Source organism: Roseibium marinum, from assembly GCF_002906165.1.
GTDB lineage: Bacteria > Pseudomonadota > Alphaproteobacteria > Rhizobiales > Stappiaceae > Roseibium > Roseibium marinum.
Map to the genome: position 1 here is coordinate 1 of NZ_PPCN01000003.1, position 57671 is coordinate 57671.

Below are 57671 nucleotides of genomic sequence, written 5' to 3' on the forward strand. Positions count from 1 at the left end.
GCAAGCTTGAGGCCGACAAGGCCAATACACCGGAAACAAAAAAACGCCCGAAATCCCGATATAAAACCATCAAAAAAACAAACCCGCCGAAATCGGCGGGTTTGTCAGCGGTCTGAGGCCGGCGGGGTTTCCCGCCGGCCTTATGTCATGTCTTCGCCTTGGTGGCCTTGCGCTCGGAGCGGGAAGGCTTGTTTTTCTTCGGTGCCTTCTTCTTGCCCGCCGCCGGTTTGGCGGCCGACTTGCTGCGCGGCTTGCGGCGTTCGCCATCGCCATCTGCCGCCGCGCGGGGCTTGCGGGCCGTGTCCTTGTTGTTGCCGTCGAGATCACGGGCAAGGGCGTTCATGTCGAGCGGTTCATAGGCGGGATGATTTGGGACCGGATCACTGTCGTCGGGCCGGCGGCGCGGCTTGCCACGCGGCGCCGTGAAATCCCGTTTCGGACCGTGTTTCGGACGGCTCGGTTTCAGCGTGTCCTCCGCGCCCATTTTTTCGTAGTCCGGAGCGTTACTCTTGTTGAAGCGGCGCTTTGGCGGACCGCCGTGTCCACGCCGGTCATCGTCTTCCTTGGGCGGGGCCGGGATCTTGCCACCGCGCGCGTCCAGTAGCGTGATGGTGACATTGTCCTCACCGGATCCGTCGCGTTTGATCACTTCGGCGAAACGCTGGCCGTGGCTGCCGGCGATCTCGAAATAGAGCTGGTTCTGGAAGATCTTGATCGCGCCGACTTCCTTTTTGGTGACATGGCCCGCCCGGCAGATCAACGGCAGGATCCACCGCGGCTCAGCGCGCTGGCGGTGGCCGAGCGATAGGGAGTACCAGACGCCGTCCTCGAATTTGCCGGTGATTTCGGCCGAGCGGCCGCCTTGTGAGCCCGCGTCCCGGCCTTTCAGGGAAGTTTCGTTGAGTTCGGCGACGTCCTCGGGGGCCGGCAGGCGGGACTGGCGCAGTTTGACAAAAGCGGCGGCAAGCTGTTCCGGGCTGTGCAGCGCCAGCAGCTCAAGGGCAATCGCCCGGTCCTCTTCCTCCAGCTCCACGCTGAGGGCTGGATCGGCCAGGAGCCGTTCCTTGTCCTTCGCCCGGATGTCGTCCGCGGTCGGCGCGCCTTTCCAGGTCGCCTTGATCCCGGCATTTTGCAGGACGCGTTCCGCCAGGCGGCGGCGCGGGAAGGGAACCATGAGAACGCAGGTGCCCTTGCGCCCGGCGCGGCCCGTACGTCCGGAACGGTGCAGAAGCGCGGACTTGCCGGTCGGCAGATCCGCATGGATGACGAGATCGAGGTTTGGCAGGTCAATGCCGCGTGCGGCAACATCGGTTGCGACGCAGACCCGGGCGCGGCCGTCCTTTATCGCGGCCAGCGCGCTGGAGCGCTGCTCCTGGCTGAGTTCGCCGGACAGCGAAACGATGGAAAAACCGCGGTTGGCGAGACGCGAGGTCAGCCGGCTGACGCCTTCACGGGTCGAACAGAAGACAATTGCCTTGTCTGAATCATGCAGGCGCAGCACGTTGATCAGCGCATTCTCGCGCTCATTCGGGGAAACAGGGTGGGCAACATAGTCGATATCGACGTGCTGCTCGCGCGCGTTGATCGTCGACAGCCGCACGGCATCCTTCTGGAACCGCTTGGCGAGTTCGGCAATCTGCTTCGGCACCGTCGCGGAGAACATCAAGGTCCGCCGTTCCCGGGGGGCCGCGTCGAGGATGAACTCCAGATCCTCGCGAAAGCCCATGTCGAGCATTTCGTCGGCTTCGTCGAGAACCACTGCGCGGATTTCGGAAAGATCCAGCGCGCCGCGCTCGATATGGTCGCGCAATCGTCCCGGAGTGCCGACGACAATATGGACACCGCGCTCCAGCGCGCGCCGCTCGGTCCGCGGATCCATGCCGCCGACGCACGATGTGGTGACGGCACCGGCTTCCGCGTAAAGCCAGGCCAGTTCCTCCTTCACCTGAAGGGCAAGTTCACGGGTGGGTGCAATGGCCAGCGCGATGGGAGCGCCCGCCCTGCCGAGTTTTTCTTCGTCGCCCAGCAGGGTGGGGGCGAGCGCCAGGCCGAAGGCAACGGTCTTGCCGGAACCGGTCTGGGCGGAAACAAGCAGGTCGGCTTCCGGCGGAATATCCTTCAGGACGCTTTCCTGCACGGGCGTGAGGCTTTCATAGCCCCGTTTCGCCAGCGCGGCCGACAGGGCCGGGGCGATAGACGTCATATCAGTCATTGGAATCTTTCAACTGCTCCGGATCTTCTGCATGCCAGTCAGCAGTCTACCGGATCGGGCTTAAATTACATCAGCCACGGGATGGGCGCGGCTTATACAGGCAAATAGCTGCCTCGTCCATCCCGCAAACAAATTGAATTTGACCGGGAAATAAGCGGTCTTTCCACCTGACAGGCTTGAATTCGCACGGCTTGCCCGCATTTTCTATCATCATGCAGGCATTTTCCCGACTATTGGACAGACTTTCCCTTGAGCCGCGGCGGCTTGCCAAGGAAGCGCTTCTGGTGCGCTATTTCCAGGAGACAGCCGATCCTGACAGGGGGTATGCCCTGGCGGCGCTGACCGGCGGCATCAGCTTCAAACACGCAAAGCCGGCCCTGTTGAGGGCGTTGATCGGCGAACGCACCGACGCGCGGCTTTTCGCAATGTCCTACGACTTTGTCGGCGATCTGTCCGAGACCATCGCCCTGATGTGGCCTGATGGCGGCAACAGCGCGGAGGAGGCACTGGGCGTGCGGGAACCGGAACTCGCGCTGTCCGATGTTGTCGTTCAGCTGGAAACTGCCGGCAAGACCGATGTGCCGCGCCTGCTGGCCGCCTGGCTGGATCGGCTGGACGAAACCGGGCGCTGGGCCCTGCTGAAGCTGGTGACCGGAGGTCTGCGCGTCGGCGTTTCCGCCCGCCTCGCCAAAACCGCCATAGCCCGCCTTGGGGACCTTGATGTCTCCCAGGTGGAGGAGATCTGGCACGGACTGGAGCCGCCTTACGAAGCGCTGTTCGCATGGGCCGAAGGGAAGGCCGCCGCACCCGACAGCGACGATCCGGCGCCTTTCCGCCCGGTGATGCTCGCTCATCCTCTCCACGAGAACAAGGATCAGGATCTTCTTGAAGCAGGCGATTTTGCTGTTGAATGGAAATGGGACGGGATCCGCATCCAGGCATCGGCCGGCCTGAACGGCTACGGCGAGAACGTCCGGCGTTTGTACAGCCGGACCGGTGAGGATATTTCCCGAGCCTTTCCGGATGTTGTCGATGCCCTGACGTTCGAGGCCTGCCTTGACGGTGAACTTCTGGTGATGTCGGAGGGCAGGGTCCGCCCGTTCTCCGACCTTCAGAAGCGGCTCAACCGCAAGACGGCGGGGCCGAAACTCCTCAAGGAGTATCCGGCTGCGATCCGGGCCTATGATCTGCTTTTTCTGCGGGGTGAGGATCTTCGCGCTCTGCCTTTCTTGGAGCGCAGGCAGCGGCTGGAGATGTTTCTTTCGGAGCTCGGTGATCCCAGGATCGACCTGTCTCCCATGGTTTCCGCGGCGGAGTGGACCGCCATTGCCGCCGCGCGGGCCGAGCCCGGGGCGCATCTCGATGCCGCCAATGCGCAAGCAGTGGAAGGGGTGATGCTGAAACGCTGGGATTCAGCCTATGTCACCGGGCGTCCCAAGGGCCTGTGGTACAAATGGAAGCGTGATCCGCATCTGGTGGACGCAGTGCTGATGTACGCTCAGCGCGGTCACGGCAAACGCTCGTCCTTTTATTCCGACTATACCTTCGGGGTCTGGAAGGAAGCTGATGGTGGCCCTGAGCTCGTCCCTGTAGGCAAGGCCTATTTCGGGTTCACCGACGACGAGCTTCGCGAAATCGACCGCTTCGTGCGCAATCATACCGTCAACAGGTTCGGTCCGGTGCGCGAGGTCGCGCATGGTCCGGACAAGGGGCTGGTGCTGGAGGTGGCCTTTGAAGGACTGAACCGTTCCAGCCGTCATAAATCCGGCGTGGCCATGCGCTTTCCCAGGATATCGAGACTGAGATGGGACAAGCCGCCCTCCGAAGCCGACAGGATAGAATTTCTGGAAGGCCTTTTGCCCGCTACCGGTGCAAATTGATTGCGCACCCTGCGGCTATCGCCGAAAATGCCGCGATCAGCCGTGCTTTGGCCATGGAATCGTGGCAAGCAACAGGCAAGTATGAATTGGTAGGCTTGAACTGCCAGCAATTGTAGACCCCGAGGCGTTCATGACTTTCAGTAAAACCCTGTCTGCATCCATTCTGGGAGGCGTTCCGGTCCTGGCTTTTCTGGCTGCCGCGGCGATCGCCCAGGACAAGGTCGATCCGCAAGCTTCTCTGGCCGTGACCGACGGTCAGCCCGGCCGGTATTCGCTCGTGGCGGTCGGTGACGAAATTCTGAGGGTCGATCGGCAGAACGGCACCGTTTCAGTCTGCGTCGAGCGGAGCGACGCCTGGCGCTGCAATCCTGTTCCCCTGGCCGAGGACGCCTACCTGGCGGAGATAAACGAGCTTTCCGAAGAGGTCGACCGGCTGGCGGTCCGTATCGAAGAGCTTGAATCCGGTGACGTGGGCGAGACAAAAAAAGGCTCGGGCAAGCTCCTGCCCCCGGGATCGGCACTCGACAGGCCGAAGTCCTCGGACGAAGGCCAGGACCAGCCTTTGAAATTGCACGACAAGGACGACGAAGAACTCGATAAGGTTCTGACATTCACGGAAAGCGCCATGCGCCGCTTTTTCGGCATGGTCCGGGAGCTTCAGAAGGACTTTCAGGGCGAGGACGAGGGCGAAGGTAAAGGCAACTGAAGAGGATGACGCTGCCGTCGTCCTCTCCAGACTTCGATCCTTATTGTCCGAACCCTAATCAATCAGCATCTTGCTGATGCTCTGATGCGCCTCGGCGGGCAGATCCACGGCGGCCCGTGTCGAGAGGTCCATCGTCAGCGCCACGACGTCCAGTGTCGCAGCCAGACGGCCTGTCCGGCTTTCAAACAGATGATGGCGCATCGTGAACATTTTCGCGTTGACCCCGGTGAACCCCGTCGCAACCACCACGGTATCGCCGGTTTTCAGCGGTGTGGCCCAGGTCAGCTTCATTTCCACCGCGACCCGGCCGTAGCCGTTTTCGTTCAGATAGGCAAGGTTCATCGGGGTCCGCTGCCAGACATGGGCGACACCATCCGTGCAGCAGGACAGGGCGTATCGGTCATCCGCCTTGCCGTCGATCCCGATGTCTCGCGGCAGAACCGTTCCGCGATAACAGATCTCCGCGCCCTTCGCCGTAAGGCCTGCAAGGGTAGCGCGTAGACCGGACGGACCTGTGGGAATGCCTCTGGGCGTTGCCTCCGCGATCATCGCGCACTGGAAATCCTTGAATCTCTGGCGCAGGGTCTTTGCGGAATTCGCGCTCGGTTCGTAGCCGTCGAGCGCGGTGGCGGCGAGGGCTCCCGTGCCCGCGTTGCGCAGTTCATGCACAACCGTCAGCATGTGGGGCCCGTCGAATGCGATGCAGGAATGAACGGTGATCAGATCGCCGGTGCGAAGTTCTTCATGGTAACGCACATGGCGTACCCGGCGAGCGCCGACAAGCGTCTCGCTCAGGCCGGAAGTCAGCCGGAACTGACGATCTGCCTCCTCGAACCGGCTGAAATAGAACTGCACATTTAGGTGATCGTTTTCGTCGCATTCCCAGCGGTTTACGAATGAAAATAAAGTTGCCTGAAGTGTCATACTAAAATTTCGTGAGCTCAGCGATTTTGATTATGTGAACGTTTTTGAACATATTCATTAGTTGCCGTCTTTGAGTTAATTTTCAACAAGAAAAGCAGATTGTGGATAAGATTATGTGTTTGAAAGCCTTTTAAGTGGCGGGCCATGTCAATTCTTCTGCGGAAGATTAAAAATAAACTTTAAGTTGTTACGATGTAAAATACGCTATACTGATATTTATACTTAACAGGCGCGGAGAGCATGGTCCGGACAGGTCTTGTGTTCTGATCCGGCGAAATAAAGCCCTTTGACCAAAAGCATGGTTTGACTTGCGCGCGATCATTGTTGCAAACATACTTAAACAATGCCGCGACCCAGGGTTCAATCCCGCCGTTCAAGTGGCCATGAAGCGCACAGGGAGGCTGAGGCGCTCGGCAATTCACGGTAGTGGAGCGGCAGGAAGACCGTTGAGGGAGGAATAGCAACGTGTCGGAGACATCTTATCGCTTTATCATCGCGGATGATCATCCGCTGTTCCGTGGCGCCTTGCGCCAAACGCTCGAAACGCAATATCCCGAGGCGTTCATCGAAGAGGCTGGCGCCTTGGAAGACGTCACCGCGAGCCTGGAAAAGGACGGCGATGTCGATCTGATCCTCCTGGATTTGACCATGCCCGGAATGCGCGGGTTTTCGGGCCTCATGTATCTGCGCGCTCAATTTTCCGGCGTTCCGGTCGTCGTCGTGTCCGCGAACGAAGACCCGCAGGCGATCCGCAGGGCGGTCGAATTCGGCGCTTCCGGTTTCATCCCCAAATCCCACGGCATTGAGGTGATCCGTCAGGCGATTTCCGAAGTCATGTCCGGAAACATGTGGACTCCACCCGACGTCGATCTGACGGCGGATGACGGCAGCGGCGATCTCGTACAGCGGCTTTCGACACTGACGCCGCAGCAGGTGCGCGTGCTGATGATGTTGTCCGAGGGCCTGCTGAACAAGCAGATCGCCTATGAATTGTCGGTTTCCGAAGCCACCGTCAAAGCGCATGTCTCCGCCATCCTGCAGAAGCTCGGCGTGGAAAGCCGGACCCAGGCGGTCATTGCCGCCTCGAAGATCGAGGCCGGACAATGGCAGCCCGGCGGGGAAACGCAGGAAGCCGCGGAAGCGTAACCCTGGTCCCCCCGTGGCCGCCGGAGAATTCCCCGAAAATTCCCCGAAAATTCACAGAAACTCTTTCCCGAGAAGTGACGCGCGCGAACGCGACGGGCGGGTCGCGCCTTGCCTGCCGTGTGTGAAACGCGAGCTGCGGCAAAGCGAAAAGATTCCTGGAATGCCTCGAGATTCTGATCGTCGTTTTTACCGGAATTTCAGGGAATTCCGGTATCCCGTTGGACGCGAGGCCGTGCCGCGCGAGTTTAACGGGTAGCGATTGGGAGATGAAATGGGGCTGAATGCCAATTGGAAACTGATCCTCCGGACGGTCTGCATGGCATTTCTGTCTCCAGGTTCCCACGGAAAGAATCGCGACTGGCAGCTGTTGTCCCGGCACGATGAATCGTCCTGTCGCGATTCCACCCGCGCCTTCCTTCTGGCGTTCGGCTACCCGGTTGTCGAGGAGCTGCTTGCCCGGCGGGTCCGCGCCGCGCAGATTGCCGGAATCGCCCGCCTCACACCATTTGTCGTCGTTGCGAACATTATCAACGCGGCTGTCGTTGCGCCGATTTTCCTGCGGTTCCTGCCGGTTTCCTATGTTGTGATCTGGCTGTTCGCCATCGCCTTCCTTCTCTGCGTCACGACGTTCAAATGGCTCAGGGCCAAACGGGCGCCGATTGAACTTGCCTCGCGCAGGAGCCTGTCAAAAGCCGTACAGCACGCAACAATGCTCAGTTTCCTTTGGGCGGTTGTTCCAATTGCCGCTTTCGCGAATGGCGATACCACAGGGATGTGGATCGCTTCATGCGTGACGACGGCGATGATTTGCGGTGGCGGCTTCGCCCTGGCCACCGTTCCGCAAGCGGCGTTTCGCTGGGTGGCGATCCTTTTCATTGCTTCAACGGTCACGCTCGCGATTCACGGCAATGTCTTCATGTGGCCGCTGTTCTTTCTTCTGGTGAGCTTTACGCTCGTCGTCATCGGCAGTGTGACATCCACCGGCTGGTTGTTTGCTTCGCATTTTCTTGCCGAGGCGGAGCTGAAACAGAGAGGCGAACTGATTGCCCTTCTGCTCAACGAGTTTGAGGAAAAAGCCAGCGACTGGATCTGGGAATCGGACGCCAAGGGCTTCCTGCGGAATGTTTCCGGTCGGTTTCTTCATGCCAGCGGACGCTCGCGACAGGACCTTAGTGCCCTTCGCATGGTCGATCTGGCCTATTCCCTTAACGACAGCGATGCGCGGATGGCGGTTGCCGAGCTGGAAAGCGCCATCGGTACGAGGGAAGCGTTCCGGGGAATTGTCATCGGTGTCGATGTGAAGGGTGAGGAACGCTGGTGGTCGCTGGCGGCCCGGCCGGTCGTTGACGCCAAGGGCTCGTTTGCGGGTTACCGGGGTGTTGCCTCCGACATCACAGAGGCCCGCCGGGCGAGCGCGCTCGTCTCCCACCTCGCGGAGCACGATTCCCTGACCGGTATCGGCAACAGGAGCTGGTTCCTGAAACAGTCGGAAATGCTTCTGGAAGAGCAAGGCCGGTCGGAACAATCCACACTGACCCTGTTCCTCATCGATCTGGACAATTTCAAGGTCGTCAACGACACCAGCGGTCATCCCGCGGGCGATGAACTGCTCAGGCAGGTCGCAAGGCGATTTACCGAACTTGGCGAGGGCAGAACCATGCTGGCGCGTTTTGGCGGCGATGAATTCGCCGCCTTTGGCCGGTTCGTCAGCGACCAGTCAGCCAGCGCGTTCGCGGAAGAACTCGTCAACGTGACGCGCAAGCCCTTCAGGATCGGTCGCCGGGACTTTGCAATCGGCGCGACGGTGGGCTTCGCTCGTCTGGGCGACGCAAATGACACAATCGACGATCTGATGCGCAAGGCGGATATTGCGCTTTACAAGGCCAAGGAAGGCGGCCGCGGCCTTGCGCTTGCGTTCGAGTGCGAGATGGAGAGGGAGGTGCGTGAGCGCCGCGCGCTGGAATCCGACCTGCGCGAAGCCTTTGAATACGGCAAGCTGAATGTCGAATTTCAGCCGATCGTCGATTCCCGTTCCGGCAAGGTGGTCTCCAGCGAGGTTCTGGTGCGCTGGCTGCATCCCACGAGGGGCGAAGTCCCCCCGGCGACCTTCATCCCGATTGCTGAACATACCGGCCTCATCCTGCCGCTCGGGAATTGGGTCTTGAGAAAGGCTTGCGCCGCCGCCGCGCAATGCCCGGAGCTGGAAAGCGTTGCGGTCAATCTGTCATCGGTGCAGTTCATGGATCCCAACCTGGTCGAGCACATCATGGCGATCCTGGCGGAGACGGGATTTCCACCCGAGCGTCTGGTTCTGGAAATCACCGAATCCGTTTTCCTTCAGGATTTCGGCTCGGCATCGCGGAAGCTCGAGACTTTGCGCGGCCACGGTATCCGGATCGCGCTGGATGACTTCGGCACGGGCTATTCCTCGCTGTCCTATCTGCGGCAGTACAAGTTCGACAAGATCAAGATCGACAAGTCCTTCGTGGACGAGATCGGCGAACGCAGCGACGGTCTTGCCATCATTTCGGCGGTCATCGCCCTTGCGCATAATCTCGGACTTGAAGTGACCGCGGAAGGCGTCGAGCGCCAGTTACAGGTCGATGCCCTGCGCACGCTCGGCTGCGACACCATGCAGGGATATTATTTCGGTAAACCGGAGGCCAGTCCCGTCAAGATCACACAGATCAAAAAAGAGGATTGGGAAGACCGCACACCGAGCACAGCTCCCCGCAATCCGCCGGCATCTCGATCGACAGACCTCCAACCGGATTCGATTGAGGATCTGAAAGTCGATCGAATTTAAAATGTTGGAGCATCTTGTTTAGGTACAAGCCGAAATCTCCGCGTCTTGAGCCCACAGCCTGCCGCGACGCTGTCTACTCCGCCGCATGCCCCGCCTGAAAACGGGCCAGGTGAGCCCGCAAGGCGGCGGGCTTGACCGGCTTGTTGAAGAACGTGATGTCCTTTTCGCCGGCTTCGGTGCGGACCGACCGGCTGCGATCCGCGGTTATCAGAAGGGCCGGGATCTGGGCGCCGAATTTCCATCGCAGCTTCAAGATCGCCTCGATTCCGGTTCCGTTGTCCAGATGATAATCGGCCAGGATGACATCCGGCCCCAGTCCGGCCTGGTTCAGAAGCGCAGCGGCCTCGATATCGTCGGCGGCGGCGATGACGCGGCATTTCCAGCTGGACAGCAAATGCTGCATACCGCTCAGGATGTCGGGTTCGTTATCGATCGCGACCACGACCAGACCGTCCAGATGGCCCACAAGGGCGGGTGTCTGCTGGACCGGAACCAGATCCGGCATGGCGGCCGAGCGCGGCAGTTCTACAGAAAAGCATGAGCCCCGATTGGCTTCGGAGCGCAGTTTGACCGGGTGGTCCAGAACATGGCTGATCCGTTCGACGATGGACAGGCCGAGCCCCAGCCCCTTTGCCACCCGCATCCCGTCATCCAGGCGGTGGAATTCCTGGAAAATGGCTTTCTGCTTGCTCTTGGGGATACCTATCCCCGTGTCGTGGATCTCGACAAGCACGTGATTGCCTCGCCTGTGGCAACCGACCAGGATCTTGCCCTGCTGGGTATATTTCAGCGCGTTGGACACCAGATTCTGGAGCAGGCGGCGCAAAAGCCGCCGGTCCGTCCGCACGGACAGGGAAGTCGGCACGATCCTCAGGTCCAGGCCTTTTTCCTCTGCAACGGGCCGGAAATCCAGGGTCAGGCCGCGGAAGAGTTCATCGAGGCGGAACACCGTCGGCTCCGGTTTCAGAGCACCGGTATCCAGGCGCGAGATATCGAGCACGGCCCCCAGAATGTCCTCGACCGATTCCAGCGCCGATTCAACGTTGCTCGCCAGGCTGCCATCGTCTCCGTCCCTGAGCTTGTCGACCAGAACGGACGCATAAAGGCGGGCGGCATTCAGCGGCTGCAGGATGTCGTGACCGGCCGCGGCCAGGAAGCGCGTCTTGCCGATGTTGGCTTCTTCCGCGGCCCTGGTGGCTTCGACCAGGCGTTCATTGACATGGGTAAGCTCTTCGGTCCGCTCCCGCACCCGCCGTTCCAGTGTCTCGTTCGCACGGGCTAGAGCTTCCTCGGCCATGACCCGTTCCGTGATGTCGGTATAGGTCGTCACGATGCCGCCATCGGGCATCGGGCTGATCCTCACTTCAAACACGGACCCGCTTGAGGTCAGTTTCTCCTGGAACGTCTCCTGGATTATGACGAGTTTTTCGAGCCGGTCCGCGACAATCGCCTCCACCGGGCCCGGTCCGTGCTCGCCGCGTTCCGCGTTGAAGCGCAGGATCGCGTCGAGAGTGGTGCCGACCTGGCCGTATTCGGCGGGCAGACCGAGCAGGTCGCGGAACTGGCGGTTCCAGCAGATCAGCCGCAGATCCTGGTCGAAAACACCGATGCCCTGCCGGACCTGGTTGAGCGCGGTCTGAAGAAGGTCCCGGTTGTACTGGATGGCGATGGAGGCATCGTCGAGCAGTTTGACCGCCCCTTTGGTCGAGGGATCGTGCCGCTTCAGCATCAGGGTCAGCACCAGACGCGAAGACGCCGCGCCGATCGCGCTCGCCAGAAGCTGTTCGGAAAAGCGCAGAAGATTGGCGTCGGCCAGCATGTTGGGGTCGAGCTGGATTCCCCTTTCGCTGGCGAACCGCTGAAAAGACCGCTCGGTCCGTTCCTCGCCGAGATAACGGGCAACGGTGGCCTGCAGATCGCCGGCTGTGACGGATGTCCGCCAATAGCGCAGGTTGGGGGAGGGCGTAAGCTCAGCCGGAACGAAGATATTCGCCTGAAGGGTTTCGGCCGGAAGCGGTTTTCTCAAGAACGAGGCGCCGATAAACAGAACGATGTTGATGAACAGGCTCCACAGCGTTCCGTGTATGAACGGGTCCAGCTCAAGTCCGAGAAGGGACTGAGGGTTCAACATGCTGATGCCGAACGGGCCGGTTTGCAGAAAACCGTCCGAAATCAGGCCGCTTTGAGCGAAGGTCGGCAGCAACAGGGTATAGGCCCAAAAGAGAAATCCGCCGCTGAGCCCGGCGATTGCGCCGAGGGATGTCGCCCGGCGCCAGAACAGGGCGCCGACAAAGGCGGGCGCGAATTGCGCGATCGCCGCGAAGGACAACAGTCCGATGGAGACCAGGGCCGCGGTATCGCCGGCCGCCTTGTAATAGGCATAGGCCAACAGCAGGATCGCGAAAATCGCCAGACGCCGGATCGTGAGAAGCTGGCTGCTCATGTCCTTGCCGCCGGAACGGATGATCTCCTCCTCGCCGTGCCGCCGCAGCAGCAGCGGAACGACGATGTCGTTGGAAATCATGATGGCCAGGGCAACTGTCGCCACGATCACCATGGCGGTTGCCGCTGAAAGGCCGCCGATGAAGGCGAACAGGGCTACCCATTGCTGCTTGGCGTCGATCGGCAGGGCCAGCACGAAGGTGTCCGGGTTCACGTCCTGGCCGAAGCGCAACAGGCCGGCGGCAGCGATCGGGATCACGAACAGGTTGATCAGCACCAGATAGACGGGGAACATCCACACGGCGCGGCGCAGCTCGGCTTCGGAATTGTTTTCCGTCACCGTGACGTGAAACTGGCGCGGCAGCAGCAGGACCGCGAAGGACGAGAGGACCGTCATCACCAGCCAGTTGCCGGGATTGGGCGGCTTTTCGAATATGGCTGCGACTTCCGGCGCTTCGGCTATGGCCCGGAACAGATGAACGGGGCCGTCGAACAGGGCAAAGGTGACCCAGATGCCGACCGCCAGAAAGGCAATCAGCTTGACGACGGCTTCGGCGGCGATCGCCAGCATCAGGCCTTCCTGGTGCTCCGTCGCGTCGATGTGTCGGGTGCCGAATGCCCAGCTGAAGATCGCCATGCCGAGCGCGATCAGCAGCGTGATGTCGTCGAAGACCGGAGTGAATATGTCGCTGGGAGAAATCAGCGGCCCGATCATTGTGGTGATCGACAGGGAGACCGCCTTGAGCTGAAGGGCGATATAGGGGATCACGCCGATCACGGCGATCAGGGTCGCCACCGCCGCGACCGACTGGCTTTTGCCATACCTGGAGCCGATGAAGTCCGCGATCGAGGTGATGCTCTCGGCCTTGGAGATCTGGATGATCCGTTTGAGCAACGGGTAACCGAGCGCAAAGACGATCAGCGGGCCGATATAGATTGTCAGAAATTCCGCGCCGTTGCGGCTGGCGTTGCCGACCGAGCCGAAAAAGGTCCAGGACGTGCAATAGACGGAAAGCGAAAGGGCGTAGATGAACGGCCGGCCGCCGGTTCTTGACGAATAGCGGCGCGGCATGCGGTCGCCATAGCTTGCGATGGCGAACAGCAGCAGGATGTAGGCCGTCGCGGCCAATATCACGATCCATCCGTGCATACTGATACGGTGTCCCGTCCTCCCGACCGGGTTGGTATGTACTGCGCGCCTCTTTCGGGCGCGCTTGTCGCTTCCGGCGCATGGTCTCCTGGCCGGAGGCTTTCACGATCCGATCATAGCTTTTGCGTTCTGTCTATCCACCTTGCGAACAAGAGAGAACCTGGCGCGGCCACAATCCACCGTCGTGAAGACACTGGATTGATCACCGCCGTTGATGTCTTCTTCACATCCTTTGATAAATCATCGCGCGGCAAACCGGGTATGGTTTGCCGGAGCCCGGCTTGCGGTGACCGGCAAGGCCTTGTCCTGTCCTGGCTGCCTTGACCCCGTCTTTGTTTTCGGTCGGCGCCGGAAATTGTGTGTTGTAACCAGAAAGGCTCCAGCCAGTTGACCAGTCTGATTGATCGCCTCAGCCCGGAAGCCAGAAATGCTCCGGAAAGCGGAATTGTCGAAGTTTTCAATGCGGGCTGGGGCAGGGACGACCTGATCCCTCTCTGGGCGGGGGAAGGAGACCTTCCCACACCGGAATTCATCCGCAAGGCGGCGAGCGATTCTCTTGAGCGCGGAGAAACCTTCTACACCTATCAGCGTGGCATCCCGCCGTTGCGCGAGGCGTTGGCCGCGTATCACCGCGATGCCTACGGCAAAGCCTTCTCGCCGGAGCGGTTCTTCGTGACGGGATCGGGCATGCAGTCCATTCAGCTTGCCGTCCAGGCTGTCGCGGGCGCGGGCAGCGAAGTCATCGTGCCGACGCCGGCCTGGCCGAATATTTCCGCCGCTGTCGAACTGCGCGGAGCCCGCGCGGTTTCCGTGCCCATGCGTGAGGAGGACGACGGCTGGAGGCTGCGTATTGAAGACGTCGAGGCGGCGATCACACCCCGCACCACGGCGCTTTTCCTCAATTCCCCATGCAATCCGACCGGTTGGGTCGCGGACGAAGCCCTGCTGAAAGAATTCCTGGACCTTTCCCGCAGGCATGGCCTGTGGATCATCGCGGACGAGATATACGCGTTCTTCTACTACGGCGAAGGCCGGCGGGCACCGTCATTCTACGACATCGCCGATGAGGAGGATCAGATCATCTTCGTCAATTCCCTGTCCAAGAACTGGGCGATGACCGGCTGGCGGGTGGGCTGGATTTCCGCCCCCGCCGTTCTCGGACAGGTGATTGAAAACCTGATCCAGTATTCGACTTCCGGCGTGCCGTCCTTTTCCCAGTGGGGCGCGGTGGCCGCACTGACCGAGGGGAGAGATTTCCTTGGCGAGCAGGTGGCGCGCGCCGCAAAGGGGCGGGAGTGTGTGATCAACGGCCTGCAAGGCCTGAACCGGGTGAAGGTTCTGCCGCCGGACGGTGCGTTTTACCTTTTCTTTTCAATCGATGGTGTTACCGACACGCGCCGTTTCGCTCTCGATCTGGTGCGCCGGACCGGGGTCGGCCTCGCGCCGGGTACGGCATTCGGTGCGGGCGGCGAACACTATCTGCGGCTTTGCTTTGCCCGGCGCGAAGATCATCTTGAGGAAGCTGTGAGACGAATAAGCGCTTGGTTGCCAGAGTTTTAGAAGTTTGGTGGGTTGCTGGTATACGTGAAACCCCTTAAACCTTGGCTGGATGCGACTGCCACCAGGGTGACCGGATGCCGCGCGACAGCGTTATTGATCACGATGAGGAGACCGCGGGCGAATCGGATGCGCGCCTGACAAGTGTGTTCGATACCGCCGCGGACGGCATTGTGGTGATCAACGACCGCGGCCAGGTCCTTGCCTTCAACAAGGCCTGTGAAAGCCTGTTCGGCTACGAGGCGGCGGATCTGCTTGGACGCAATGTCAACCGGATCATGCCGGCCGAATATGCGGCCGCGCACGATCAATATCTGACCAACTATCTCGACACGGGCGAAAAGAAGATCATCGGCATCGGCCGGGAAGTGCAGGGACGCCACAAGGACGGAACGGTTTTTCCGATTGAGCTTTCCGTCGGTGAAGCGTGCACGCCCGTAGGGCGTCAGTTTATCGGTATCTTGCGCGACTTGCGGTCCCGCAAGCAGATTGAAGACAGGCTTGCCAGGGCGCAGGCACAGTTGCTCCACATGACCCGGATCAGCGCTCTTGACGAAATGGGGGCGGCTATCGCCCACGAGCTCAATCAGCCACTGACGGCCGTGCTTCTTTATCTGCAATCGGTGTCGCGCAAGGCCAAGGCCGACAACTCCCTTGATCCCTTTCTCCTCGAAGTGATCGGCAAAGCCGTCCGGGAAGCCGAGCGGGCGAGCGAAATCATCCAGCGCATGCGTCAACTCGTCGAGAAAAAAGCGCCTGAGCGCCAAAAGATAGATGTGACGGAACTGGCCGGAAATTGTCTGGAAATGGCCGAGTTGGGCAGTGGGGAAGGACCGTCCTTTCTTCACGCCGACTTTGAGCCCGGCTTGCCGCCGCTTCAGGCCGATCCCGTGCAGATCCGCCAGATTCTCATCAACCTTCTGCGCAACGCGCGCGAGGCGGTTGCGGACCTGCCGGAAAGAAAAGTGATCTTGTCGGTCGGCAGGAACGAGGACTGGATCGAGTTTCGCGTGAAGGACAACGGTCCAGGAGTGCCGGAAGAACTTGTCGATACCCTGTTTCGGGCCTTCACCGGTGTGAAAGAAAAAGGTGTCGGGCTTGGATTGGCCATTTCCCGCTCGATTGCGCAAAATCACGGTGGCGATTTGAGGCTCGAGGACGTACCGAAAGGGTGCGGGGCATCGTTCTTGCTGACATTGCCTGTCGATCCGCCGGACGACCTCTCGACAAAGCCTTTGAACGCATTCACGACTGACGACCACCTGGGTGAGGAATAGACACAAATGGAAGCTGACGCCGAGGCGATTTACATTGTTGACGATGACCCTGCGGTGCGCGATGCGCTGTCGGTTCTTTTCAATATGGAAGGGTACGTGGTCGAAACCTTTTCGGACGGCGACACCTTTATAAAATCCGCGAGCAAGGCTGTGCCCGCCTGTGTCATGCTGGATGTCCACATGCCCGGCCGATCCGGCATTGAGATCCTCAAGGCGCTGAATGCGGAGAATTATCCGGCACCGATATTCATCATCTCCGGCCAGGGCGATATCCCCATGGCTGTCGAAGCCATCCGAAATGGCGCCTTCGACTTTATCGAGAAACCTTTTTCCGCTGAAACGGTTCTTGAGCGGGTGAAGGAAAGCATTGCTGCGATGAAGCAGCGCAAGCCGCAAGATACGATACTCTCGTTTCACGGCGCTGAAATGCTGACACGCCGGGAGCTGGAGGTCCTGAAGGAAATCACCAACGGCGCCTCCAACAAGGAAGCCGGCAGAACGCTCGGTATCAGCCCGAGGACAGTCGAGGTGCACAGGGCGCGCATCATGGAAAAACTCGGCGCGCGAAATGCCGCGGATCTCGTCCGGATTGTACTGGGGGGGCAGGCGGGGGGATGATTTCCTCAGCCTTCTGGTTTTATAGGTAATAATGCGAATACGCATTTATACGGACATCAGTTGACTCCATCCTCGCTTAGGTTGTTGGCTCGGAGCCGGTATGCCGCCGGAACGTGAGGAATTTGGTCCGTTGGTCGTTCATATCATTGAAGATGATGACGCCGTTGCCGATGCGCTTTCCCTGGCGCTCGAAGCGCTGGATCGTTTGTCCAGAACCTATCCGGACGGGGAAACCTTTCTGGCGGGCGCTGAGCTTACATCGGAGGACTGGGTTATTGTTGACCTCGGTCTTCCCGGAGTGAGCGGAACGGAGATCGTCCGCATGCTCTCGCTCATGCCGCAGCCGCCGAGGGTTCTGGCGATCTCCGGCAAGACCCAGGCGAAGCTGACGCAGCACTTGCGGGACATGCCGGACATGAAGGTTCTGAGAAAACCCCTGTCGATCGAGGCGATCTGCGCAGCGTTGGCGTAAAACTCCCTGCGTCATTACAACCCATATGTAGTTTTTCTTACGCAGTCGTCCGCATTTCTCCAGAAAATTAAAGTAGTTAGAGTTCGGGTTGCAAGTTGCTGGTGTCGGACGGGATGCCACGCAAACGCGGCCGGATTTCTTCGCTTGCGGTACTTATGTAGCGCCGGCAACAGATGCAGCCGCTGTCATTGCAGATCTGACACCGTGCAATTCTGTGCGAAGGAGGGACATATGGCATATCTCGAAGTTGGTACCCGGGGGCAGGGCGCAGTTGCCGCACGTGGCGGAGCGCCTGTTTGCGCATCCGTCGCCACATCCTTTTCGGATTTCGGCGGCAAGGCGGTCCACTATGACACCCATGCGGTCATCTACTACGAAGGGGATCCGGCCAAGCGTCTTTACGAATTGGTCAGAGGATCGGTGATGCTGTACAAGCTGCTTCCCGATGGCCGGCGCCAGGTGGTTGAAGTGCTGCAGACGGGCGACATTTTCGGTCTGGCGAACGGCGATGAAAACGACTGCACGGCGGAGACCCTGACGGATGCCACGGTTCAGGAAGTCGACCTGAGGCACGTCGAGCAGTCGAATGATCTCCAGCGGACCCTGGCACGATGCTTGTCCAACCAGATGCGTGGCCTTCATGAACATGCCGTTCTGCTGGGACGCAAGTCGGCCCTGGAGCGGGTGGCAAGCTTTCTGATGCATCTTGTTCCCGATCGCGGCGGCATCGACTGCGCCGGACCGGCCGATCCGGATAACGACAGCTACGATCTGCGGCTGTTCATGACCCGGCAGGAAATCGCGGACTATCTCGGCCTGACCATCGAAACCGTCAGCCGTGTTATTTCCGATCTGAAGCGCCGCGGCGTGATCCGCGTGGACAAGGCCGACAGAATCCATCTCAACAGGGTCTGCAGCCTGTGCCAGATGACCGGCATGCATTGAGGCGAAACCCGCCCGAGATTAAAAGCCGCGATAATGTCGCGGCTTTTTTGTTTCCGACGTCGGCGGGATCTTTTTGGTCCGCGCGGACAAGGGATCACACCGCCGGCGAATGCCGTGCCTTGCCCGTTTCCTGGCTGTTTGCCAGATAGGCGTCGAAGGCGGCCGCCGCGAGCCGCACATAAGGCCGGCCGGCCTCGGTAACCTCTATTTTCGCATTGTCGTTGGCGCGGCGATCAAGCCGGACGAGGCCGTCTGCGGCGAGATCTTCCAAAGCCCTGAAAGCATCGGCGAGGTCCTGCATCGTGTGGCCATACTCCCGGCACACCGGCGTCAGGTCACACGCATAGTTCGTCATCAGCTCCTCGATGATACGGCCGCGCATCCGGTCGTCCGCGGTAAGGGCAAGCCCTTTGGCGACGGGCAACTGTCCGGCTTCCACGCTGCGCCGCCAGTTGCCCACATCCGTCCGGTTCTGGACATATCCCGCCGACAGCCTGCCAATGGACGACACGCCGAAGCCGATAAGCTGTTCGCCCTGATCCGTGGTGTAGCCCTGGAAATTGCGTTTCAGGGATCCATCCGCCAGCGCAACAGCCATACTGTCATCGGGCCGCGCGAAGTGATCGAGCCCGATGGCGATATAACCTGCCTTCTGGAGTTCGCCGCGGGCAAGCTCCGCGAGGGCCAGCCGCTCGGCTGCACCGGGTAACGCGGCTTCGTCGATCAGCCGCTGGTGCTTGCGCATCCAGGGAACATGCGCGTAGCCGAACAGGGCGATACGGCCTGGTAAGAGCGACAGGGTTTTTTCAACCGAATCAAGAACCGTTTCCGGCGTCTGGCCGGGGAGACCGTACATCAGGTCGAAATTGAGTTCGCTTATGCCGGCGGCACGCAGGTCGGCTGCCGCCCTGGCGACAACTTCCAGGGGCTGGATACGCCCGATGGCCTTCTGCACCCCGGGATCGAAATCCTGAACGCCCAGGCTGGCGCGGTTGACACCGATTGTGGCGAGCGTTTCGGCCAGCCCGGACGTAACCAGCCGCGGATCCAGTTCGATGGCGTGTTCGATGTCCGGAGCGAAATCGAACAGAACGCGCATCAATCCGGTCAGTTCGATCAGGCTTTCTTTTGGCAGCAGGCTGGGTGTGCCACCGCCCCAGTGAATATGCCGGACAGGTCCCGTCTCGTTCAAATGCTCGCCGACGAGAACGATTTCCTGCAACAGTGTCGCCGCGTAGGCCTTGAGCGGCGCCTCGCGCAGCGTTGCCTTGGTTTGGCATCCGCAATAGTGACAGAGTTCCCTGCAATAGGGGACATGCAGGTAAAGGGATAGCGAGTCGTCGGGCGTCAGCTTCGCGAGCCAGTCGGCATAGGTTTCACCGGTCACGCCGGAGTGAAAATGCGGCGCGGTCGGGTAGCTTGTGTAGCGCGGAACGTTGCGCATGGCGTGAGGAAGCGGATCTTTCATCATGAGCCGATTTTTCCGTCAATCGGCATCCGCCGCCTTGATCTTCCTCAAGTCTGCCTGCCGGTCATGACTGCGCAGGAATAACGGCCGTGTTCATGTTGATCGGTGCAATCAACCATGCAAATGATGATCAATGATTCTAAAGGGGTCAAAGCCCCGTATCTTTCGTTGGTTCCTGATGTCTTTTTCCATGCTTGAAACTTCCGCCGGGCGGCTGGCGGTCACGCTGCTGATTGCCGGTCTTGGCGGCGGCTCTTTTTATCTCATGGATCTGCCGGCAGCCTGGCTTTCCGGGGCGATGGTATTCGTCTCGGTTGCTGCGCTGAGCGGTGTTCGCACCCATATTCCGGGGCGGGTCCGCGGCGTGATGTTCTTTGTCATCGGCATCTCGATGGGGGCCGGTGTCAGTCCGGATGTGGTGGAACGGGTCGGCGAATGGCCCGTTTCCATGGGTATGCTGATAGCTGTCATGGTCAGCGTGACCTATGCCGGATACGCCGTTCTGCACTTCGGCGCCAAATGGTCGAAAGAGGCAGCCTATTTCGGCGCACTGCCGGGCGCGCTTTCCTACGTTATCGCCCTTGCCACGGATCGCGGTGCCGACCTGCCGCGTATCGCCTCCAGCCAGGCGCTGCGCCTGTTCATTCTGGTGGCGGTCTTGCCATTTGCGGTCGTTGCTTCCAATGGACAGGTGGAGGGAACCGCAGGCGCGGGGATCGTGTCCGGCCCGGTTGATCTCCTGTTCGGCCTGCCGCTCTGTCTGGCGGCAAGCTGGTTTGCTGTGAAACTGCGCGTTCCGGGAGGCGGCATGACCGGCGCGTTTTTCATGAGCGCTGGGCTCAATGCCAGTGGAGCGCTGGTTCTGGTGCTGCCGGACTTTGTCATTCTTCCCTGCTTCATGATGATGGGCGCCTTTATCGGCTGCAGGTTCGGGACGATGACCCTTCGCCAGTTCGTCAGCGTTCTCGGCGCTTCGCTGGGTGCGTTCGCCGCCGCCTTTCTGACATCGCTTCTGGGCGCATGGATTGTTGCCGAACTGGTGCATATTCCCTTCGGCCAGGCCTTGCTGGCCTACGCGCCGGGAGGCCTGGAAGTCATGACGATCCTCGCCTACATGCTCGACCTCGATCCGGCCTTCGTTGCGGCCCACCAGATAGCAAGATTTACCGGCATGGTGCTGGTGCTGCCGTTCGTCACGGCGCTGGTTCTTGGGCGGAACAATGTTTCTCGAAGCTGACCGATAGTCCGCGCGAACGGTTTCAAAGGCCCGCTTCCGTCTCCAACGCCGGGGTTTGTGCCGCGTTGGCCGCGCAAAGGTGATCGATTGTCCGCTGTGCCGCCGCGAGTCCGGCCGCCGCCATCTCGTCTCCCATCGCAAGCCCTTCGGCATAGACGAACTTGATCTTCGAGATCCCCATCAGGTTCAGCACCATTTTCAGAAAGCCGGTTTCAAGATCCTGAGGCGTTCCGAGAAATTTTCCGCCCTGGGCAATGGCGACATAGGCCTCTTTGTCCTTCAAGAGGCCGGCCGGACCGGCCTCGGTGAACTGGAAGGTCTCGCCGGCCCGCACCACATGGTCGATCCACGATTTCAGTGTGGAAGGGACCATGAAATTATACATCGGCGCCCCGATCACCAGCACATCGGCTTCCTTCAGCTCCGCGATGAGCGCATCGGAACGTGCCAGCCCGGCTTTCTGATCCGGCGTCATGGCCGTGCCCGGATCGAGGAACGTCCGGAAGGTCGCGTGATCGAGATGAGGGATCGGCTTCTCGCTGAGATCGCGTCTGATGAGCTTCGCTCCCGGATGTGTGCTCAAAAGAGCCCGCGACAGAGACGCCGCCAGTCTGGAGGAGTGCGATTTGGGACCTTTCAGGCCGGAATTGATTTGCAGCAGCGTGTTCATCCTATTCACCTGGTTCCTGGCGGGCTTCCGGTTTGTTTTTGAGGAAACCCCGTTGATGTCGAACTTTCTGCCGGAAAACTAATGTTGTTTTCGAATGGAATGAAGTTAGTTAGCATTGACAAATTCAATGGAGCTGAGGGCGCTCGTGACCACACTGGATCAATTGAGAATGTTCGTTTCGGCAGGGGAAACCGGCAGTTTCTCGGCGGCGGGCCGTGTTCTCGGCAAGGGACAATCCGCTGTGAGCATCGGGATTTCGAATCTGGAGATCGATCTCGGGTTCGAATTGTTCGACAGGTCCACCCGCAAACCTCATCTCACGCAAGACGGCGAGAGATTGCTCCCCTTCGCGCGCGCTGTCCTTTTGCAGGCGGAGGATTTCGACATCGTTGCCAGCAGAGTGTTTGCCGGTCAGGAAGCGCGGATCCGGCTGGCGGTTGACGATGCGCTGCTGCTTCCCTCGCTCAGCCGCGTTCTCATCGGCTTCGGCAAGGAGTTTCCGGCCACACAACTTGAATGCCTGTCCGTCGCCAGTCCGGAAATACCAGGCCTGATCACAAGCGGGGGCGCCGACATCGGGCTGATGTTTTCCATGGTCAAGGTGCAGAAGGGGACCGAGCAGGCCTTCATCGGCAATCTCCCCTTCGTCGCGGTCAGCAGTCCGGACTATCCGCTGGCGAAGGTGGAGACAATCGGTGCCAACGAACTACTGCCCTACCGCCAGCTGCTGCTGCGCAGCCATCAGGGAACCGCTCTCGACCAGTTTCCGCCCCTGTCGACAAATGTCTGGTACGCAACGAGCTTTCACGCCATTGGTGAACTGGTCATGCAAGGGGCGGGTTGGGCCTATCTTCCCGAACACTTCACCGCCGATGCGATAGCCGCGGGCCGGCTTGCGCCACTGAAGCTGAGATTCGAGCACAGGCACTGGAGCCCGCCGGTGGAATGCATCACGGTCAAGGATGCGTTCCCGGGACCTGCGTTTTCCTGGCTGTCGCGGGAAGCGAAGAACATTCTGCCTTAAACGGATCACCGGCGGTGCATCTTATTGACAGATGAAGTGCAGCGTGTCGAAGCTTCGGCGCCAGTCGGCCACCCGTCCGGCCATGGCCTCAGGATCGTTGGACCGCAGGGCTTCCGCGATCATCCGGGCAAGCTCCGCCATATGTTCTTCGCGCATGCCCCAGCGCACCAGTTCCGGCGTGCCTATCCTGAGACCGTTCATGTCTTCGGCCACCGGCGCGATCGGCAGACCGATGCCGCAAGCGAGAAATCCCGCCTTGCGGAGCTTTTTCGAAGCAGTCTGGCCGCCGCCGAACGCAGCGGCTTCCACCGCGAGCTGGTGCGAGGCGGTATAACCCTTGCGGGTGGCGAACACCGGCAGGCCTTCCGCCGCCAGGGCGTCCGCGAGCGTCCGGGCGGTTGCGGCCATCATCCGGGCATAGGCCGTTCCATGCTCGCGCCAGTCAAGCAGCGTGACGGCGAGCGCCGCCGACTTGGCGACATCGAAATTCGCGGTCAGGCCGGGAAAGGCGATTGCATCGAGCTTCCGCGAAAGATCCCGGTCGTTGGTGACGATCAGCCCGCCCGCGGGGCCGCCCAGGCTCTTGTATGTGCTCATGGTCATGAGGTGGGCGCCCTCGTTGAGCGGATCGGAAAAGACACCGCCGGCGATCATGCCGCACTGGTGAGCGGCGTCGAATAGCACTTTGGCTCCGGTCTCGTCGGCAATGGCGCGGATTTCAGCGACCGGGTGCGGATAAAGATTGAGGCTCATGCCGATGGTGATGAGTTTGGGGCGCACCTTCAGAGCAAGCTCCCGCAACCCGTCCAGATCGATGGTGTAGCCGTCCGGGTCTATCGGTGCTTCATGGATCTCAAGACCGTACAGACCGGCGCAGCCCGGCGCGTGGTGGGTGACATGCCCGCCGACAGAGGCCGGCGGCGCGATGATGACATCGCCCGGTTTTGTCGTCGCCATGAATGCATAGAAATTGGCGAGCGCGCCCGAGGGGACCCGGATTTCCGCGTATCTTGCCCTGAAGACCTCCGCAGCAAGCCCGGCCGCGATCACTTCGATCTCTTCGATGGCTTCCAGCCCCATCTCGTATTTGTCGCCCGGATAACCCAGCGACGGGCGCGAACCCAGGCCGCTGGAAAGCAGAGCCTCCGCTCTCGGGTTCATCACGTTTGTCGCCGGATTGAGGTTGAAGCAGTCCCGCTCGTGGATCTTGCGGTTCTCCTGCGCCAGCGTTTCGATGCGCAAGGCGACCTGCTCCGACGACATGGCCTGTGTGCGGCCGGTGATTTCATCGATACGCGCAGCCGCCACAGAAGGCAGCCAGGGGCATAGGTCAAGAGCGGTCATGCTTGAACTCCAGTGGAAACGTACCGAAAGACTGGACGAGGGGTTGCCCGGCCGCAAACCAGATTTTAGAAATATAAGGCCTAGAAAAATTAAGGCTTACCATGTCGATTTCACCGCCAGTCCCCCGGTTTCCGTCCCTCAATGCGCTGAAGGCTTTCGAAGCCGCCGCGCGTTTGGGCGGCTTTGCTCCGGCCGCCGAGGAACTTCATGTGACAGCAGGCGCGGTGGCCGCGCAGATAAAATCTCTGGAGCAGGAAATCGGCGCGGCGCTTTTTGTGCGGCAGGCCCGTGGCGTCAGCCTTACGCCTCTTGGACAAAGGGCTTTGCAGGGTTTCATTGCGGCCTTCGACATGCTGGGAGAAGCTGTCCGGGACCTCAAGCGTGACGCCGCGCCGCAAAAGGTGCATATCGCCGCGCTGCCCGCCCTGGCTCAGCTCTGGCTGGCGCCAAGACTGCCCGCTGTTCGCGAACGTCTGGACGGCATCGATATCTCGGTGACGGCGCTGGAACGGCCGCCGAACCTGAAGCGCGTCCCGTTTGATCTCTGCCTCTTTTACGGCTCGCATTCACCCCACGGCAGTATCCGGTTTGCGGAGGATGAGCTTCTGCCGGTCTGCACGCCGGAAGTCGCAAGGGCGTTAAAAAAGCCGTGGGACCTGAAACAAGCCGTGTGCCTGACGGACACGGCCTGGGCCGGGGACTGGAGCACCTGGGCGGAAAAAATCATGCCGGGTGAAGGTTTCGCGCCGCGCGGTCCGGTGTTCTCCCTCTATGCGCTCGCCCTTCAGGAAGCCCTCAGCGGGGCGGGTGTGCTGATGTCACGCCGGGCGCTGGTCGCTCCCTATCTGGCGTCCGGGGCCCTGGTCGCGCCATTTTCGAAAACAGCGCCGGCGGGGGAGGCCATCTCCCTCTGGCTGCTTCCAACCAGTCGCCGTGGCGGTGCGGCGGAGCAGGTCATGGAGGCCTTGCAGGTTATTGCGGGCGACACCGACACCTGATCCTAATTCACTCCACTCAGCAGAACCCTGTCGAAAAACGCGGCAAGGTCCGCATGGGCATCCAGCGGAAGGACCAGGGAGACATACTGGTCCGGACGGACAACCACCATGCAGCCCGAGGTTCGGTCGATGCCGCGCATGGCGAAAATGTCGCTCACCGGGTCCGGGCAGAACATCTTTTCATAGTCCCGCAGCCCGTAACGGCCTTTCGCCGGCAGCAGGAAGGCCGGCAGGCGGTTCAGGTCGAGATCGCGATGGCCTTGCTGGAATACCGCCCTCATGTCGAGGACCGCATCGATGTCCTCCCCCTTCGACGTGTATTTTCTGACCGGCGAAGCCGGTGCCGTGTCAAGAAACAGGCACAGGCGGCGGATCGTGGAACTTTCCGCCATGGGATCTTCGGCGCCTGCGAAGGTGAAGAGACGCCAGCGCCCGTCCGCCTTGAGCGTGTGGCCGAGATGGACCGCTTTGGCGTCCGCCAGGCGGATCACCGGGGCGGAGTGAAAGCGCATGCCGACCGGAAAACCGGTGGCCAGATGCTGATGATCTGCACTGCCGGTGAGCGTCGAGGACCGGTATTGCGTTGCCGTGCCGGCGGTATAGCGTCCGTGCGCGACGAAGTGCCTGCGCACGTCTTCCGGATCGACGCCATCCGGATTGCTCTCCGATTTCAGTGGGGCGCTCAGCATCCTCGACCAATTGCGGTCGAATTCGATCAGCATCCGCGCGGTCTCCTGGCGCTCTTCAGAATAGCTGTGAAGCAGAGCCGGGGAGCTGCGGCCGAGGAGAACATGGGCAAGTTTCCAGCCGAGATTGAACGTGTCCTGCATGGAGACATTCATGCCCTGACCGGCCTTCGGGCTGTGCGTGTGGCAGGCATCGCCGGCGATGAAGACATGGGGCGGGCGGTCTTCGCCGTCCGCGACATCGTCGAACCGGTCGCACAGTCTTTGGCCGATCTCGTAGACCGACCACCAGGCGACTTCCTTCACATCCAGCGCATGGGGATGGAGTATCCGCTGTGCGGCGGCTATCAGCTGGTCGATGCTAATATTGCGTCCGGCGACGCGTTCGTTTTCATTGAGCTTGTCGAGCTCCACATAGATGCGCACCAGATAGCCGCCCTCGCGGGGGATGATCAGGATACTGCCTTCGGACTTCGACTGGACAAGCGCCTTGAACCGAATGTCGGGAAAATCGGTGACGGCGAGCACATCCATCACGCCCCAGGCCTGATTGGCCGAATCTCCCGTGAGTTCGCGCCCAAGGGCCTTGCGGACGGCGCTGCGCGCGCCGTCGCAGCCGACCACGTATTTCGCCCTGACTGTCTCCGTCTTTCCTTCATGTCCCGCACCGGTCCGCTCCAGGCGGGCGGTGACCGGATAGTCACCCGCCGAAGCGGACGGATCGACCGCAAGATCCACCAGGCGCCTGGAATAATCCGGCTCCAGCCGGTTCGCCGATTTGCGCATGATATCGAGATAGAAGTCGTGCACGCGGGCCTGGTTGAGGATCACATGCGGGAATTCGGAAAGCCCGTCCTCCACGTCCTGAACCCGCCCGCTGCGGGTGATGGTTTCCGGCCGGTCCGGGTCGGGTTTCCAGAAAGTCGTCTCGTTGACCCAGTAGGCCTCCTTCATCACCTTTTCGCAGAAGCCGAAGGCGTGGAACATTTCCATCGTGCGGCAGGCGATGCCGTCGGCCTGACCGAGTTCAAGCGGTCCGGCTTTCTGCTCGACAATCCGGGTGCGGATGGAAGGAAAGGCCGCAAGCTGGGCGGCAAGCGTCAGTCCGGCCGGACCGCAGCCCACGATCAGGACATCGACGGTCCCCGGAAGCTCATCGCTGTCCGCCGGCATGCCGGTGGTATCCGTCTGCGCGCAGATGTCCGGATCGCCGGTCCTGAAACCGTTGAGATGAAATTGCATGGACTGTTCCTCCGCCCGTTCCGTCTCGGCCATCCTCGCCGGAGGCAGCCTCCCGTTTTGACAAACCTGTCGCGATGCTGACACTGGCTTCGACAGATCCGATATTTAATAAGTATACTGATCATCAGTATACTGTCAATTTAGATGGAAGGTTCGAGGAACGCCTTGAAAGACATTAATGACATGCCCGGCCACCTGGTGCGCCGCCTTCAGCAGATCGCTGTTGCCGTGTTTCATGCGCAGGTCGAAAGCACCGGCTTCGATCTGACACCGGTCCAGTATGCGGCGCTTGTAAGGGTCCGCACGCATCCCGGCATCGATCAGGCGACATTGGCGGGTCTGATCGCCTATGACCGCACGACCATCGCGGGTGTGGTCGACCGGCTGGTGCAGAAGGGGTTTTTGAGCCGCGAGATCAGCGGCACGGACCGCAGGGCCCGCGTGCTGCGCATGACGGAGACCGGCGAAGCCGCCCTGGAAAGGATTACGCCGGCGGTTGAGACCGCGCAGGAACTCATCCTGAGCGGCCTTGACGAGGTGGAGACGGTGGAATTCATGCGCCTGCTGCGCAAGGCGACGGAAGCCGCGAACGACTTCAGCCGCGCGCCGTTGCGGCAGGTCTCAAGCGACCCTCGCGAGGAGACGTAGAGATCTGCGGTGAGCCGTCGCCGTCAGTTGTTTTCAGGATCCGTTTCGGCGTGGAAGGCCAACACGGCCACGGCGACGCAGGCCCAGACCGCAGGCAGGGCGACCGCCAGGGTCAGGATGCCGAACGGCACGAGGGAAAGCATCAGATAGCCTCCCACAGACCATATGATCAGGCATGAGAAGACGAGTATCAGGCTGTCGATCAGGACAGTTGCCGAAACGACGCTAAGCAGGCTGCCGGGCGTGAGCACGCGACGCCGGCCGCGTTCGGTGTCTTCTTCGGTATTCAGGGACATCAATCCGCACTCCAACACCTTTCGGAAGTATCTTCGAAAGGCACGAACCGTCTGGATCTGCGGAGGTGCGACCACTCGCTACCCTTTCCGGCAGATCCCGGTCCTGCGCGGATGTTACGGCTCCGGTATCGGCAGGCAATTAGACGAAAAATATATTTGCCCCCGTCTTTCACGCCGTGAATTTGCCGGGATTGTGAACAGCGTTGCCTGGATTGCGGCTTTTTTCAGTCTTCGGACCTCTCCCAAAAAGGGAGTGTCCGGGCGCGAAGTCTTCCGGCGACCGACGGGTTCAGGCGAATGCGAAAGTACTCCGGCTGAAAATTCGGTCTACCGTCCCGAAATCCACTTGCAAAGCTTTTGCCATCATCCCACGTGATCTTCGCTCGCATATGAGTTCCCAGCACGACAAGCCAGCCCTGTCATGTGCCCGGTGTTGAATAATGGCGCTGGTGGAACCTCTGACATGACCCTGTTGCTCGCTGAAGTGATGGGCGAACCCGTATGGATGTGGGGTATGTTTCTCACACTTGTGCTGGGCTTGCTGGCATTCGATCTGGGCGTCCTGCACCGTCATCCGCATGAAATCGGCCCCCGGGAAAGCCTCCTCCTGTCGATATTCTATATCGGCCTCGGCCTTCTGTTTGGCCTCTGGATCTGGCTGATGCTCGGGGCGCAGGCCGCGATGCTCTACGTCACCGGTTTCGTCGTCGAAAAGAGCCTGGCGCTGGACAATGTGTTCGTCATCGCGGTGATCTTCTCCTACTTCGCCATTCCGAAGGAGCTTCAGCACCGGGTTCTGATTTACGGAATTCTGGGCGTCATCGTGCTGCGCGGTCTGATGATAGGGGCGGGCACCGCCATCGTGTCGCAGTTCGAGTGGGTGCTTTACGGCTTCGCCGCCTTCCTCGTCTTTTCCGGCATCAGGATGCTTGTTGCCCGTGAGCAGGACTTCGATGTCGCATCGAACCCGGTGCTGCGTCTGTCGTGCAAATGGCTGCCGCTCACTCCGGCTTTGCACGGACACAGGTTTTTCGTGCGGTCCGGACCGCATCTGCTTGCAACGCCGCTGTTCCTGACCTTGCTGATGATCGAGACCGCGGATGTCATATTCGCAATCGACTCCATCCCGGCCATATTCGCGATCACCACCGAGCCCTATCTCGTCTATACGTCCAATATTTTCGCGATCCTCGGCCTGCGCGCGCTCTACTTCGTGCTGGTCGTGATGATCGACCGCTTCTGTTATCTGAAGGGGGCGCTCTCGCTGGTGCTCGTCTTCATCGGCAGCAAAATCTTTCTGTCCGACCTGTTCGGTCTCGAGAAATTCCCGCCAACGCTGTCCCTGACGATCACGCTTGCACTTCTTGCAGGTGGAATTCTGCTCTCCTTGCTGGTGTCCAGGCCTCCGGCGGCGGCCATCGACAGCGGCAGCGGGCAGGCACCTGACGAAGAAGAGCATTTCGTGGCGCAACAGGCAGGCACTTTCGGCATAAGTCCTGACAGTGCGTCTTCCAACTTGCGGCGATAAGGTCCGGGGTCTGCATGTCCGATTTTCTGCTCTTCGTCGCAGTTGGATTTGCCGCGCAGCTCATCGATGGCGCAATCGGCATGGCTTACGGTCTTGCCAGCACCTCTGTCCTGCTCGGACTGGGAATCTCGCCCGCGGTCGCCAGCGCAAGCGTTCACGCGGCGGAGGTGTTCACAACCGGTGTTTCGGCACTGTCTCACTGGCGTTTCGGCAACGTTCGGATGAGCTTTGTCGTCAGGCTCGCCATTCCCGGCGCTGTGGGCGGTGTGTGCGGCGCTATGGTTCTGTCATCCATCGACGGTGAGAGCATCCGCCCCGTGGTCGCGGTTTATCTGGCCGCAATGGGCCTTTGGATCGTTTGGAAAGCAGCGCGGGGGAAAGTCCGCCAGCCCGCCGAACCCCGTATGCTGCCCGCGCTCGGTCTCGCCGGCGGTTTTCTGGACGCCATCGGCGGCGGTGGATGGGGACCCGTCGTGACGTCGAGCATCATCGGCCAGGGCGGCGTGGCGCGCACCGCGATCGGTTCGGCGAATGCTAGCGAGTTTCTCGTGACGCTCGCGATCTCGGGAACGTTTTTCCTGACGGTCGGTCTCGAACTCTGGCCGATCATCCTTGGGTTGATCCTTGGCGGCGTGCTTGCCGCGCCCCTGGCCGCGCTTGTCGTCCGGCACATGCCGGACCGGCCGATGATGCTGATGGTCGGCGTTCTGATCACGCTCCTTTCAATGCGCGAATTCCTGCGCGTCTTCGGTCACTGAAAGCCGGCGGTGTGGAAACAGATCCGGACCTCTCGCGGCACCTGAAATCTCGACACTGAAAAGACCCGCCGGAACCAGGTCTCCCTGCGCGCTGCGCCTGGCCGGGACGGCGCAGAGAAGGGTCTCCTCGCTTGGGTGACCAGGCGTTTTCACCGTTCTTTTTTGAACCGATTGGTTCCCAAGGCGTTTCCCTATCAGGATCAATCCGATGGAGAACACCATGCTGCGCCCAGAAAATAGGGAAAACGGCGGGACACTCGTTCCGGTCAGCTTCGCCACGCTCGCGGCCCTGCTCGCGCTTCTCGCCCCTCCGGCCTTCGCCGAAGAACCGCCGGGAGACTGCGAGATCGATCCCGAGCGTGAGGAAACCGAGACCCGGAATGCGGATGAAGACGTAAACGCCCGAAGACTGGCGGACTGCGACGGCATTCTCCACCCGGCCCCTGTCGGTGACACGGAAATGGTTCAGCCCGCACGGGAAACGGGAGAGATGCCGGTCATTGATCCTGAAGAACTGCCGGATCGGCAGGGAAGGCAATAGCAGGTGGCTTGATCCGGGGCGCAGGGACGAGCCCTCTCTCCGCGAACCGGTCACGCACAAGCGCCCGGACATTCACCCGGACATTAACCCGGACGTTCCCAAGGTTTACTTCTCCTTGGTGTCGAAGCGGTCTGTCCAACGGGACACCCGGGAAGACCGCGCCGCCCTGGTGATCCAGAGTGCGGCGCCGACAATCAGCACCGCGCCGAGACCAAAGCGGAGGCTTGGGATTTCATCGAAAACCAGATAGCCGACGACCGTTGTCAATATAAGGCTCAGATATCCAAGTATTGCGAGATAGCCTGCATCCGCGCGCCGATGCGCGTTCAAGAAACAATATTGCGCGCCTTGCGAAAAAAGGCCGATGCCAAGCAGCGGGGCAAGGTGGTTCGCCGGAATATCGACCCAGGCCACGATGGCAAAAGGAGCGGTCAGGATGGCCAGGCCGGCGGTATAAAAAACCATCAGCACGATGTTGGGCACGCTGACCAGGCGCCGCATGACGATCACCGCGGCGCTGCCGAAAAACACCGCTGCTCCCATGGCCGGCAGCCCCCAAGTGAAGGACACCAGCCCCGGATCGACGGCGATCACAACGCCGAGAAAGGCAATTCCTGCCGCGATCCAGCGGCGCGGGCCGATGGTTTCCGATAGAAAAACCGCCGCCATCACCATCATCACGAAAGGCCTGGTGAAACCGATTGCCGTTACCAGCGCGAAGGGAAGCCGCGATAGTGCGAAGAAACTCACGCTGAGCGCCAAGGCTGACAATGCAACGCGCAACACGTGCAGCGGCAGTTGGTGCACATGCAAAAACCGGTCGCGCCACCGCCAGGCGGACGGCAGCAGCAAAAGGAACCCGATCGACGCCCGCAAAAACACGAGCTGGGCAACCGGATAGCCCAACCCAAGCCATTTGACGATCGTCAGGGCCCAGATATTCAGGGCCATGTCGGCAATCAGCCATGCGGCACCGCTCAGATTGTGCCCTGGTTCCGCCGACCTAACGGCGGACAAGAAAGTTGGCCATCAGGCGGTATGCGCCCGGTGTTCGTTTTTCCATTTGATGATGCAGGTTCAATGCGCAATGGATGTGCCGTCCCGCACCGATATCGGCCGCCAGCAAAGCCCCTTCGTGGGGTGTTTCATCCGGGTCCGCGATCCGGATGAGGGGAACATAGGCCTGATCCCAGCTCCTGGCGAAATAAAGCCCGCGCTCCTTGTGCCAGCCGGTCCAATCCGCGTCCCCAATAGTGTTGGGTGTCGACAACAAAGGATGGTCCGGTGCGAGCACTGTTACCGGCGCGCGCTCGTTCGTGACGCGCCAGCGCAGTGACGGCTGGCCGATTTCAAGGCGTTTTGGCGGAATGACGTCCGGATCCCAATTGTCCCAGGGCCGGTGATAGAGGGTCACGAGTGTCCCCCCGGCGGCACACCAGCGGTGAAGCCTGGGCATGCACGCCGCCAGGCCGGGGCGAAATCTCATCGCGAAAATACCGATCACGATCGCGTCGAATTCGGCCAGATCCTTGTCGCTCGCCAGGACATGGTCATCCAGGTCCACGACATCCAGCCCCATCTGTTTCAACCAGTGGCCCACACGGTCGTTGCCGCCACCGACATAACCGACACGCACGTTGGGCAGCGCGACATCAAGGACTTCGATCCCGAGCTCCGCTGGCCGCAGCAAAATACGCGGTGCGATGTGATTGTAAGAGACCTTGTGAACGGTCTGAGCCGGTTCTCCGTCGAGAAGCAAGGGGACGCAATACGCTCCGGGAACCGCATCATCCGGCACGTTGATCTCAAAGCCGTTTTCCGTGGTTTCGGCTTGCCACCCCTCGGGGAGCAGCAGCGAGGGAACGAGGCCTTCAGGTTTAACCTCGCTCAGATCGACATATATTTTCCGGCGGGGGGCGGCCAGGTTCAGGACCTCCGAAAGCGGTGACAGGACGGCGGAACGGCTGGGCAGGATTTGCGGCGGAACTTCCAGGGGAAGGTCGCTCACACTGTCCACTCCATTAGTGTTCAGACAAACACGCAGGCAGGGAGCGGCCGGTTCATCGGGCAGATAGACGGCGGGATACGGGTTTGACCGCGTCTGTGCTCCCACAGTCAATTTTCCGTCCTTGAACTGCCAGCCTTCCGCGACCTTCACCGTCACGCCGGCGTTTTGTGAAGCGCCGGGGCGCATTTCAATCCGGACATCGGCATGTTCGCCGGGTTGAAGTTCATCGTGTGAAAGCCGGCCCCGAACCTCAATGCCTGAGGCGACGCGGATGACCCGCGCAAGCTGCGTCCGCTTGCGGCGCAGTTTATGGACCAATTCCGGTGCGGCATCCTCGGCAATTGCCCGCTCGACCGCCTCAAGAGCGCCGCTCGCGTGACGAAGAACCGCGTCATAGTCGGGGAAAGCCTGGAGCGCCGCATCGATACAGGTCTGGGCTTCCTTCAGGCATGAAGCCTCACCGAGATCGGCAAGCGTTGCCGGAAGTCCGCAAGAGACACTCCGGTCCGGGACGTCGACGCGGGTTTTCGCCAGATGGAGAGGCCAGTTTTTCTCGCTGCCGGCGGGGATCCAGGTTCCCATCGCCTGGGTCTTGTGAAAAGCGCGGCTCTGTTCTCCTATGCGCGCGTAACTGAACCCGGTTACAGGATCAACGCCATCGCCTTCTATTGTCAGCGTGGCCGGCGGCGGGGGCAGATCGTCATCGTAAGCCTGGCCGGCACCGGACCATGCGGGCAGATAAAGTTTCTTGACCTGCCAGGCTGGCAGGGAACTCTTCGAATATCCGGGATCGGCGGCAAGGGCAAAAACCTCGTGAGCGGCCTGGGTCATCGCCCGGTGATGGCCATGCTGACCGGGAACATCGAGAAAGGTAGGGCAGATGATGTCGGGCCGCTCGAGGCGTACGATATCGACAAAGCGTTTCAGCGTCCGCTCCTTGCCCCATTTGTCGAGCGTCTCCTTGCCGGACTTGGAAAACCCGAAATCGAAAAGCGTGTCGTCCGGATGTTCGGAATGCCAATAAAGCCGCAAACCCAGAACATCGGCTGCCCGCTCCATCTCGGCCGTGCGCAATACGCCCAGCACTTCGCTGGTCTCGGTGCCAATGTCGTTTTGTCCGCCTTCGCCGCGCGTCGAACATGCGTAACTGAGGTCCACACCGTCGCGCAGCGCCAGAACCGCCAGCATTTTCGACATTTCGTCGTCGGGGTGTGCCCCGGTGTTCATGAATGAAACGACGGATCGCAGAGGCACAAGGGCTCGCCAAAGCTCAACGATACGAGGGCTTAGTCTTTCCTGGGCGATCCGGTCCCGGTCTGAAAGGGGCATGACGTCTCCTGAATGGCAAAGAATTCACCGCGCACGCGGCGCGAAAACTGGGGGCTAAAGGACTGCTGCTTGCGGTGTGAAGGCGCGATTGAGGACCAGGGACGCCGCACCAAGTGTTGCCGTCATCCGTCCTGCTGCGCCCCGCTGTAACCGTGGAAGAGTTTTGTCCTCCCGGTTGCCGACGGAAAGAACAGGCAGATCGACATTCGAGACCATGAAATCCAGAATGCTGCCCGGCATCGCTCCTCCAAGAATAATTGTCTCCGGATCGAACAGGTTCTCGATAATCATCACGGCCTGGGAGAGCGCGGCACAGGCATCGTCAAGCCAGGCGAGAAGGTCGGCATCTTCACTGGCCATCAGCGCGCCCAAGGCCGCGACATCCAGCGCGCCTTTGTTTGCCAGGCGTCTTTGAACTGAAATCCGGCTCAAACGGGCTTCCAGCGGCATCGGTCCGTCTGGAGTGAATATCGGGATTTGACCTATCTCTCCGGCATTCCCGTAAGCCCCTGCAACCAGTTGCCCCTGGTTGACCAGTCCAAGACCGAGGCCCGCTCCAAAATAGATGTAGGCATAATTGGACAGCCCGTGCGCGGCGCCGCCGATACGCTCCGCCATTGCCGCGGCATTGGCATCGTTGCTCAGCTCCACGGCCAGCCCCAGAGCCTCGCTGAAAAGCCTTGCGACATCTATGCTCTGCCAGCCGGGTAGATCCGAGCTGTTGCCTGACAGTCCGGTCTGGCCGAAAGGCCCGGGCATTACCACGCCCGCCCCCAGGACACGGTCGGGTTCGATACCTGATTTTTGCAGCATTTCAGCGCGAAGTTTCTGCACCTGCGCGACAACTTTCCGAGGTTCAAGGGACTTCAGAACACTGCGCTGGCTGGACACCTCTTTTCCGGACAGATCCAGAATGGCCATGAAGACCGCATCGGGACGCACCTCGATGCCCAGTGCATAACCGCCCTTTGGATTCACGGAATATTGCATTGCCGGCTGACCGCGTCCCAGAGCGCGAACACCGCGTTCGATCAGGAGGCCATCCGCCTCAAGTTCGGCAATGATGTTGCTCACAGCCTGTGTGCTCAAGCCGAACGAGCGGGCAAGAGCAGCCCGCCCCATCTCGCCGGCGGATTGAATGCACCCGAGCACCGCCTGCCTGTTGGAGCTCCGCGACCGTTCGGCATTGCTGCCTATGGGTGGTTTCGAAATCGTCATTTCCAAGCATTAACTCAATTGACTTGAATGCTCAAGTGAATTGAGTTAATGCTTGGGAAAGCGGCATAGATCGTACAAGACACTACAGACACATTCGCCACTCAGAGGTGGAGCAGGGGAAGCACAACGATGAAAAGATATCTCAGAACACTCGCATTGGCCGGTCTCACGTCCGCGGCGGCATTGATGGCTAACACGGCGTCCGCGGTCGAAATCGAATATTGGCAGTATTTCTTCGATGCCCGCGTCAAGGCGATGGAACAGCTTATTGAGTCTTTTGAAGCTCAAAATCCGGACATCACCGTCAAGATGACCCATTTTCCCTACGCGGATTACCGCACGAAAGTGGCTGCCGCGATTCCCGCGGGTGAAGGGCCTGATGTCGTTCAGCTCTTCTACGGCTGGCTGAACGACTATGTCGAAGCCAAGCTGATCCAGCCGCTGCCGGCCGATGTGTTCGATCCCGCGAAAATCGACGCGGAATTTTTCCCGATGGTTCAGGCGATGAAACTGGACGGGAAATATTATGCGCTGCCGACAGCCGTGCGCAGTCTTGCCCTGTTCTACAACGAACGCCTGTTCAAGGAAGCGGGTATCGAAAGCCCTCCGGCAACCCTGGACGAACTGGTGGAGACCGCCAAGGCGCTGACGAAACTGGACGGCGCGGGCAATATCACCCAGGTGGGCATCACAACAGGCATGACAGCGCAGGATCACCATTGGTGGCGCGAAGTCCTGGTCCGCCAATTTGGCGGCGACCCCTATGTCGACGACTACAAGACCGTGAACTACAATTCGGAAGCCGGTTTGGCTGCGTTGAAGTTTTACACGGATCTTGAACAGACCCACAAAGTCACGCTTTCCACCTTCATGGACGAACCCCAGGCAGCCTTCAAGGCCGGCCGTGCCGGGATGCACATCGACGGTTCTTTCCGTATCGGTTCGCTCAATGATGTTCGCGGATTGAAATGGGGTGTGGCGGAACTTCCGGCGGCGGCTGACGGGACCCGCTCGAATTACTCGTCTTACTGGGTCAATGCGATCACCACGAAGGCGGAGGGCGAGCGCTACGATGCCGCTGTCAAATTCATGGAATACATTGCCTCCGACGAAGCGATGCAGGTTTGGCTGGACGTCGTCGGCGAACTGCCGGCAAAACCGTCCGTCGGAATGACGGAGGCGAACGCGAACGACCCGGTTTTCGGACCCTTCATTCGCGGTCTGGCCTATGCACATACGACGAAGTTCGCCGATGAATCCGCTCAACGGCAGGAAATGGTCGATATGGTCGGCCGGATCACCCTTGAAAATATGGATCCTGCGGAAAGCCTGGACGTTGCCGCGAAGGCTGAACAGCTCAAGCTGGACGAATATTACAAGTAAGTCGCAACACCGGTTCCCATGTCACCATCGCCTGGGAACCGGCTCCCATTTTTCACGCGACTTTTGGACGATCAGCCATGAGTTTTTACCGCAGCCTATCAATCCGTCACAAGCAGATTGTCTGGGCCTGGACTTTCCTGACCGTGCCTGTGCTCTTTTATGTGGTGATCCGTTTTTACCCGACTGGAAATGCGATCCTGATTTCATTCCAGGACTGGAACCTGCTGGGTGAACGAAACTGGGCAGGTCTGGATAACTATATAAAGCTCTGGAACGACCCCGTATTCTGGAAAGTTTTCGCGAATACGTTTGAATACCTGATCATTGGCACACCCTTCAGTTTGGTGCTGTCTTTCATCATCGCCTATCATCTGGACAAGACGCGCTTTCTTCACAGTACCCTGCGCATGTTGTATTTCCTGCCATTCATGACCAGCGCGGTGGCCATGGCCTGGGTCTGGCGCTGGTTCTATCAGGGTGTGCCCATCGGATTGTTCAACAACATCCTGGCGTCCGTCGGCATCTCCCAGATCGATTTCCTGAACTCGACAACAATCGCCCTGCCGTCGGTTCTCGCGCCTGCAATCTGGGCAGGTCTCGGCTTCCAGGTGATCATATTCATGGCCGGCCTGCGGGCGATCCCGACGAGCTATTATGAAGCCGCCAAGATCGATGGCGTTGGCTGGTGGACGGTGTTGACCCAGATCACGCTGCCTCTGTTGCGCCCGACGATGGTCTTCATCGTTGTGTTTTCCTCGATCGGCTTCCTTCGGATCTTCGACCACGTCTACAACATGACCACCAACAATCCCGGTGGGCCGCTCAATTCCACAAAACCCCTGGTCCTCATGATTTATGACACGGCCTTCAACGGTTTCAACATGGGCTACGCGGCAGCGCAAACTGTCGTTCTTTTCCTGATCCTGTTAGTCATCAGCCTCGCTCAGTTGCGCCTGCTGAGGAGCGATTGATCCATGACCGTTTTGGATATTCACCCGACAACATCGGCCGTTCTCGCCGATCCGCCTGTTCGCCGGCAACGGAACATGGGGCAATTCCTGCGCTGGCTGCTCCTGTTCGCGGGCGGCATCGCGATGGTCATGCCGATTGTCTACATGATCTCGACATCCCTCAAATGGCCTCATGAGGTCTACAACATCAATCTGGTTCCCGACGAACCGACGCTCGAGAACTATTTGTATGTTCTTGAAGACGGACGGTTCTACGGCTGGTTCTGGAATTCTCTCCTGATTGCAACTCTGACGACGGTCTCGAACCTCTTCTTCGACAGCCTCGTCGGCTATACGCTCTGCAAGTTCCGGTTTCCGGGGCGCCAGCTGGTCTTCATTGCCATCTTGTCCACCTTGATGATCCCGACCGAAATGCTGGTGATCCCATGGTACCTGATGAGCCAGAGTTTCGGCTGGCTCGACAGCTACTGGGGCATCATGTTCCCCGGTATGATGACGGCCTTCGGCACTTTCCTGATGAAACAGTTCTTCGAAAGTGTGCCCGACGATTTCATTGAAGCCGCGCGGATTGACGGGCTGAATGAATTCCAGATCTGGTGGACCGTCGCCATGCCGTTGGTCAAACCCGCCCTGGCTGCTCTCGCCATCTTCGTTTTCCTTGGAAACTGGACAGCGTTTCTGTGGCCGCTGGTCGTGACCAATTCCGTCGAAATGTACACTATTCCGGTCGGCCTGTCGGGCTTCGGCGACGAGGTCGATGTCGCCTGGGAACTCATCATGACCGGCGCCGCGATCTCCACAATCCCGACACTCGTCGTATTCCTTATCTTCCAGCGTTTCATTATCAGAGGTGTGGTCATGGCAGGACTCAAAGGATGAAGGACATCTCCAAGTTTCCTGATCCGACGTACAAGAAAACCGTTCTCGCACCGCTGTTTGAGGGCGTGAAGACCCACTATGCGGCCCATATGTCCGCGATAAACAAAGCTCATCTGGTGATGCTGTCGGAAACCGGCATTTTGGGCGGCAGCGAAGCCAGCGAAATAGCCGGGGCGTTGGCCGGCATTGAAGCCGAGACCGACATTGCGTCCCTCCAGTACACCGGAGAGCACGAGGACTACTTTTTCGTTGTCGAAGCGGCCCTCAAGGCGCGTCTCGGAGACCTGGGAGGCATGCTGCATACCGCGCGCTCGCGCAATGACATGGACCACACGCTGTTCAAGCTGGCGCTCAGGCAAAGAACCAGAGTCCTTCTGGAGCAGATGCAGGCTCTCTGTCATGCGTTTATCCAGAAGGCGGAGGAGGAAGCGGAAACACTGATTGTGGCTTATACGCACGGCCAACCCGCCCAGCCTTCCACCTTCGGTCATTATCTTGCGGCGGCTATCGAAGTCATCCTGCGCGATATGGCGCGTCTGGAAGCCGCGGCCCGCGGTCTGGAACACTGCCCCATGGGGGCGGCCGCGATTACAACCTCCGGATTTCCCATAGACAGACAGCGCATGGCGGAGCTGCTCGGCTTTGAAGAGCCGTTGTTGAACTCCTACGGCTGTATCGCCAGCGTTGACTATGTGACCGGGCTTTATTCCGCGATCAAACTTGTCTTTGTGCACCTGGGGCGGTTGATACAGGACATGGCATTCTGGTCCTCATTCGAGGTTGGCCAGCTTTATGTACCCAACAGCTTTGTTCAGATCAGCTCGATCATGCCGCAAAAACGCAATCCGGTGCCCATTGAACACATGCGCCATCTGGCCGCCGTGACCGCCGGTCGATGCGACATGATGGTCGACACCATGCGCAATACGCCCTTTACCGACATGAACGACAGCGAAGGCGAAGTCCAGCAGGCCGGCTATGCGGCCTTCGAGAGCGGTGGCCGCGTATTGCAATTGCTGACGGCCTTTGTTCCATCCTGCCAGATAGATGCGGACAACGTCACCCGCAATGCCGATGCCGCCTGCATTACCATTACCGAGCTCGCCGATACTTTGGTTCGCCAGGAGGCCTTGAGTTTTCGCCAGGCCCACGAGATCGCGGCGGCGACCGCTCGCGTGGTCATCGCCGACCACCAGCCCTTGCAAAAGGGATATGCCGCGTTCGCGGCCGCTTTTGAGCGTGAAACCGGCAAGGCAACCTCCCTGTCGGAGACCGATTTCAAGACAGCCACTTCCGCGGAAAATTTTGTCCAGGTGCGCGACCGGCCCGGCGGCCCGGCGCGCGACGCCCTGTGCGGGGCACTGGCCGTTTACCGGCAGCAGGCCGCTGATTTATCCCTGACTTTTCAAAGCCGTAACGCACGCCATGTCGAGGCTGACAAGCAGCTCAATCTGGCATTTGCCTCATTGATGGAGAGCTGAACCGATGGCCAATCTCGCCCTGCGCAACCTGACCAAGGCCTACGGCAAGACGGAAGTGCTCCACGGCATCAACCTGGACATTCAGGACGGCGAATTCATTGTTTTTGTCGGGCCGTCCGGCTGCGGCAAATCAACGACCCTGCGGATGATCGCCGGGCTGGAAGAAATCACGTCCGGCCAGATCATCATCGACGAAAGGGTCGTGAACAACCTGGAGCCGAAGGAACGGGACATCGCGATGGTGTTCCAGAATTACGCTATCTACCCCCATATGAGCGTCAAGAAAAACATCGCCTTCGGGCTGCGGTCTTCCCGCCTGTCAAAGCCAGAAAAAGAGGCGCGCATTTCCGAGGTGGCGGAAATTCTCAACATGACATCCCTGCTTGAGCGCAAGCCCTCGCAGCTTTCGGGAGGACAGCGTCAACGCGTCGCCATCGGCCGGGCCATGGTGCGCGATCCGGCGGTCTTTCTTTTTGACGAACCCTTGTCGAACCTGGATGCACAGCTGCGAACGCAAATGCGGCTCGAGATCAAGAAACTCCACCACCGCGTCGGCAATACAATCGTCTTCGTTACCCATGACCAGGTGGAAGCCATGACGATGGCGGATCGAATCGTGATCATGAAAGACGGCCATATTCAGCAGATCGGTACCCCGGCGGACGTATATCATCGACCCGCGAACACCTTCGTTGCACAATTCATCGGCGCGCCGTCGATGAACATGTTGCCGGCAACTCTCAACGGTCATCAACTGCAGCTCGCCTCGGCCAAGCCGATCGAAATCGGGCTGAACGCGGACACCCGCCGTGAGGTCATCGTCGGTGTGCGCCCGGATGACCTGATCCTGTCATCGGGCGAGCCGCTCGTTGCGGGCAAGGTCACGGTCCGCGAACCGCTCGGACCTGAAACGCTGATCTATGTGGAAACCCCGGGCGGGGAAATAATCGCCAAGGCGGACGGGCGAACACCACCTGAAGTCGGAGAGCACGTCGAACTAGGCGCGGATCTGGAAAATCTTCACATATTCGATGCGAAAACCGGCGTCGTGATGTCATGAAAACAGCCTCCGACACGCCGCTGATCTTGTGTGCGGGCCGTCTTTATTGCGATCTGGTTTTCACCGGGGTTCCCGGGATGCCGGTGATGGGGCAGGAAGTGTTCTCGCAGGGGCTGACATTGCATGCCGGCGGCGGCGCTTTGATCACGGCCGCGACTTTCGAAGCCCTGGGGTGGCATTCCGCCCTGATTTCCGTTTTGCCGGCCTCGCCCTTTGACGCGCCGGTGCGCGGAGACATTGCAGCCGTCGGCATTGACGGCCATCTTTGTGTGTCGGCCGCTCTCGGGCTTTCTCCCCAGATTACGGTTGCCATAGCATCCGGCGACGACCGGGCATTCTTGAGCCACAAGGCAGGGGCGGCGCTGCCTCCGGTCGATCTGGTTCGCGATGAAATCCTGCAGGGCATGCGACATCTGCACATTGGAGAGCTGCGCAGCCTTCAGGAACACCCGGAGCTGATCGACCTGGCCCGTGGAGCGGGGCTGACAATCTCGCTGGACTGCGGCTGGGATACGGAGCTTCTCGCCATGGGGGCGTCCCTTGCCCCATTGATAGCGCAGGTGGACGTTTTCCTTCCCAATGCCGCTGAATACCAAAGGTTATGCGAGGCAGGTCTGAACGAACGTGCCGCGCCGCTCACGGTCGTCAAATGCGGTTCAAGAGGCTCAAGCGCTCTTGGGCCGGATGGATGGACCGACGCGCCCAGCAAACCGGTGAAGGTGATCGATGCCACCGGTGCGGGAGATGCATTCAACGGCGGCTTCCTGGCCGGCTGGCTTGACGGGCGGCAATTGGTGGACTGTCTGAAGGCGGGCAATCACTGCGGTGCCGCCGCGGTCGGTCTGCCCGGCGGCACGGCGGGGCTCGAAGCCCTCGGCGCCCAACTTTCCATGATGCGCGTGTGAGCTGCTGAACACCGCCGTCTTTCACATGCTGAAACGCCTTTGTGGTTGCGAGAATGACAAGGCAACAGCGGTGAGCCTGTTCGCTTGTCATTCGATTGATGCCGATAGCGTTCAATGCGATAGATGCGAGGTGAAATCGCGAAAACAACCGTGGTGAGGAAGCCCAGGAATGGACCATAATTATCACGCCATGGAGGCAACCGCCGCGCTGGAGGCGCTTGGAACAAGCGTTGCGGGGTTGTCAGACGATGAGGCAGCTTCCAGATTTCAATCCTACGGCCCGAACCGTCTGCCGCAGGCTCCAAAGCGCAGTCTTTTCCTGCGCTTCCTTTCGCATTTTCACAATATCCTGATTTACGTGCTTCTGGGCGCTGCCGTCATCACACTGGTGCTCGACCATTACTTCGACGCGGCAGTCATTGTGGCGGTCGTGATTGCGAATGCCGTCATCGGCTTCATTCAGGAGGGCAAGGCCGAAAAGGCGATGGAATCGATCCGTCGCATGCTTGCCCCGCATGCCGCTGTCCTTCGCGATGGTGAACGCCGCAGCATAGACGGAGAAGCGCTCGTGCCGGGCGACATTGTCTTGCTGGAGGCGGGCGACAAGGTGCCGGCGGACCTGAGACTGATCCGTGCACACGGCCTGCAGATCCAGGAAGCGATCCTGACAGGCGAATCCGTACCCGTGGAAAAGACCGCCGAACCCGTCACGGCGGACATTTCACTTGGCGACCGTTTGTGTATGGCGTTCAGCGGAACGCTTGTCACCAGCGGGCAAGGACGCGGAGTGGTGGTGGCAACGGGAGCGGGGTCCGAAATCGGGCGCATCAGCGGAATGCTCGCGGCGGTCGAGGTTCTCACCACACCGCTCGTCCGGCAAATGAATGTTTTCGCCAAATGGCTGACGGTGCTGATCCTGCTGATCGCGGCCGTCCTGCTCGTTTTCGGGTATTTCGTCGAACATCACGATTTCACGGAAATGTTCATGGCCGTGGTCGGCCTTTCCGTAGCCGCCATCCCCGAAGGCCTGCCTGCCGTTCTCACGATCACGCTCGCCGTCGGCGTTCAGGCGATGGCGCGCCGGCATGCTATTGTGCGGCGTCTCCCGGCGATCGAAACGCTGGGATCGGTTTCGGTCATTTGCACCGACAAGACCGGAACCCTGACGCGCAACGAGATGATGGTCGCGTCGATCGCGGTGGCCGGGCAGGTGTTCTCGCTGGAAGGGGATGGATACGCACCCGATGGCGCGGTCAAGCTTGCCGATATCCCGGTCAGGGGTCTCGACCATATTGACCTGGCGGACCTCGCGCGCGCGGCGGCTTCCTGTAACGATGCATCCCTGCACCGGCGTGACGGCTTCTGGGCGGTCGAAGGCGATCCCATGGAAGGTGCCTTGCTGGCCATGGCCGGAAAGATCGGAGTGGAAGTTCGTCAGGAACTGTCCGGACGTACGCAGAGCGATACGATCCCTTTCGACGCCAAGCATCGTTTCATGGCAACCCTGCATCATGATCATCCGGATCACGCGGACATTTTCGTCAAGGGCGCCCCGGAACAGGTGTTTGCAATGTGTGCCAACCAGCGCGGCGGCTCCGGCGGCGTGGCAGCGTTCAATGAAGCGCATTGGCGCCAGGTCGCCGAAGATATCGCCGCGGGTGGGCAACGGGTGTTGGCTATCGCGACCAGAGAGGTTGCACGCGAGCAGATGGTTCTCCATTTGTCGGATGTTCAAGGAGCGCTCACCCTGCTCGGACTGGTGGGACTGATGGACCCGCCTCGCGCGGAAGCAATAGAGGCGGTTGCCGAATGCCGGGAAGCTGGAATTCGCGTGAAAATGATCACGGGCGATCACGCTCGCACAGCCTCTGCGATCGCCCGGTTGATCGGCCTGGATAATTCCGAAAAAGTCCTTACCGGGACGGATTTGGACGGAATGGACGACGCCCAATTGGCTGCCGCCGTGTTGAATACGGATGTTTTCGCGCGCACCAATCCCGAACACAAGCTTCGGCTTGTGATGGCGTTCCAGTCTCAGGGCATCACGGTGGCGATGACAGGCGACGGCGTCAATGACGCGCCGGCGCTGAAACGGGCGGATGCCGGGATTGCCATGGGCAGGAAGGGAAGCGAAGCCGCCAAGGAGGCTGCGGAGTTCGTCCTGGCGGATGACAATTTTGCATCCATCGTCTCGGCTGTGCGCGAAGGCCGCACCGTCTACGACAATATCAAGAAGGTGATCAGCTGGACCTTGCCGACCAATGCAGGCGAGGCGATGACGATCGTCGTGGCTCTGCTGTTCGGGCTGACATTGCCGGTGACCCCCATCCAGATCCTATGGATAAATCTTATCACCGCCGTTACGCTCGGCATGGCTTTGGCGTTCGAGCCAACCGAGGAAAACACAATGCGGCGTCCGCCGCGCCCGAGACAGGAGCCACTTCTTACCGGCGGGCTCCTTTGGCATATCGTGCTGGTATCGGTGCTTTTTCTCGGCGACGTTTTTGGCATATTCACCTATGCCCTCGATCGCGGCTATTCGATTGATCTGGCGCGGACGATGGCGATGAACACGCTGGTCGTCATGGAAATCTTCCACCTGTTCTTCATCCGGAACATCTACGGTGCGTCGCTGACCTGGAAGGCGGTGCGCGGAACCAGGGTCGTATGGGCTACGGTTATCGCCATCGTCATGGCGCAATTCGCGATCACCTATCTGCCGCCAATGCAGCGCCTCTTTGCCACCGAGGCGGTCCCGGTCTTCGACGGCATCCTGATCATCGGTGTAGGTGTCGCGCTGTTCGCGATCATCGAGGTGGAAAAGCAGCTTCGTCTCAGTGTTCCGCGTTGGAGGCGTTGAATTCTTAAACTGGCCTCGGTCAGAGCCGCCGCGCGGAACGGCGAGCACATCGGGCGGCCCGGAAGAAGCCACTGTGTCGCTCCGGTTCATCCTGCATCGGGCTCGCGATAAACGCCGTTCTTTGAGCCAGAGGAGACACTGGATCGGCGGAGTGGGGAATGGGCGAGCCGGAACCCGGTCGGTTGGGCGGGTGTTTCAACCGGGGCGCTCGCACGGTCAGGTAGAGGTTTTTTTAAAGGCAATCCGTCAAGAGACGTGACGGTTTTTACAATTGGCATTGTACATTCCCCGCCATATGGCGCATGATGGCGCCGTTACCGGATCGTTTTGGGCGCATGGGCCCTTTCCTGACGAACTCCTGGACCGCTGTGCCGGTGGCTTGCGTCGTCCTCTCGATCCGTTTGATCAAACACATTCCCTGCATACGAACTCGCGCGGAGCATAGACCCGGCGCGAAGAGGTCGTTGTCGGGGATACAAGCTTGAAACTTAATCGATTTCTTCCTCCACGCGCCCGGTTGCCGGGCGTGGAGGCGGTCGTCCCCGCGTGTCTTTCCGATCATGTGCCGGCGTTTACTCCCAAGGAGCCTTTATGACCGTAATTCCCTTCACGAATACAGTGAAAGCCAGACCTGTCCTGCATCTGTCATTCGCCAAGAAGGCCCTGGTTCCACCTGTTGCACCGGCTTTGAAGCCGGTGGATGCCACGATTGCGACGGCGCTTGTTTATTGCGAAGGCAATTTTGGCAAGATTGACGGCAAAACGGCAAACGGGCTCGTGCGCCACTCCGAAAAATATGAAATCCTTTCGATCATCGACAGCACGCAAGCGGGCCGCGATGCGGGCGATGTGCTGGACGGGAAGGCGAACGAAATTCCCGTGTTCGCAAGTCTTGACCAGGCGCTGGCCGGTTCGCGCCGCAAGCCCGACTATTTCATCTATGGCATGGCTCCGGCGACAGGCATGTTGTCGCCGCAGGAGCGGGAGATCGTCCTTGCCGCTCTGGGGCACGGCATGAATGTCGTCAACGGGCTGCACGAGTTTCTCGGTGACGATCCGGAGTTCGCGGCGGCGGGGGCCGCCAACAACGCTGTGATCATCGATGTCAGAAAACCACGGCCCAAGAACGACCTGAGATTGTTCAGCGGCGCCATTCATGACGTGACCTGCCCGCGGATCGCGGTTCTGGGCACCGATTGCGCCATCGGCAAGAGAACGACCGCCAGCATCCTGACCAGGGCGCTGATCGCACGGGGTGTTCGCGCGGTCATGGTGTCCACCGGCCAGACCGGATTGATGCAGGGCGGGCGCTATGGCGTCGCGCTGGATGCCGTGCCCTCGCAGTTCTGCTGCGGCGAACTGGAGGCGACGATTGTCGATGCCTGGAAAGGCGACGACCCGGAAGTGATCATTGTCGAAGGGCAGGGCGCGCTGAGCCACCCGGCCTTCTGCACGTCAGCTTTCATTTTGAGGGGCAGCGCTCCGCAGGGTGTCATCCTGCAGCACGCTCCACACCGCGAGAACCGCTGCGACTTCGAGCATATGAAGATGCCCGAACCGAAATCCGAGATCGACCTGATCGAGGCATTCGCGGACACCAAAGTCATCGGTCTGACGATCAATCATGAGGCTATGACCGACGCCGAGATCGGCGCGGCCATTTCCGTCTATGAGGCGGAGCTCCAGATTCCCGTCACGGATGCGCTGGCGCGTCCTGAGGAACGGCTGGTGGACATGGTCTTTTCGTCCTTTCCCGAACTTGAGAGGAAGCACGCCGCTTTGATCCAATGAGCGCACCGCGCCTGGAAGTCGATCTTGAGAAAATACGCCACAATGCGTCCGCCCTGGTTTCGAAGCTGGGCGGCCACGGCATTTCGGTGACCGGCGTTACCAAGGCCTGTCTGGGCGAGCCACGGGTCGCCAAAACGTTGCTCGCGGCGGGTGTAAAGGGGCTCGGGGACTCCCGTATCGAAAATATCGAGGCGATGCGCCGGGCGGGCATAGCGGCGCCCATGACCCTTATCCGTTCGCCCATGCCAAGTCAGGCCGCTCGAGTGGTCGCCCATGCCGATATCAGCTTCAATACCGAGCTTGACGTCATCGCTGCCCTGTCGAGCGCGGCCAGGAGGGCCGGCAAACGCCATGGCGTGGTGCTGATGGTGGAAATGGGAGATCTGCGTGAGGGCATCATGCCGGGAGACCTTCAGGATACCGTGCGGGCGGCCCTGCGTTTTCCGAATATCGACCTGAAAGGCATCGGCACCAACCTTGCGTGCCAGAGCGGTGTATCTCCCGATACAAGAAACATGTCGGAGCTGTCGCGTCTGGCTGACTTGCTGGATGCGGACTTCGGTCTTGTCACCAGGGTCGTATCGGGCGGCAATTCCAGCAATCTCAAGTGGGCTCTCTCCGGAGAAAAGGCCGGCCGCGTCAACGATCTCCGGTTGGGCGAGTCGATCCTTTTGGGACTGGATCCCCTCGACCGGCTGCCGATTGAAGGCCTTTATACCGACGCGATTTCCCTGGTGGCGGAAGTCATCGAGACCAAGACCAAGCCATTTCGGCCCTGGGGCACGATCGCACAGGCTGCCTTCGGCGGTACGCCGTTATCTGCGAATGACGGCAGCGCGTCGCGGACCATACTGGCCCTTGGCCGTCAGGACATCGATCCTCTTGGCTTGACCGCCGAACCTGGAATTCGGGTTTTGGGAGCAAGCAGCGACCACCTGGTTGTCGACGCGGGGACCTGTCACGTGACCGCAGGCTCAGAAATGACCTTCCAGCTCAATTACAGCGCGCTGCTGCGCGCCATGACATCGCCTTTCGTCACCAAGACCTACAGCTTGCCCGCCGGCCAGGGAGCATTCGAATCCCGTAGGGCACCCGGACCACGGTCATCGGAGGAACCGCATCAATGGCATTGAACTTTCCCAACCAAAGCCGGAGTTTCGACCCGGGGCGGCAATCCGTGCGTTTTACAGGATATGACGGTGTCTTTGAGATCTCGATCTTCGTGCAGGTCGACCTGCTCAAGACGATGACCGCAAAACCGCTGTCTGACGAGACGCTTTCGCTTGCCGCCTTCGATGGCGTGCGCGATGCGGTCGAGCGGCAGGCCCGCAAGGCCTATTCCCGGCGACGGGGCGCCACGCTCATTCTGACGGCAGCCGACATCAAATAGGCGCGCCGCGCGGCAGGGAAAACCGGACGCTCGCAAGAAGGTCCAATCGCATCCGTTTCGGAGGGCAAGAGCCGGCCTCACCGCATGACGTCAACAAATGCGGCTCACACCACAGGAGACAACCATGGCCAAATCACAAAAACGCAGCAATCGCGAGATCAGAAAACCGAAGAAAGCGGCAAAAGCGGCTGAACCGGCCCCGACTTCGTCGTCATTCCTGAACAAAGGCGTTTCCGCGTTTGCCGGTGGAAGCAAGAAGAAGTGACGTTAGAGCGTAAGGCATTAGAACAATACAGATAATCGCCTTACGCTCTTTGACGGCGGCGTCTTTAAAAATCGCCTTGACCTTCAAAATGCAACCGTGACCTGAGACCCGGACCCGCGGAATCTGGCGTCTTGTTATGAAACAACCCGGCCCCAGGCGAGCCATGCCCGAAACGGTCCCGCCGCGCAGCGGATAGCTCGTCACATTGGCCTTGAAGAAGCCCCGCGGACATCTTCGGGGAACGCCACGACAGTTGACCACGTGGGGTCCTTGTGCATGTCCCAATAGAGCGCTTTGATCTTGCCGGTAACCGGCCCGGGTCTTCCGTTGCCGATCCGGGTTTCGTCGACGCTGCTGACGGGCATGATCCCGCCGGCGGTCGATGTGATGAACACCTCGTCCGCGGTCTTCAGCGCGTCTGGCGAAACGTTCCCGACACCGACATCGATGTCCAGCATTGTGCAGAGATCGAAGACGGTCCGCCGCGTTATGCCGGGCAATACGCCGAATTGCGGAGTGCGCAGCGAACCTCCCTTGACGGCAAAGACGTTGAACCCCGGTCCCTCGGCGATATTTCCGTCGGTGTCCAGGAGCAGGGCGGTCTCCGCGTCCCTGTCGAAGGCGTCGTAGAGACCGCGTACGAGGTCGAGCCAATGATAATTCTTGATCGAAGGATCGACGGATTTCGGCGGTATGCGCACGACATCGCTGATCGCGATGCGCAAGCCGCGCTCCATTTGCGCAGCGTTTGCCACAGAGCCGTAGGGCACGGCGAAGGCTATAAACCGGTTGGCGGCATCGCGAGGGTCGCGGCTGAAACTCGGTGACCCGCCCCGTGTGCAGATCATTTCGACATAGGCATTGCGATGGCCGGAGAGGGCGACGCAATTTGCGAGAATATCTGCCACCTGGGACCGGTCGAACGGGATCGACATGTGCAGTTTTTCCAGCCCGGCGAAGAAGCGGTCGAGATGAAGATCCAGCCTGAAGAACGCGCCGTCCCACACGTGCACGGTGTCGTAGGTGGCGTCGGAATGCAGGAACCCCCAATCCAGAACCGAGACCTTGGCATCCTTCATGAGCAGGTATTGGCCCTCCTGGAAGGCGATGCCTTCAGGATAATTGTACGGGTCTTTGTAAGTCTGCGAAACTTGAGGGAATGTCATGGCGCTACCTTCGATGCATCAACTCGTCACCTGTCGCGTGTCGCGTGTCGCGTTTAAGCGGATTCATGGGTTCAGGAAGACGCCCGAGGCAGCGTTTGCATTGCAAATGCGTTCGGACGATTTTCTGAATTCAATTTAACGCGACATGCCTTAGATTAGCGAGACAGATCTGGCGAAGTGCTCGAATAAAGCCATGGCTAATGGTAATATACCTGATAATTGCGTTTTCAAAGGGTAGAATGCCGGATGCTGGATGACATAGATCGACTGATCCTGCGCGAACTTCAGCAGAACGCGCGGCTGTCGTCGGAGGAACTGGGCGAAAAGGTCGGCGTGTCACGGTCCTCGGCTCAGCGCCGTGTCCAGAATTTGCGTGAGACAGGTGCGATCCAGAGAGAAATCGCTGTTGTCAGCCCGCGGCACGTCGATGCCGTCATGACGTTTGTCGTCGAGGTGGAACTTGAACGCGAGCGTATCGACCTCCTCGATGAATTCCGGCGATCGGTGCTGAAGCTGGAGGAGGTCCAGCAATGTTACTACGTGACGGGCCACACGGATTTCATCCTCATTGTCCTCGCGAAAGACATGGCCAGCTTCGACGCCTTCTCGCGCCGGGTTTTCACCGAAAACCCGAACATCCGCCGCTTCCATACCAACGTCGTGGTCGACCAGGTCAAGGTTGGGCTTTCGATACCGGTTTGAAGGTTGGATGTTCTGTCTCGCGGAGTGACGCAATCGGTTCAGGAAATGTGCGGTAGCGTCTCCTTGCCGCTGCTTTTGTCGACTAATGAATGTCTTTCATGGCTCGGAGCTGGCGTCGGGCAGGTTTTCCGGAAACGGCCGCTTTGCGCCTTCATTCCGCTGTCCAGGCGTTTCAAAAAGTTCCTAAAGCCACCGTTTTGCATTTGGGAGCTGATCGCAGCCGTCGAGCACTCCCGGATGGATTGACCTGCAGGCTTACCGTCCCTGGATGGAGCGATACTCCATGTTCTTTAAGTCTGTGATCAGATCCGGCCCTGTTGGCTCCCAGCGCAGCTTAGTGCGCGTGAGTGCGCTGCTTGCGGGCATATCGATGCCGGCGAGCGTGGAAAACCAGCCGAAATGGTCCGGTACATCTTCCGCCTGCAAGGAGATGGCGGGCAATTCCAGACCCGCGCCAATTACCTCGGCAATTCGGCGCGCGGTTATACCCTCCTCGGCGACGGCATGATATCGTGCGCCCGGCTCGCCTTGGTTGAAAGCAAGGGCATAGAGTTTGGCGACGTCGAGAACATGTGCTGCTGGCCAGCGATTGAGCCCTTCCCCGATATAGGCGACGGTCCCTTTTTGAAGCGAAATTTGGATGTAGGGCGTGATGAGGCCCTGGCGGACCGTGTCGTGGACCTGCGGCAGCCGCATGACCGAAATGTTCACGCCGTCATTCAACAGCTCCTGTGCCGCCAATTCCGACGCAATTCTTGGGATGGGGTGATGCGGATTGAAAACGTCCTCTGAAGCTGGCCGACCGTCTCCGGCATCTCCCATACCTGTACCTGACGTAATCAGAAGTGGTCTATCGGAGCCTTTCAGAACCGATCCCAGCGCCTCGATTACGCGTCGATCCTTCTCGCAATTCGCCGCGAAATTCGAGAAATCATGGTCGAAAGCCGTGTGAATCACGGCGTCCGCATCAGCAGCTCCGGCCATGATGCTGGCAAGGTCCTCAAGGGTGGCATGATGGGGGATTGCGCCTGCGGAGACGAGGGACTTGGCTCCCACGTCTGATCTTGTCATACCCACCACCTGGTGGCCGACAGCGAGCAATTCGGGCACGATCCGCGATCCAATGAAGCCGGTCGCACCCGTTAGGAAAACACGCATTCAGAACTCTCCAACGTTGTTCGGAGAGGCAGGATGACGTATCATTCTTCATATTAAAGTAGTGACTTTATCATGGTATAAAAACTAACAGGGCCGGTATGTATCCTCAAGACGGCAACCCATTGGGCACATTTCTGCGGGATCGCCGCATGCGCCTCGATCCCGCGACCTTCGGTTTCCCGACGGGACGGAGGCGGACGCCTGGATTACGCCGCGAAGAAGTGGCTCAGCGTTCAAACATCAGCCCGACCTGGTACACGTGGCTGGAGCAGGGGAGAGGTGGCGCTCCTTCCGCAGATGTCCTGGAGCGTATCGCAACCGGCCTCATGTTGACAGAACCTGAACGCGAGCACCTGCATATCCTGGCTTTTGGGCACCCTCCGGAGGCGCGATACAGGCCGGAGAACAACATTACACCGCGGCTGCAACGCGTTCTTGATGCCATCCCCACCAGCCCGGCCCTCATCAGAACCGTAACCTGGGACATTGTTGCCTGGAACAGGTCTGCCGCTGCGCTCCTGACGGATTACGCCGAGCTTCGTCCAGATCAGCGCAACATCCTGCGGCTCGTGTTTTCGGATTCTCGCGTGAAGGCCGCTCAGGAGGATTGGCTCAGCATCGCCCGCTATGTGGTCGGAGCGTTTCGGGCCGATGCTGCACGTGCGGGCGCAAGCGCTGAAATCAGGCAGCTTGTCGAGGAACTTTCTCTCATGAGCGCGGAATTCAAGACGCTGTGGCGCGAAAATGAGGTCGTTGGACATGGTGATGGCGTCAAACGTCTCCACCATCCCGAACTCGGGGTCATAGAACTCGAATTTTCCACGTTTTCGGTCGATGGACGGCCCGACTTGACCATGATGGTCTACACTCCGGCAACGGCCGAGGTTGCCGGACGCGTTCAGGCGTTCATCGCAAAGCAATGACCGCGCTTGCAGGGGTATACTGGCGGTATTTGTTGCATCCTCGGCCAGTTGCTGCCAGCCCCGGCCCCAATCCAGTCAATAATCAGCGCCGCAACAAACGCCTACATCCCGCCCTTGCTCGTCTCCCGCCCCCCCCCAATCCTCTTTCCGCCCGACCTGCGACACAATGCGCCCATCCTGCGGCAGTTTGCGCAAGAGCCATGGCGCATCCCGGCGTCTTGATATGAATCAACGCGGCTCAAAGCGAGTCATGTGCATGGTCGTGCCATCGTTGGCACCTTGTAACGATATCTAAAGACTGGGGCGCTAAAAATGGCACAAAACAAGGCCAAAATGATTTCGCTCGAGGAAGGCGGTTTCGCCATCTTCCTTGTGCTGCTTGCATTCGCCTGCCTGATCGTGGCGGGCAAGACCTTCGATCAGGTCATGGCATTTCACGCGGGCATCGGCGCACTGGTCGCCGCCGTCAGCGTGTTTGTGATCTTCAAGAAATATTTCGACGACGGCGGGGAACCGATCCCGCAGGAAATCGGCGGCAAACCCAACTACAACTTCGGACCGGTCAAGTTCGGCTCGGTCGCGGCGATGTTCTGGGGCCTCGCCGGTTTCACCGTCGGGCTGGTGATCGCCCTTCAGCTTGCCTTTCCGGCGCTGAACTTCGATCTGCCCTGGACAAATTTCGGTCGCCTGCGCCCCTTGCACACCTCCGCGGTGATCTTCGCCTTCGGCGGCAACGTGCTGCTGGCGACGTCGATGTATGTGGTCCAGCGCACCAGCCGTGCGCGCATGCCCGGCAAGATCCTGCCCTGGTTCGTGATCGTCGGATACAACGTCTTCATCGTGATCGCCGGCACCGGCTATCTGCTCGGCGCCACGCAGAGCAAGGAATACGCCGAGCCGGAATGGTACGCCGACTTGTGGCTGACCATCGTCTGGGTATGTTATCTGCTGTTGTTCCTCGGCACGTTGTGGAAGCGCAAGGAACCGCACATCTATGTGGCCAACTGGTTCTACCTGGCGTTCATCGTCACCATCGCCATGCTGCACATCGTCAACAACCTGACGATCCCGGTGTCGGTCTATTCGACCAAGTCCTACATCGTCTGGTCCGGTGTGCAGGATGCCATGGTGCAGTGGTGGTACGGCCATAACGCGGTCGGTTTCTTCCTGACCGCCGGCTTCCTGGCCATCATGTATTATTTCATCCCCAAGCGCGCCGACCGGCCGGTCTATTCCTACCGCCTGTCCATCGTGCACTTCTGGGCGCTGATCTTCATCTACATCTGGGCCGGTCCGCACCACCTGCATTATACGGCGCTGCCGCAATGGGCTTCGACGCTGGGCGCGACCTTCTCCATCATCCTGTGGATGCCCTCCTGGGGTGGCATGATCAACGGCCTGATGACGCTGTCGGGCGCCTGGGACAAGCTCAGGACCGATCCGGTGCTGCGCATGATGGTGGTCTCCGTCGCCTTCTACGGCATGTCGACCTTCGAAGGTCCGCTGATGAGCCTGCGTTCCGTCAACTCCCTGTCGCATTATACCGACTGGACCATCGGCCACGTGCATTCCGGTGCGCTCGGCTGGGTTGGCTACATCTCCTTCGGCGCGCTCTACTGCCTCATTCCGTGGCTGTGGAACAGGAAGGGCCTCTATTCGCTGAAACTGGTGAACTGGCACTTCTGGCTGTCGACCCTGGGGATCGTTCTCTACATCACCTCGATGTGGGTGTCCGGGATCATGCAGGGCCTGATGTGGCGCGCCTACGATCAGCTCGGTTTCCTGGAATACTCCTTCGTGGAAACCGTCGAGGCGATGCATCCCTTCTACATAATCCGGGCTCTTGGCGGCGCGCTCTTCCTGCTGGGCGCCGTGATCATGGCCTATAATCTCTGGATGACTGTCCGTCATGGTGAGGCTGAGGAAGCCGAAGCCACGCCGGCCGGCTCCCTGGCTCCGGCCGAATAAGGGAGGGACGAAAATGTCAGCTTGGAAAAAACACGAAGTCTTTGAAAAGAACTCCTTCGTCCTCCTGATCGGTATCCTGATCGTGGTCGCCATTGGCGGCCTGGTCGAGATCGCACCGCTCTTCTACCTGAAGAGCACCATCGAGAAGACCGAGGGCATGCGGCCCTATACGCCGCTGGAGCTCACCGGGCGCAACATCTTCATCCGCGAGGGCTGCTACACCTGCCACTCGCAGATGATCCGCCCGATGCGCGACGAACTGGAGCGCTACGGCCATTATTCGCTGGCCGCCGAAAGCATGTACGACCATCCCTTCCAGTGGGGCTCCAAACGCACCGGACCGGATCTTGCCCGCGTCGGCGGAAAATATTCCGACGACTGGCATGTGGAGCATCTGAAGGATCCCCGCTCCCTGGTTCCGGCCTCTATCATGCCCGGCTATCCGTTCCTGGCGGAAAACCGCCTGAGCACCCGCGATATCCAGGCGGATCTCTCCGTGAACGCCTTCCTGGGGACGCCCTATACGCAGGAGCAGATCGACAACGCCGCGGCTGACCTTATGGGTCAGGCAAGGCCGGACACCGATGCGGCCTATGAGTTCGAGGAACGCTGGCCGACGGCAAAGATCCGCACCTTCGACGGCAACCTGAAGGACGTCACCGAAATGGACGCGCTGGTCGCTTATCTTCAGGTGCTGGGCACCATGGTCGACTTCTCCATCTATGACGACAAGGCAAACGCGAGGTAAGGCGATGAACGAGACATATACCGCTGTTGCGGCCTTCGCGCAGACCTGGGGCCTCATCTATTTCATGATCCTGTTCGGCGTGGTTCTGGCCTACGCCCTGTGGCCGAAGAATCGCAAGAAGTTCGATGACGCCGCCAAAATCCCGTTCCGGGAGGACTGAACCATGGCAGACACGCACGAAAAAGAAATCGACCGGATCTCCGGCGTCGAGACGACCGGCCACGAATGGGACGGGCTGAAGGAACTGAACAATCCACTGCCGAGATGGTGGCTGTACAGCTTCTATGCCTGCATCGTCTGGGCCGCGGTCTACTGGGTGCTCTACCCGTCCTGGCCGCTGATCTCCAGCTACACCACCGGTGTGCTGGGGGCCAATCAGCGGACCGAAGCGATTGCCGCCTTTGACGAGGGCGTCGCGGGGCGTTCCGAGTTCGCCGACAAGATCATCGCGGCGTCCCTGGAAGATATCTCCCTCGATCAGGAACTGCTGCAATTCGCCCAGGCGAACGGACAGGCCGCCTTCGGTGACAATTGCGCGCCATGCCACGGCTCGGGCGCAACGGGAGCCGAAGGCTATCCGAACCTGCAGGACGATACCTGGCTGTGGGGCGGTACGCTGGACGACATCCACACCACGCTGCTCTACGGCATCCGCTCGGACCATGACGATGCGCGTATCGGCGAGATGCCGGCCTTCGGCCGCGACGAACTGCTGAGCCGCGAGGAGGTTGCCCAGGTCGCCAATTTCGTCGCCTCCAAGGCTGATGTGGAGACAGAGGACGGCGTTGACCTGGCCGCCGGACAGGTGCTCTACGAGGACAATTGCGCGGCCTGTCACGGCGACAGCCTGGAAGGTATCCAGGAAGTCGGCGCGCCCAGCCTGATGTCGGCCAATTACCTCTATGGCAAGTCCCTGGACGACATCAAGGCGCAGATCCATGCGCCGCGTAACGGTGTGATGCCGGCCTGGATCGACCGGCTGGACGCCGCGACGATCAAGTCGCTGACGGTCTATGTCCACTCCTTCGGGGGCGGTCAATAAGCCGCGGCCCTGCGGCAAGGCGCGCAATGGGCGCATGAATTGATCCGGCGCAAAGTCAGTCCGCCTTGCGCCGGATTAGTGTTTGCAGCGTGACGGATCCAGCGGTCCGTCGTTATCCGCTGGATCCTGGAGGGGCAGGATCGTTTTCGACAGAAGGACGGACGGAATGTCCACGGACACGGAAAGCCATGACGACGCGCACACCGACGAGTGGTTCGCGTCCGCCAAGAAGATCTATCCCATGGCGACCCACGGCCTGTTCCGCAGGATCAAGTGGACGCTGCTCTTCATCACGCTCGGCATCTATTATTTCCTGCCGTTCATCCGCTTCGACCGTGGACCGAACGCACCCGATCAGGCCGTTCTGGTCGACATGGTGCACAAGCGGGCCTACTTCTTCTTCATCGAGATCTGGCCGCAGGAAGTCTATTATCTCACCGGTCTGCTGATCCTTGCCGCGGTGGGGCTGTTCCTGATGAATGCGGTCGCCGGCCGGATCTGGTGCGGCTATCTTTGCCCGCAGACTGTCTGGACGGACATGTTCCTGTGGATCGAACGCAAGGTCGAGGGCGACCGGCGGGACCGTATCAATCTGGACAAGGAACCCTGGACCTTCGGAAAGGTCCGCAAGCGGGCCACCAAGCATTTCTTCTGGCTGATGATCGCCTGGTGGACCGGGGGGGCCTGGGTTCTCTACTTCAACGACGCGCCGACGCTGGTCTGGCAGCTTCTCACCTTCCAGGCGCCGCTCGTCGCCTATGTCTGGATCGCGATCCTGACGGCGACCACTTATCTTCTGGCCGGCTTCATGCGCGAGCAGGTCTGCATCTACATGTGCCCCTGGCCGCGCATTCAGGCGGCGTTGACGGACGAAAAGGCCCTCAATGTCACCTATCGCTGGGACCGGGGCGAGCCGCGCGGCTCCCTGAAACAGAACAAGAAGCTGGTGGAGCAGGGTCTTCCGGCAGGGGACTGCGTCGACTGCTACCAGTGTTTTCATGTCTGTCCGACCGGGGTCGATATCCGCAAGGGCATGCAGCTCGACTGCATCCAGTGCGGGTTGTGTATCGATGCCTGCGACAACATCATGACCAAGGTCGGCAAGCCGACAGGTCTGATCGCCTACGATACCGATGAAAACATCCAGCGCAGGATCGAGGGCAAGGAGTCGGTTTATGAAATCGTCCGGCCCCGGACGGTAATCTACGCCGCTCTCATCGTCCTGGTCAGCGCCATCATGCTGTTCGCGCTGCTGACCCGGGATTTCGCCGATATCAGCGTTCTGCATGACCGCAATCCGGTCTTCGTGGAACAGTCCAACGGCACGGTTCGCAACGGCTATACGGTGCGCCTTTCCAACAAGCGCCAGCATCCCCGCAGTTTCATGCTGAATATCGAGGGCATGCCGCCCAACACAAAGATGGAAGCCATCGGTGTGGAAACCACCTTCGCCGAACGGCCGATCATCGAGGTCGGGCCGGATACCACGCGGGAAGTCCGCATCCTGGTAACCTCGCCGCCCGGCGAAAAGATGCCCGGCTCGACGCCCGTGACTTTCCGCATCACCGACAGCGTGATGGGTGAAGTGGTAACCGCGAAAGACAATTTCAAAGCACCGGACAAACCTTGAGGAGGATTAAATGTCGATGGTTCAATCCAGCATGAAGGACCCCAAGGCGATCACCGGCAAGACAGTCCTTGTCTGGCTGTTTGCTTTCTTCGGCGTGATCTTCGCCGCGAACGGGATCTTCATCTATCTCGCGCTTGGATCGTTCCCGGGCGTGGTCGAGGATCGCCCTTATGAAGCCGGTCAGGCGTATAACGAGGAAATCGCCGCCGCGAGGATACA

General features: G+C 60.0%; 48 protein-coding genes (1 of these 48 running past the window's edge). 35 read left to right on the forward strand and 13 right to left on the reverse strand.

Annotation, left to right across the window (positions count from 1 at the left end):
* Positions 1-145 precede the first annotated feature (145 nt).
* Complete coding sequence (locus CLV41_RS09180; RefSeq protein WP_103222044.1) at positions 146-2212, reverse strand: DEAD/DEAH box helicase; 2067 nt, start codon at positions 2210-2212, stop codon at positions 146-148.
* A 212-nt stretch (positions 2213-2424) separates the two neighbouring features.
* Here CLV41_RS09180 and CLV41_RS09185 point away from each other — a divergent pair, with 212 nt between their 5' ends.
* Positions 2425-4092 carry a cisplatin damage response ATP-dependent DNA ligase gene (locus CLV41_RS09185; protein ID WP_103222341.1) on the forward strand — a complete coding sequence of 556 codons (1668 nt, stop codon included), beginning with the start codon at positions 2425-2427 and terminating at the stop codon, positions 4090-4092.
* 130 nt (positions 4093-4222) lie between these two features.
* A complete protein-coding gene (locus CLV41_RS09190) occupies positions 4223-4798 on the forward strand; it encodes a hypothetical protein (protein ID WP_103222045.1) in 576 nt (191 codons plus the stop codon).
* 54 nt (positions 4799-4852) lie between these two features.
* On the opposite strand, the gene CLV41_RS09195 is transcribed toward CLV41_RS09190, so the two are convergent.
* Complete coding sequence (locus CLV41_RS09195; RefSeq protein ID WP_103222046.1) at positions 4853-5722, reverse strand: thioesterase family protein; 870 nt, start codon at positions 5720-5722, stop codon at positions 4853-4855.
* A 465-nt stretch (positions 5723-6187) separates the two neighbouring features.
* On the opposite strand from CLV41_RS09195, the gene CLV41_RS09200 reads away from it, so the two are divergent.
* Both CLV41_RS09200 and CLV41_RS09205 read left to right on the forward strand, forming a co-directional pair.
* Positions 6188-6868: a response regulator gene (locus tag CLV41_RS09200; RefSeq protein WP_103222047.1), complete on the forward strand. Its 681-nt coding sequence runs from the start codon at positions 6188-6190 to the stop codon at positions 6866-6868.
* Between the two features lie 316 nt (positions 6869-7184).
* Entirely contained in the window at positions 7185-9674 is a 2490-nt protein-coding gene (locus tag CLV41_RS09205) for a putative bifunctional diguanylate cyclase/phosphodiesterase (protein WP_208987405.1), read from the forward strand.
* A gap of 73 nt (positions 9675-9747) precedes the next feature.
* Here CLV41_RS09205 and CLV41_RS09210 read toward each other — a convergent pair whose 3' ends face one another.
* Positions 9748-13266, reverse strand: coding sequence for a PAS domain-containing hybrid sensor histidine kinase/response regulator (locus CLV41_RS09210; protein WP_208987406.1), 3519 nt, complete (start codon positions 13264-13266; stop codon positions 9748-9750).
* A 387-nt stretch (positions 13267-13653) separates the two neighbouring features.
* On the opposite strand from CLV41_RS09210, the gene CLV41_RS09215 reads away from it, so the two are divergent.
* The 5 genes from CLV41_RS09215 to CLV41_RS09235 all read left to right on the forward strand — a co-directional run bounded on the left by CLV41_RS09215 (position 13654) and on the right by CLV41_RS09235 (position 18135).
* Positions 13654-14826, forward strand: coding sequence for a pyridoxal phosphate-dependent aminotransferase (locus CLV41_RS09215; RefSeq protein WP_103222049.1), 1173 nt, complete (start codon positions 13654-13656; stop codon positions 14824-14826).
* Positions 14827-14900: 74 nt separating this feature from the next.
* On the forward strand, positions 14901-16100 hold the full coding sequence (locus CLV41_RS09220) for a two-component system sensor histidine kinase NtrB (RefSeq protein WP_103222050.1): 1200 nt from the start codon (positions 14901-14903) through the stop codon (positions 16098-16100).
* Between the two features lie 6 nt (positions 16101-16106).
* A complete protein-coding gene (locus tag CLV41_RS09225; protein ID WP_103222051.1) occupies positions 16107-16718 on the forward strand; it encodes a response regulator transcription factor in 612 nt (203 codons plus the stop codon).
* Between the two features lie 100 nt (positions 16719-16818).
* Positions 16819-17190 carry a response regulator gene (locus tag CLV41_RS09230; RefSeq protein WP_208987407.1) on the forward strand — a complete coding sequence of 124 codons (372 nt, stop codon included), beginning with the start codon at positions 16819-16821 and terminating at the stop codon, positions 17188-17190.
* Positions 17191-17421: 231 nt separating this feature from the next.
* Positions 17422-18135 (forward strand): helix-turn-helix domain-containing protein, encoded by a 714-nt coding sequence (locus CLV41_RS09235; protein ID WP_103222052.1) that lies wholly within the window; start codon positions 17422-17424, stop codon positions 18133-18135.
* A 94-nt stretch (positions 18136-18229) separates the two neighbouring features.
* On the opposite strand, the gene hemN is transcribed toward CLV41_RS09235, so the two are convergent.
* Complete coding sequence (hemN, locus tag CLV41_RS09240) at positions 18230-19606, reverse strand: oxygen-independent coproporphyrinogen III oxidase (RefSeq protein ID WP_103222053.1); 1377 nt, start codon at positions 19604-19606, stop codon at positions 18230-18232.
* A 187-nt stretch (positions 19607-19793) separates the two neighbouring features.
* Here hemN and CLV41_RS09245 point away from each other — a divergent pair, with 187 nt between their 5' ends.
* A complete protein-coding gene (locus CLV41_RS09245) occupies positions 19794-20840 on the forward strand; it encodes an AbrB family transcriptional regulator (protein WP_170107154.1) in 1047 nt (348 codons plus the stop codon).
* Positions 20841-20862: 22 nt separating this feature from the next.
* On the opposite strand, the gene CLV41_RS09250 is transcribed toward CLV41_RS09245, so the two are convergent.
* A complete protein-coding gene (locus CLV41_RS09250; protein WP_103222055.1) occupies positions 20863-21510 on the reverse strand; it encodes an FMN-dependent NADH-azoreductase in 648 nt (215 codons plus the stop codon).
* 145 nt (positions 21511-21655) lie between these two features.
* Between CLV41_RS09250 and CLV41_RS09255 the strand changes: the two genes are divergently transcribed.
* On the forward strand, positions 21656-22534 hold the full coding sequence (locus tag CLV41_RS09255) for a LysR family transcriptional regulator (protein ID WP_208987408.1): 879 nt from the start codon (positions 21656-21658) through the stop codon (positions 22532-22534).
* A gap of 21 nt (positions 22535-22555) precedes the next feature.
* Here the strand turns inward: CLV41_RS09255 and CLV41_RS09260 are convergent, their stop codons facing one another.
* Positions 22556-23878 (reverse strand): serine hydroxymethyltransferase, encoded by a 1323-nt coding sequence (locus CLV41_RS09260; RefSeq protein ID WP_103222056.1) that lies wholly within the window; start codon positions 23876-23878, stop codon positions 22556-22558.
* Positions 23879-23979: 101 nt separating this feature from the next.
* On the opposite strand from CLV41_RS09260, the gene CLV41_RS09265 reads away from it, so the two are divergent.
* Positions 23980-24876: a LysR family transcriptional regulator gene (locus tag CLV41_RS09265; RefSeq protein WP_103222057.1), complete on the forward strand. Its 897-nt coding sequence runs from the start codon at positions 23980-23982 to the stop codon at positions 24874-24876.
* A 2-nt stretch (positions 24877-24878) separates the two neighbouring features.
* Here CLV41_RS09265 and CLV41_RS09270 read toward each other — a convergent pair whose 3' ends face one another.
* Positions 24879-26804 (reverse strand): FAD-binding monooxygenase, encoded by a 1926-nt coding sequence (locus CLV41_RS09270; protein ID WP_103222345.1) that lies wholly within the window; start codon positions 26802-26804, stop codon positions 24879-24881.
* Between the two features lie 165 nt (positions 26805-26969).
* Between CLV41_RS09270 and CLV41_RS09275 the strand changes: the two genes are divergently transcribed.
* Positions 26970-27452: a MarR family winged helix-turn-helix transcriptional regulator gene (locus CLV41_RS09275; RefSeq protein ID WP_103222058.1), complete on the forward strand. Its 483-nt coding sequence runs from the start codon at positions 26970-26972 to the stop codon at positions 27450-27452.
* 23 nt (positions 27453-27475) lie between these two features.
* On the opposite strand, the gene CLV41_RS09280 is transcribed toward CLV41_RS09275, so the two are convergent.
* Entirely contained in the window at positions 27476-27748 is a 273-nt protein-coding gene (locus tag CLV41_RS09280) for a hypothetical protein (RefSeq protein ID WP_103222059.1), read from the reverse strand.
* A gap of 463 nt (positions 27749-28211) precedes the next feature.
* Between CLV41_RS09280 and CLV41_RS09285 the strand changes: the two genes are divergently transcribed.
* From CLV41_RS09285 to CLV41_RS09295, 3 genes are all read left to right on the forward strand, one after another.
* The gene (locus tag CLV41_RS09285; protein ID WP_103222060.1) at positions 28212-29276 is read left to right on the forward strand and encodes a TerC family protein; all 1065 of its coding nucleotides are present in this window, start codon (positions 28212-28214) and stop codon (positions 29274-29276) included.
* A 14-nt stretch (positions 29277-29290) separates the two neighbouring features.
* Complete coding sequence (locus CLV41_RS09290) at positions 29291-30034, forward strand: sulfite exporter TauE/SafE family protein (protein WP_103222061.1); 744 nt, start codon at positions 29291-29293, stop codon at positions 30032-30034.
* A gap of 220 nt (positions 30035-30254) precedes the next feature.
* The gene (locus CLV41_RS09295; protein ID WP_146048542.1) at positions 30255-30575 is read left to right on the forward strand and encodes a hypothetical protein; all 321 of its coding nucleotides are present in this window, start codon (positions 30255-30257) and stop codon (positions 30573-30575) included.
* Positions 30576-30680: 105 nt separating this feature from the next.
* Here CLV41_RS09295 and CLV41_RS09300 read toward each other — a convergent pair whose 3' ends face one another.
* From CLV41_RS09300 to CLV41_RS09310, 3 genes are read right to left on the reverse strand one after another with little or no spacing between them, the layout of a single operon-like run.
* Positions 30681-31592 (reverse strand): DMT family transporter, encoded by a 912-nt coding sequence (locus CLV41_RS09300; protein ID WP_208987409.1) that lies wholly within the window; start codon positions 31590-31592, stop codon positions 30681-30683.
* On the reverse strand, positions 31579-33912 hold the full coding sequence (locus CLV41_RS09305) for a PIG-L family deacetylase (RefSeq protein ID WP_103222064.1): 2334 nt from the start codon (positions 33910-33912) through the stop codon (positions 31579-31581). The genes CLV41_RS09300 and CLV41_RS09305 overlap by 14 nt, the downstream gene beginning before the upstream one ends.
* A 54-nt stretch (positions 33913-33966) precedes the next feature.
* Positions 33967-35130: an ROK family transcriptional regulator gene (locus CLV41_RS09310; RefSeq protein WP_235867099.1), complete on the reverse strand. Its 1164-nt coding sequence runs from the start codon at positions 35128-35130 to the stop codon at positions 33967-33969.
* 129 nt (positions 35131-35259) lie between these two features.
* On the opposite strand from CLV41_RS09310, the gene CLV41_RS09315 reads away from it, so the two are divergent.
* The 11 genes from CLV41_RS09315 (at position 35260) to CLV41_RS27735 (ending at position 48115) form a co-directional block, all read left to right on the forward strand.
* Entirely contained in the window at positions 35260-36513 is a 1254-nt protein-coding gene (locus CLV41_RS09315) for an extracellular solute-binding protein (RefSeq protein ID WP_103222066.1), read from the forward strand.
* Positions 36514-36590: 77 nt separating this feature from the next.
* Entirely contained in the window at positions 36591-37484 is an 894-nt protein-coding gene (locus CLV41_RS09320) for a carbohydrate ABC transporter permease (RefSeq protein ID WP_103222067.1), read from the forward strand.
* 75 nt (positions 37485-37559) lie between these two features.
* A complete protein-coding gene (locus CLV41_RS09325; RefSeq protein WP_208987436.1) occupies positions 37560-38363 on the forward strand; it encodes a carbohydrate ABC transporter permease in 804 nt (267 codons plus the stop codon).
* The gene (gene argH / locus CLV41_RS09330; RefSeq protein ID WP_103222069.1) at positions 38360-39844 is read left to right on the forward strand and encodes an argininosuccinate lyase; all 1485 of its coding nucleotides are present in this window, start codon (positions 38360-38362) and stop codon (positions 39842-39844) included. Before CLV41_RS09325 ends, argH begins: the two co-directional genes overlap by 4 nt.
* 4 nt (positions 39845-39848) lie before the next feature.
* On the forward strand, positions 39849-40904 hold the full coding sequence (locus tag CLV41_RS09335) for an ABC transporter ATP-binding protein (RefSeq protein WP_103222070.1): 1056 nt from the start codon (positions 39849-39851) through the stop codon (positions 40902-40904).
* On the forward strand, positions 40901-41809 hold the full coding sequence (locus tag CLV41_RS09340; RefSeq protein WP_103222071.1) for a carbohydrate kinase family protein: 909 nt from the start codon (positions 40901-40903) through the stop codon (positions 41807-41809). Before CLV41_RS09335 ends, CLV41_RS09340 begins: the two co-directional genes overlap by 4 nt.
* Before the next feature lie 169 nt (positions 41810-41978).
* Positions 41979-44669, forward strand: coding sequence for a cation-transporting P-type ATPase (locus CLV41_RS09345; protein WP_103222072.1), 2691 nt, complete (start codon positions 41979-41981; stop codon positions 44667-44669).
* Positions 44670-45260: 591 nt separating this feature from the next.
* Positions 45261-46460 (forward strand): DUF1611 domain-containing protein, encoded by a 1200-nt coding sequence (locus CLV41_RS09355; RefSeq protein ID WP_103222074.1) that lies wholly within the window; start codon positions 45261-45263, stop codon positions 46458-46460.
* Positions 46457-47593: an alanine/ornithine racemase family PLP-dependent enzyme gene (locus tag CLV41_RS09360; RefSeq protein WP_103222075.1), complete on the forward strand. Its 1137-nt coding sequence runs from the start codon at positions 46457-46459 to the stop codon at positions 47591-47593. Before CLV41_RS09355 ends, CLV41_RS09360 begins: the two co-directional genes overlap by 4 nt.
* Entirely contained in the window at positions 47584-47850 is a 267-nt protein-coding gene (locus CLV41_RS09365) for a DUF1488 family protein (RefSeq protein ID WP_103222076.1), read from the forward strand. Before CLV41_RS09360 ends, CLV41_RS09365 begins: the two co-directional genes overlap by 10 nt.
* 124 nt (positions 47851-47974) lie before the next feature.
* Positions 47975-48115 (forward strand): hypothetical protein, encoded by a 141-nt coding sequence (locus tag CLV41_RS27735; RefSeq protein ID WP_170107155.1) that lies wholly within the window; start codon positions 47975-47977, stop codon positions 48113-48115.
* Positions 48116-48315: 200 nt separating this feature from the next.
* On the opposite strand, the gene CLV41_RS09370 is transcribed toward CLV41_RS27735, so the two are convergent.
* Positions 48316-49281, reverse strand: a complete 966-nt coding sequence (locus CLV41_RS09370; RefSeq protein WP_103222077.1) for an aminotransferase class IV — start codon at positions 49279-49281, stop codon at positions 48316-48318.
* A gap of 246 nt (positions 49282-49527) precedes the next feature.
* Between CLV41_RS09370 and CLV41_RS09375 the strand changes: the two genes are divergently transcribed.
* The gene (locus CLV41_RS09375) at positions 49528-49983 is read left to right on the forward strand and encodes an Lrp/AsnC family transcriptional regulator (RefSeq protein ID WP_103222078.1); all 456 of its coding nucleotides are present in this window, start codon (positions 49528-49530) and stop codon (positions 49981-49983) included.
* A gap of 255 nt (positions 49984-50238) precedes the next feature.
* Here CLV41_RS09375 and CLV41_RS09380 read toward each other — a convergent pair whose 3' ends face one another.
* On the reverse strand, positions 50239-51141 hold the full coding sequence (locus CLV41_RS09380) for an SDR family oxidoreductase (RefSeq protein WP_103222079.1): 903 nt from the start codon (positions 51139-51141) through the stop codon (positions 50239-50241).
* A gap of 98 nt (positions 51142-51239) precedes the next feature.
* On the opposite strand from CLV41_RS09380, the gene CLV41_RS09385 reads away from it, so the two are divergent.
* From CLV41_RS09385 to CLV41_RS09415, 7 genes are all read left to right on the forward strand, one after another.
* Positions 51240-52064 carry a helix-turn-helix transcriptional regulator gene (locus CLV41_RS09385; protein WP_103222080.1) on the forward strand — a complete coding sequence of 275 codons (825 nt, stop codon included), beginning with the start codon at positions 51240-51242 and terminating at the stop codon, positions 52062-52064.
* Positions 52065-52376: 312 nt separating this feature from the next.
* Positions 52377-54032 carry a cytochrome-c oxidase, cbb3-type subunit I gene (gene ccoN, locus CLV41_RS09390; protein ID WP_103222081.1) on the forward strand — a complete coding sequence of 552 codons (1656 nt, stop codon included), beginning with the start codon at positions 52377-52379 and terminating at the stop codon, positions 54030-54032.
* A gap of 13 nt (positions 54033-54045) precedes the next feature.
* Complete coding sequence (gene ccoO / locus CLV41_RS09395) at positions 54046-54780, forward strand: cytochrome-c oxidase, cbb3-type subunit II (protein WP_103222082.1); 735 nt, start codon at positions 54046-54048, stop codon at positions 54778-54780.
* 4 nt (positions 54781-54784) lie between these two features.
* Positions 54785-54940: a cbb3-type cytochrome c oxidase subunit 3 gene (locus tag CLV41_RS09400; protein ID WP_103222083.1), complete on the forward strand. Its 156-nt coding sequence runs from the start codon at positions 54785-54787 to the stop codon at positions 54938-54940.
* Positions 54941-54943: 3 nt separating this feature from the next.
* Positions 54944-55822, forward strand: a complete 879-nt coding sequence (gene ccoP, locus CLV41_RS09405; RefSeq protein ID WP_103222084.1) for a cytochrome-c oxidase, cbb3-type subunit III — start codon at positions 54944-54946, stop codon at positions 55820-55822.
* Between the two features lie 166 nt (positions 55823-55988).
* Positions 55989-57452: a cytochrome c oxidase accessory protein CcoG gene (ccoG, locus tag CLV41_RS09410; RefSeq protein WP_208987410.1), complete on the forward strand. Its 1464-nt coding sequence runs from the start codon at positions 55989-55991 to the stop codon at positions 57450-57452.
* A gap of 10 nt (positions 57453-57462) precedes the next feature.
* A protein-coding gene (locus tag CLV41_RS09415; RefSeq protein WP_103222085.1) for a FixH family protein crosses the window boundary here: on the forward strand, positions 57463-57671 show its beginning. 304 nt of this gene lie beyond the right edge of the window; the window shows 209 of its 513 coding nt (coding positions 1-209); its start codon is at positions 57463-57465; its stop codon lies off the right edge, out of view.

Bases quoted from the DNA above. Each gene is read 5' to 3' on its own strand.
- CLV41_RS09400 (WP_103222083.1), top strand. From the start codon at position 54,785: ATGAACGAGACATATACCGCTGTTGCGGCCTTCGCGCAGACCTGGGGC.
- CLV41_RS09355 (WP_103222074.1), top strand. From the start codon at position 45,261: ATGACCGTAATTCCCTTCACGAATACAGTGAAAGCCAGACCTGTCCTG.
- CLV41_RS09195 (WP_103222046.1), bottom strand. From the start codon at position 5,722: ATGACACTTCAGGCAACTTTATTTTCATTCGTAAACCGCTGGGAATGC.
- CLV41_RS09270 (WP_103222345.1), bottom strand. From the start codon at position 26,804: ATGCAATTTCATCTCAACGGTTTCAGGACCGGCGATCCGGACATCTGC.
- CLV41_RS09290 (WP_103222061.1), top strand. From the start codon at position 29,291: ATGTCCGATTTTCTGCTCTTCGTCGCAGTTGGATTTGCCGCGCAGCTC.
- CLV41_RS09295 (WP_146048542.1), top strand. From the start codon at position 30,255: ATGCTGCGCCCAGAAAATAGGGAAAACGGCGGGACACTCGTTCCGGTC.
- CLV41_RS09320 (WP_103222067.1), top strand. From the start codon at position 36,591: ATGAGTTTTTACCGCAGCCTATCAATCCGTCACAAGCAGATTGTCTGG.
- CLV41_RS09280 (WP_103222059.1), bottom strand. From the start codon at position 27,748: ATGTCCCTGAATACCGAAGAAGACACCGAACGCGGCCGGCGTCGCGTG.
- ccoN (WP_103222081.1), top strand. From the start codon at position 52,377: ATGGCACAAAACAAGGCCAAAATGATTTCGCTCGAGGAAGGCGGTTTC.
- CLV41_RS09265 (WP_103222057.1), top strand. From the start codon at position 23,980: ATGTCGATTTCACCGCCAGTCCCCCGGTTTCCGTCCCTCAATGCGCTG.
- CLV41_RS09325 (WP_208987436.1), top strand. From the start codon at position 37,560: ATGGGGCAATTCCTGCGCTGGCTGCTCCTGTTCGCGGGCGGCATCGCG.
- CLV41_RS09375 (WP_103222078.1), top strand. From the start codon at position 49,528: ATGCTGGATGACATAGATCGACTGATCCTGCGCGAACTTCAGCAGAAC.
- CLV41_RS09190 (WP_103222045.1), top strand. From the start codon at position 4,223: ATGACTTTCAGTAAAACCCTGTCTGCATCCATTCTGGGAGGCGTTCCG.
- CLV41_RS09245 (WP_170107154.1), top strand. From the start codon at position 19,794: ATGCTTGAAACTTCCGCCGGGCGGCTGGCGGTCACGCTGCTGATTGCC.
- CLV41_RS09205 (WP_208987405.1), top strand. From the start codon at position 7,185: ATGGCATTTCTGTCTCCAGGTTCCCACGGAAAGAATCGCGACTGGCAG.
- CLV41_RS09185 (WP_103222341.1), top strand. From the start codon at position 2,425: ATGCAGGCATTTTCCCGACTATTGGACAGACTTTCCCTTGAGCCGCGG.
- CLV41_RS09340 (WP_103222071.1), top strand. From the start codon at position 40,901: ATGAAAACAGCCTCCGACACGCCGCTGATCTTGTGTGCGGGCCGTCTT.
- CLV41_RS09230 (WP_208987407.1), top strand. From the start codon at position 16,819: ATGCCGCCGGAACGTGAGGAATTTGGTCCGTTGGTCGTTCATATCATT.
- CLV41_RS09285 (WP_103222060.1), top strand. From the start codon at position 28,212: ATGACCCTGTTGCTCGCTGAAGTGATGGGCGAACCCGTATGGATGTGG.
- CLV41_RS09360 (WP_103222075.1), top strand. From the start codon at position 46,457: ATGAGCGCACCGCGCCTGGAAGTCGATCTTGAGAAAATACGCCACAAT.
- CLV41_RS09365 (WP_103222076.1), top strand. From the start codon at position 47,584: ATGGCATTGAACTTTCCCAACCAAAGCCGGAGTTTCGACCCGGGGCGG.
- ccoG (WP_208987410.1), top strand. From the start codon at position 55,989: ATGTCCACGGACACGGAAAGCCATGACGACGCGCACACCGACGAGTGG.
- argH (WP_103222069.1), top strand. From the start codon at position 38,360: ATGAAGGACATCTCCAAGTTTCCTGATCCGACGTACAAGAAAACCGTT.
- CLV41_RS09210 (WP_208987406.1), bottom strand. From the start codon at position 13,266: ATGCACGGATGGATCGTGATATTGGCCGCGACGGCCTACATCCTGCTG.
- CLV41_RS09180 (WP_103222044.1), bottom strand. From the start codon at position 2,212: ATGACTGATATGACGTCTATCGCCCCGGCCCTGTCGGCCGCGCTGGCG.
- CLV41_RS09225 (WP_103222051.1), top strand. From the start codon at position 16,107: ATGGAAGCTGACGCCGAGGCGATTTACATTGTTGACGATGACCCTGCG.
- CLV41_RS09370 (WP_103222077.1), bottom strand. From the start codon at position 49,281: ATGACATTCCCTCAAGTTTCGCAGACTTACAAAGACCCGTACAATTAT.
- CLV41_RS09250 (WP_103222055.1), bottom strand. From the start codon at position 21,510: ATGAACACGCTGCTGCAAATCAATTCCGGCCTGAAAGGTCCCAAATCG.
- CLV41_RS27735 (WP_170107155.1), top strand. From the start codon at position 47,975: ATGGCCAAATCACAAAAACGCAGCAATCGCGAGATCAGAAAACCGAAG.
- CLV41_RS09315 (WP_103222066.1), top strand. From the start codon at position 35,260: ATGAAAAGATATCTCAGAACACTCGCATTGGCCGGTCTCACGTCCGCG.
- CLV41_RS09345 (WP_103222072.1), top strand. From the start codon at position 41,979: ATGGACCATAATTATCACGCCATGGAGGCAACCGCCGCGCTGGAGGCG.
- ccoO (WP_103222082.1), top strand. From the start codon at position 54,046: ATGTCAGCTTGGAAAAAACACGAAGTCTTTGAAAAGAACTCCTTCGTC.
- ccoP (WP_103222084.1), top strand. From the start codon at position 54,944: ATGGCAGACACGCACGAAAAAGAAATCGACCGGATCTCCGGCGTCGAG.
- hemN (WP_103222053.1), bottom strand. From the start codon at position 19,606: ATGATGAAAGATCCGCTTCCTCACGCCATGCGCAACGTTCCGCGCTAC.
- CLV41_RS09310 (WP_235867099.1), bottom strand. From the start codon at position 35,130: ATGACGATTTCGAAACCACCCATAGGCAGCAATGCCGAACGGTCGCGG.
- CLV41_RS09305 (WP_103222064.1), bottom strand. From the start codon at position 33,912: ATGCCCCTTTCAGACCGGGACCGGATCGCCCAGGAAAGACTAAGCCCT.
- CLV41_RS09235 (WP_103222052.1), top strand. From the start codon at position 17,422: ATGGCATATCTCGAAGTTGGTACCCGGGGGCAGGGCGCAGTTGCCGCA.
- CLV41_RS09385 (WP_103222080.1), top strand. From the start codon at position 51,240: ATGTATCCTCAAGACGGCAACCCATTGGGCACATTTCTGCGGGATCGC.
- CLV41_RS09220 (WP_103222050.1), top strand. From the start codon at position 14,901: ATGCCGCGCGACAGCGTTATTGATCACGATGAGGAGACCGCGGGCGAA.
- CLV41_RS09260 (WP_103222056.1), bottom strand. From the start codon at position 23,878: ATGACCGCTCTTGACCTATGCCCCTGGCTGCCTTCTGTGGCGGCTGCG.
- CLV41_RS09380 (WP_103222079.1), bottom strand. From the start codon at position 51,141: ATGCGTGTTTTCCTAACGGGTGCGACCGGCTTCATTGGATCGCGGATC.
- CLV41_RS09335 (WP_103222070.1), top strand. From the start codon at position 39,849: ATGGCCAATCTCGCCCTGCGCAACCTGACCAAGGCCTACGGCAAGACG.